48 protein-coding genes, 3 pseudogenes and 1 riboswitch (1 of these 52 running past the window's edge) are annotated in these 57071 nt (G+C 73.2%); of the genes and pseudogenes, 29 read left to right on the plus strand and 22 right to left on the minus strand.

Annotation, left to right across the window (positions count from 1 at the left end):
* Positions 1-185: 185 nt before the first annotated feature.
* The 7 genes and pseudogenes from ACIRQY_RS27115 to ACIRQY_RS27145 form a co-directional block, all read right to left on the minus strand.
* On the minus strand, positions 186-1055 hold the full coding sequence (locus ACIRQY_RS27115; protein ID WP_403930237.1) for a MerR family transcriptional regulator: 870 nt from the start codon (positions 1053-1055) through the stop codon (positions 186-188).
* A 286-nt stretch (positions 1056-1341) separates the two neighbouring features.
* A pseudogene (locus ACIRQY_RS27120) lies at positions 1342-1560 on the minus strand (transcriptional regulator); the annotation flags it as partial.
* 27 nt (positions 1561-1587) lie between these two features.
* On the minus strand, positions 1588-2118 hold the full coding sequence (locus ACIRQY_RS27125; protein ID WP_403930239.1) for a DUF6879 family protein: 531 nt from the start codon (positions 2116-2118) through the stop codon (positions 1588-1590).
* A 114-nt stretch (positions 2119-2232) separates the two neighbouring features.
* Positions 2233-3375: an ATP-grasp peptide maturase system methyltransferase gene (gene tgmC / locus ACIRQY_RS27130; protein ID WP_403930241.1), complete on the minus strand. Its 1143-nt coding sequence runs from the start codon at positions 3373-3375 to the stop codon at positions 2233-2235.
* Positions 3372-4334 (minus strand): ATP-grasp ribosomal peptide maturase, encoded by a 963-nt coding sequence (gene tgmB / locus ACIRQY_RS27135; RefSeq protein WP_403930242.1) that lies wholly within the window; start codon positions 4332-4334, stop codon positions 3372-3374. Before tgmB ends, tgmC begins: the two co-directional genes overlap by 4 nt.
* Positions 4334-4606, minus strand: coding sequence for a putative ATP-grasp-modified RiPP (tgmA, locus tag ACIRQY_RS27140; RefSeq protein ID WP_403930379.1), 273 nt, complete (start codon positions 4604-4606; stop codon positions 4334-4336). Before tgmA ends, tgmB begins: the two co-directional genes overlap by 1 nt.
* 93 nt (positions 4607-4699) lie before the next feature.
* A pseudogene (locus ACIRQY_RS27145) lies at positions 4700-5185 on the minus strand (ATP-binding protein); the annotation flags it as partial.
* A 160-nt stretch (positions 5186-5345) separates the two neighbouring features.
* Here ACIRQY_RS27145 and ACIRQY_RS27150 point away from each other — a divergent pair.
* From ACIRQY_RS27150 to ACIRQY_RS27160, 3 genes are all read left to right on the plus strand, one after another.
* Positions 5346-6158, plus strand: a complete 813-nt coding sequence (locus ACIRQY_RS27150; RefSeq protein WP_403930244.1) for a helix-turn-helix domain-containing protein — start codon at positions 5346-5348, stop codon at positions 6156-6158.
* Positions 6155-6343: a DUF397 domain-containing protein gene (locus ACIRQY_RS27155; RefSeq protein ID WP_351786878.1), complete on the plus strand. Its 189-nt coding sequence runs from the start codon at positions 6155-6157 to the stop codon at positions 6341-6343. The genes ACIRQY_RS27150 and ACIRQY_RS27155 overlap by 4 nt, the downstream gene beginning before the upstream one ends.
* Positions 6344-6445: 102 nt before the next feature.
* Positions 6446-6634, plus strand: coding sequence for a DUF397 domain-containing protein (locus ACIRQY_RS27160; protein ID WP_403930245.1), 189 nt, complete (start codon positions 6446-6448; stop codon positions 6632-6634).
* Between the two features lie 154 nt (positions 6635-6788).
* On the opposite strand, the gene ACIRQY_RS27165 is transcribed toward ACIRQY_RS27160, so the two are convergent.
* Positions 6789-8285, minus strand: coding sequence for an MFS transporter (locus ACIRQY_RS27165; RefSeq protein ID WP_403930381.1), 1497 nt, complete (start codon positions 8283-8285; stop codon positions 6789-6791).
* A gap of 273 nt (positions 8286-8558) precedes the next feature.
* Here ACIRQY_RS27165 and ACIRQY_RS27170 point away from each other — a divergent pair, with 273 nt between their 5' ends.
* The 3 genes from ACIRQY_RS27170 to mfd all read left to right on the plus strand — a co-directional run bounded on the left by ACIRQY_RS27170 (position 8559) and on the right by mfd (position 15915).
* Positions 8559-9347 carry an ABC transporter ATP-binding protein gene (locus ACIRQY_RS27170; RefSeq protein WP_403930247.1) on the plus strand — a complete coding sequence of 263 codons (789 nt, stop codon included), beginning with the start codon at positions 8559-8561 and terminating at the stop codon, positions 9345-9347.
* Positions 9344-11920 carry an ABC transporter permease gene (locus tag ACIRQY_RS27175; protein WP_403930249.1) on the plus strand — a complete coding sequence of 859 codons (2577 nt, stop codon included), beginning with the start codon at positions 9344-9346 and terminating at the stop codon, positions 11918-11920. Before ACIRQY_RS27170 ends, ACIRQY_RS27175 begins: the two co-directional genes overlap by 4 nt.
* A 464-nt stretch (positions 11921-12384) precedes the next feature.
* Positions 12385-15915, plus strand: coding sequence for a transcription-repair coupling factor (gene mfd, locus ACIRQY_RS27180; RefSeq protein ID WP_351786893.1), 3531 nt, complete (start codon positions 12385-12387; stop codon positions 15913-15915).
* A gap of 182 nt (positions 15916-16097) precedes the next feature.
* On the opposite strand, the gene ACIRQY_RS27185 is transcribed toward mfd, so the two are convergent.
* From ACIRQY_RS27185 to ACIRQY_RS27200, 4 genes are all read right to left on the minus strand, one after another.
* Positions 16098-16994 (minus strand): phosphatase PAP2 family protein, encoded by an 897-nt coding sequence (locus tag ACIRQY_RS27185; protein ID WP_403930251.1) that lies wholly within the window; start codon positions 16992-16994, stop codon positions 16098-16100.
* Positions 16995-17122: 128 nt separating this feature from the next.
* On the minus strand, positions 17123-18082 hold the full coding sequence (locus ACIRQY_RS27190) for a hypothetical protein (protein ID WP_403930253.1): 960 nt from the start codon (positions 18080-18082) through the stop codon (positions 17123-17125).
* A complete protein-coding gene (locus tag ACIRQY_RS27195; RefSeq protein ID WP_403930254.1) occupies positions 18079-18420 on the minus strand; it encodes a PadR family transcriptional regulator in 342 nt (113 codons plus the stop codon). The genes ACIRQY_RS27190 and ACIRQY_RS27195 overlap by 4 nt, the downstream gene beginning before the upstream one ends.
* 107 nt (positions 18421-18527) lie before the next feature.
* The gene (locus tag ACIRQY_RS27200; protein ID WP_403930256.1) at positions 18528-19145 is read right to left on the minus strand and encodes a TetR/AcrR family transcriptional regulator; all 618 of its coding nucleotides are present in this window, start codon (positions 19143-19145) and stop codon (positions 18528-18530) included.
* Positions 19146-19282: 137 nt separating this feature from the next.
* Between ACIRQY_RS27200 and ACIRQY_RS27205 the strand changes: the two genes are divergently transcribed.
* From ACIRQY_RS27205 to ACIRQY_RS27215, 3 genes are all read left to right on the plus strand, one after another.
* Positions 19283-20245 carry a hypothetical protein gene (locus ACIRQY_RS27205; RefSeq protein ID WP_403930383.1) on the plus strand — a complete coding sequence of 321 codons (963 nt, stop codon included), beginning with the start codon at positions 19283-19285 and terminating at the stop codon, positions 20243-20245.
* Positions 20246-20478: 233 nt separating this feature from the next.
* Positions 20479-21165: an HNH endonuclease family protein gene (locus tag ACIRQY_RS27210; RefSeq protein ID WP_351786907.1), complete on the plus strand. Its 687-nt coding sequence runs from the start codon at positions 20479-20481 to the stop codon at positions 21163-21165.
* Between the two features lie 305 nt (positions 21166-21470).
* Positions 21471-22220 (plus strand): N-acetyltransferase, encoded by a 750-nt coding sequence (locus tag ACIRQY_RS27215; RefSeq protein ID WP_403930258.1) that lies wholly within the window; start codon positions 21471-21473, stop codon positions 22218-22220.
* A gap of 51 nt (positions 22221-22271) precedes the next feature.
* Here ACIRQY_RS27215 and ACIRQY_RS27220 read toward each other — a convergent pair whose 3' ends face one another.
* The 3 genes from ACIRQY_RS27220 to ACIRQY_RS27230 form a co-directional block, all read right to left on the minus strand.
* Positions 22272-23639 carry a hypothetical protein gene (locus tag ACIRQY_RS27220; RefSeq protein ID WP_403930260.1) on the minus strand — a complete coding sequence of 456 codons (1368 nt, stop codon included), beginning with the start codon at positions 23637-23639 and terminating at the stop codon, positions 22272-22274.
* Between the two features lie 198 nt (positions 23640-23837).
* Positions 23838-24596, minus strand: coding sequence for a hypothetical protein (locus ACIRQY_RS27225; protein ID WP_403930262.1), 759 nt, complete (start codon positions 24594-24596; stop codon positions 23838-23840).
* Positions 24597-24755: 159 nt separating this feature from the next.
* Positions 24756-25544: a DUF4352 domain-containing protein gene (locus ACIRQY_RS27230; RefSeq protein ID WP_351786913.1), complete on the minus strand. Its 789-nt coding sequence runs from the start codon at positions 25542-25544 to the stop codon at positions 24756-24758.
* Positions 25545-25724: 180 nt separating this feature from the next.
* On the opposite strand from ACIRQY_RS27230, the gene ACIRQY_RS27235 reads away from it, so the two are divergent.
* From ACIRQY_RS27235 to ACIRQY_RS27250, 4 genes and pseudogenes are all read left to right on the plus strand, one after another.
* Complete coding sequence (locus tag ACIRQY_RS27235) at positions 25725-27950, plus strand: N-6 DNA methylase (RefSeq protein ID WP_403930264.1); 2226 nt, start codon at positions 25725-25727, stop codon at positions 27948-27950.
* A gap of 313 nt (positions 27951-28263) precedes the next feature.
* Positions 28264-28869, plus strand: a complete 606-nt coding sequence (locus ACIRQY_RS27240) for a hypothetical protein (protein WP_403930265.1) — start codon at positions 28264-28266, stop codon at positions 28867-28869.
* The gene (locus tag ACIRQY_RS27245) at positions 28866-30614 is read left to right on the plus strand and encodes a protein kinase (RefSeq protein WP_403930267.1); all 1749 of its coding nucleotides are present in this window, start codon (positions 28866-28868) and stop codon (positions 30612-30614) included. Before ACIRQY_RS27240 ends, ACIRQY_RS27245 begins: the two co-directional genes overlap by 4 nt.
* 69 nt (positions 30615-30683) lie before the next feature.
* Positions 30684-30866, plus strand: a pseudogene (locus ACIRQY_RS27250) (amino acid ABC transporter substrate-binding protein); the annotation flags it as partial.
* Positions 30867-30963: 97 nt separating this feature from the next.
* Here the strand turns inward: ACIRQY_RS27250 and ACIRQY_RS27255 are convergent.
* The 3 genes from ACIRQY_RS27255 to ACIRQY_RS27265 all read right to left on the minus strand — a co-directional run bounded on the left by ACIRQY_RS27255 (position 30964) and on the right by ACIRQY_RS27265 (position 32489).
* Positions 30964-31335, minus strand: coding sequence for a hypothetical protein (locus tag ACIRQY_RS27255; protein ID WP_403930269.1), 372 nt, complete (start codon positions 31333-31335; stop codon positions 30964-30966).
* Positions 31332-32039, minus strand: a complete 708-nt coding sequence (locus ACIRQY_RS27260; RefSeq protein WP_403930271.1) for an RNA polymerase sigma factor — start codon at positions 32037-32039, stop codon at positions 31332-31334. Before ACIRQY_RS27260 ends, ACIRQY_RS27255 begins: the two co-directional genes overlap by 4 nt.
* An 81-nt stretch (positions 32040-32120) precedes the next feature.
* A complete protein-coding gene (locus ACIRQY_RS27265) occupies positions 32121-32489 on the minus strand; it encodes a hypothetical protein (RefSeq protein ID WP_403930272.1) in 369 nt (122 codons plus the stop codon).
* A gap of 562 nt (positions 32490-33051) precedes the next feature.
* On the opposite strand from ACIRQY_RS27265, the gene ACIRQY_RS27270 reads away from it, so the two are divergent.
* The 3 genes from ACIRQY_RS27270 to fabG all read left to right on the plus strand — a co-directional run bounded on the left by ACIRQY_RS27270 (position 33052) and on the right by fabG (position 35633).
* Complete coding sequence (locus ACIRQY_RS27270; protein ID WP_351786939.1) at positions 33052-34059, plus strand: helix-turn-helix domain-containing protein; 1008 nt, start codon at positions 33052-33054, stop codon at positions 34057-34059.
* Positions 34060-34174: 115 nt separating this feature from the next.
* Positions 34175-34723 carry a GNAT family N-acetyltransferase gene (locus tag ACIRQY_RS27275; protein ID WP_403930385.1) on the plus strand — a complete coding sequence of 183 codons (549 nt, stop codon included), beginning with the start codon at positions 34175-34177 and terminating at the stop codon, positions 34721-34723.
* A 118-nt stretch (positions 34724-34841) separates the two neighbouring features.
* Positions 34842-35633, plus strand: coding sequence for a 3-oxoacyl-ACP reductase FabG (fabG, locus tag ACIRQY_RS27280; RefSeq protein WP_351786942.1), 792 nt, complete (start codon positions 34842-34844; stop codon positions 35631-35633).
* A gap of 101 nt (positions 35634-35734) precedes the next feature.
* Here fabG and ACIRQY_RS27285 read toward each other — a convergent pair whose 3' ends face one another.
* Entirely contained in the window at positions 35735-38131 is a 2397-nt protein-coding gene (locus ACIRQY_RS27285; protein WP_403930273.1) for a YfhO family protein, read from the minus strand.
* 127 nt (positions 38132-38258) lie between these two features.
* Between ACIRQY_RS27285 and ACIRQY_RS27290 the strand changes: the two genes are divergently transcribed.
* The 3 genes from ACIRQY_RS27290 to ACIRQY_RS27300 all read left to right on the plus strand — a co-directional run bounded on the left by ACIRQY_RS27290 (position 38259) and on the right by ACIRQY_RS27300 (position 40988).
* The gene (locus ACIRQY_RS27290) at positions 38259-39254 is read left to right on the plus strand and encodes a glycosyltransferase family 2 protein (protein WP_403930387.1); all 996 of its coding nucleotides are present in this window, start codon (positions 38259-38261) and stop codon (positions 39252-39254) included.
* Positions 39255-39334: 80 nt separating this feature from the next.
* Positions 39335-39985 carry a SurA N-terminal domain-containing protein gene (locus tag ACIRQY_RS27295; RefSeq protein WP_403930275.1) on the plus strand — a complete coding sequence of 217 codons (651 nt, stop codon included), beginning with the start codon at positions 39335-39337 and terminating at the stop codon, positions 39983-39985.
* Positions 39986-40016: 31 nt separating this feature from the next.
* A complete protein-coding gene (locus ACIRQY_RS27300; RefSeq protein ID WP_403930277.1) occupies positions 40017-40988 on the plus strand; it encodes a nucleoside triphosphate pyrophosphohydrolase in 972 nt (323 codons plus the stop codon).
* Between the two features lie 102 nt (positions 40989-41090).
* Here ACIRQY_RS27300 and ACIRQY_RS27305 read toward each other — a convergent pair whose 3' ends face one another.
* Positions 41091-42053 carry an NADPH-dependent F420 reductase gene (locus tag ACIRQY_RS27305; protein WP_403930279.1) on the minus strand — a complete coding sequence of 321 codons (963 nt, stop codon included), beginning with the start codon at positions 42051-42053 and terminating at the stop codon, positions 41091-41093.
* Positions 42054-42116: 63 nt separating this feature from the next.
* On the opposite strand from ACIRQY_RS27305, the gene ACIRQY_RS27310 reads away from it, so the two are divergent.
* Positions 42117-42599 (plus strand): NUDIX hydrolase, encoded by a 483-nt coding sequence (locus tag ACIRQY_RS27310; protein ID WP_403930281.1) that lies wholly within the window; start codon positions 42117-42119, stop codon positions 42597-42599.
* Between the two features lie 124 nt (positions 42600-42723).
* Here ACIRQY_RS27310 and ACIRQY_RS27315 read toward each other — a convergent pair whose 3' ends face one another.
* Positions 42724-43944 (minus strand): globin domain-containing protein, encoded by a 1221-nt coding sequence (locus ACIRQY_RS27315; RefSeq protein WP_403930283.1) that lies wholly within the window; start codon positions 43942-43944, stop codon positions 42724-42726.
* 98 nt (positions 43945-44042) lie between these two features.
* Between ACIRQY_RS27315 and ACIRQY_RS27320 the strand changes: the two genes are divergently transcribed.
* From ACIRQY_RS27320 to ACIRQY_RS27360, 9 genes are all read left to right on the plus strand, one after another.
* Positions 44043-45386 (plus strand): cytochrome P450, encoded by a 1344-nt coding sequence (locus tag ACIRQY_RS27320; RefSeq protein ID WP_403930285.1) that lies wholly within the window; start codon positions 44043-44045, stop codon positions 45384-45386.
* A 107-nt stretch (positions 45387-45493) separates the two neighbouring features.
* The gene (locus tag ACIRQY_RS27325) at positions 45494-46549 is read left to right on the plus strand and encodes a transglycosylase family protein (RefSeq protein ID WP_403930287.1); all 1056 of its coding nucleotides are present in this window, start codon (positions 45494-45496) and stop codon (positions 46547-46549) included.
* 258 nt (positions 46550-46807) lie between these two features.
* Positions 46808-46981, plus strand: a riboswitch (cyclic di-AMP (ydaO/yuaA leader).
* 3 nt (positions 46982-46984) lie between these two features.
* Positions 46985-47707 carry a transglycosylase family protein gene (locus ACIRQY_RS27330; RefSeq protein ID WP_403930289.1) on the plus strand — a complete coding sequence of 241 codons (723 nt, stop codon included), beginning with the start codon at positions 46985-46987 and terminating at the stop codon, positions 47705-47707.
* Between the two features lie 594 nt (positions 47708-48301).
* Positions 48302-49588 (plus strand): phosphopyruvate hydratase, encoded by a 1287-nt coding sequence (eno, locus tag ACIRQY_RS27335; protein ID WP_351791463.1) that lies wholly within the window; start codon positions 48302-48304, stop codon positions 49586-49588.
* 90 nt (positions 49589-49678) lie between these two features.
* Entirely contained in the window at positions 49679-50149 is a 471-nt protein-coding gene (locus ACIRQY_RS27340) for a septum formation initiator family protein (protein ID WP_351791466.1), read from the plus strand.
* A 38-nt stretch (positions 50150-50187) separates the two neighbouring features.
* Positions 50188-50760 (plus strand): DUF501 domain-containing protein, encoded by a 573-nt coding sequence (locus ACIRQY_RS27345; protein ID WP_403930292.1) that lies wholly within the window; start codon positions 50188-50190, stop codon positions 50758-50760.
* Positions 50757-51671, plus strand: a complete 915-nt coding sequence (locus ACIRQY_RS27350; protein ID WP_403930293.1) for an exopolyphosphatase — start codon at positions 50757-50759, stop codon at positions 51669-51671. The genes ACIRQY_RS27345 and ACIRQY_RS27350 overlap by 4 nt, the downstream gene beginning before the upstream one ends.
* Before the next feature lie 369 nt (positions 51672-52040).
* Positions 52041-53420, plus strand: coding sequence for an NAD(P)/FAD-dependent oxidoreductase (locus ACIRQY_RS27355; protein ID WP_403930295.1), 1380 nt, complete (start codon positions 52041-52043; stop codon positions 53418-53420).
* 204 nt (positions 53421-53624) lie between these two features.
* Complete coding sequence (locus ACIRQY_RS27360; RefSeq protein WP_403930297.1) at positions 53625-54935, plus strand: class I SAM-dependent methyltransferase; 1311 nt, start codon at positions 53625-53627, stop codon at positions 54933-54935.
* Positions 54936-54995: 60 nt separating this feature from the next.
* Here the strand turns inward: ACIRQY_RS27360 and ACIRQY_RS27365 are convergent, their stop codons facing one another.
* Positions 54996-57071, minus strand: the 3' portion of a protein-coding gene (locus ACIRQY_RS27365) for an ABC transporter permease (protein ID WP_403930299.1). Its footprint extends 456 nt past the window's final position; only the last 2076 of its 2532 coding nucleotides appear in the window; its start codon lies off the right edge, out of view; its stop codon occupies positions 54996-54998.

Genomic DNA, 57071 nt, shown 5'->3' on the forward strand with positions numbered 1-57071 from the left:
ATGTCACCCCCCCCCTCCGGGGGGGCGTTCACCCGGGGGGGGGGGGGGGGGGGGTTCGCCGGGGGGGGGGGGGGGGGCGCCCGGGGGGGGGGGGGCCCCCCCCCCCCCCCCCCCCCCCTCCCGGAGCCGGAGCCGGAGCCGGAGCCGGGGTTGGAGCCGTACGGGCTCGCTCCGGGGGCAGACGGTCAACAGGTCCGTGGGGTCCGTGGGCCCCTGTCGCCGTCCTGATCGGCCGGGTGAAGCAGTGCGAGGACACGTTCCTCGTACCGGACGCGGGCGGGGGAGAAGTCGTACGGCATCTTGCCGATGGCCTCCATCGGGCTCATCCTCGGCCCGCCCTCTTCCTCGCCGGGGTGTTCGTCCTCCTGGTCCAGGAGGACGTCGAGAGCCTCTTCCAGGCCGGACGCCTCGATGGCGGCTGCCAGGGCGGTCTCGTGATCACAACGCTGGGCGGCCAGGTCCTCGACGCGGGGGTCGTCGGGGGACACGGTGTCGTCCAGGGCCGCCTCGGCCTCGGTCAGGCGGTCCTCCTCGGCCCGCAGCTCGGGGTGGGTGGCCAGGACGATGAACCGGTCGGCCTGGACGGCGGCGCCCAGCGGGCCGAAGACGCGTTCCGTGACCAGGAGGGTGTCGAGGTCGCCGGAGCGCAGGGCTCCGGGCGGCAGACCGCCCAGGCGGCCGGTGACCAGGGGGGAGAGCAGGCCCAGGGGGCTGCCCACCTCACGGAGACGGTGCACGGCGGCCCGCTGTGCCTCGATGGCTGCGGCCTTGGAGGCGAGGGACTCCTCCAGACGGGCCAGGGACCGCTCGATTCCGCTGGTGTCCTCGAAGGCGGCGCGGACGTCATCCAGGGAGACACCCGCATCGGCCATCGCGCGGATCCACAGCAGACGGACCATGTCGTCGTATCCGTAGCGGCGGCGGTCGTCGCTGCCGCGTTCCGGTTCGGGGAGGAGCCCGATGGCGTGGTAGTGGCGGATGGCGCGGGGCGTGGTCCCGGCGAACGCGGCGGCATCACCGATCTTGACCCGGCGGGGAATCGCAGGAAGGGGCATACGAGGGAACCTCTCAATGTCGCGCTCGCCGCCCACTGGACCACATGCCGCTACGACACCTGCAAACCTCTCGGCCGTACGCCCACCCGCCCACCCGCACCATCGAGGCCCGCACGGACCGCCGCACGGGGAGAGCCCCGGGGAACAGCCTGAGGGAAGTCGGGGGCCCGGGGGACCGGGAGGGGGTCCGGACAACTCGCCGCTCACCCCGAGTGACACAGAGGGCAGGTCAGTTCGGGACTGGAGCGGTTCGGTGAACAGGTCACCAGGGCACGGCGATCCCGGGCAGTTCGACGGTCTGGTCCTCCGCCCCGCACCAGGCGCGGATGTCGGCGTCGGAAGCGGGTGCCCTGGGCCGCTCGATGGGCGAGGACTTGGCCGGACTCCAGGCACATCGAAGAGCCAGCTCGTGTCCGGTCGGCTCCGCGTCCCGGCGGAGGGCGCCGAGGCGAGCGGCTATGGCCTCGCGGGCGGCCTGGGCGCTGGAGGACGGGGATGCGGACATGAGCCGGCTCTTCTGGGATCAGTGGGATCAGACCGAGTACTTCTCGTGCGGGATGCCGCGCTCCCAGACCGCCTCGAACGCGGAAGCGGCCAGGTGTGCCACGGCGGGTTCGGAGCGCACCTCCCAGCCGGGCTTCGACCAGTCTCCGTCTCCGGAGAAGTGGTTGAAGAGCGCGATCGTACCGTCGAACACCCAGCAGTCGTTCCCGGGAAGCGCGAGGTCCGACGCCTGCCGCCGGGGCAGCCAGCGGACCAGCTCCCCGGCATGGAGGTTCACCGAGGTGCCCGCGTGCTCGTACCGGATGTACTCCGTGACCGGTTCCGACACGATCCGAGCGCGGCGGACCACGACACCGCGGGCCACGGTGCTCCGGATCAGATCGACCCAGGGCGCCCAGTACGCGGACCCGGGGTCCGTGTCACGCCGACGGGTGCGCCTCCAGCGCTCGTAGTCCTCCGCCTCGTCGCCGACGCCGTACGCATCGCGCATCTCCAGATGGACGGCCGAATGCCTGGCCGCCGCCAGGAGTTCGTCGAAGCCCGGTTCTTTCTGCGACATCACATGCCTTCCTGAGCGTTCCAGCCCCTGCATGTAGCACCAGTTCCTTCTTCTCGCCGTCCTCCCACGGAAGCAATGGGGAACCCTGTTGGCCGGGGCCCGCAATGTGCCGGTTCAGATCGGCAGGAGCCACCCGGGGTCGTCCTCGGTGCCGAGCCACACCCGCTGACCGCTGGGCGAGACCGTGATGCCGAACTCCTCCTGATGAGGCTCCCCGGCGGCCTGCCAGCGCTGAACGGCACGCTCCACCCGGTCCCACAGACGGACGGGACCGCGCTGGACGACGGTCCATCCGCCCTCGGGGTCGGGAGCCGTCCGGGCCTGTGAACCGGTGGACACGTCCCACAGGATCTGTTCGGCCCCGGTTCCCATGCGTTCGGCCGAGGGCGCGGCGAGCTGCGCGACCCATCCGCCGGTCCAGTCGTCGAGCTTCGCGGGGTCGATCCGGCTCGGACGCACATCTCCCGGCAGCAGGGCCAGCAGCGGGCGGGGCGGGCGGTCGTGCGGCCGGGCGATCATGAAGCTGGTGCAGCCGGGCAGGAACCGGCCCGTGGCCTCCCCGGGGCTGGTGACGCGCAGCAACGCGAGGGCGTTGGCGTAGCTCCACCCGGACAGGGTGACCAGGATCCGCCCGCCCGGCCGCACCTGGTGGAGCCACGGCAGCGGGACGTACCTGACCGAACAGGTGGCGATCAGCCGGTCGTACGGGCCCCCGGCCGGGTCGCCGCGCAGCCCGTCACCGATGATCAGCCGGGGCGCGAATCCGGCTGCCCCGAGCGCTGCGGCGGCGCTCTCCCCGACCACGGGGTCGTACTCGACGCTGGTGAGGCGGGCTTCCCCGAGGCGGTGCGCGCCGAGGGCGGTCGAGTAGCCCGTTCCGGTGCCGATCTCCAGCACCCGGTGTCCGGTCTCGGCGCCGAGACGCTGCCACATGCGCAGTACCAGGGACGGCAGGGTGGACGATGACGAGGGGGAACCGGTCACGGTCCCCCCGGCCACGTCGTCGGGCCTGATCCGGCCGTCCAGTTGGGTGATCAGCGTCTCGTCGGAGTAGACGCCTTCCAGCCACCCGGGTTCGCCCTCCCGGACGGGGCGGTAGGCGGTGGGCACGGTGCCGGGCACCGGCCTGAAGTAGGACCGGGTGAAAAACTCGCGCGGTACCGCCCCGGCGGCGTCGCGCCATCCGGGTTCCGTGAGGGTGCCGCTCCCGGTGAGTTCCTCCGTCAGGGTCTGACGGAGCCGTGCCGATGCACTCACGTTCCGGGTCCTTTCTCCAACTGGTCGGCGATGGCGTGGGCGATCGCCGTGGTGGTCTCCGGCGGCTGCCACGCCCATTGGCCGTTCGGGTTGCACTCCAGGAAGTACCAGATGTCCTCGGCGGTGACGGCGAAGTCGAACGCGCCGTAGACCAGACGGAATTCGGTGAGGTACGCGGCCACGGCGCGCGTGACCGCGTCCGGTACCTCGATCGGTGCACACGCCATCATGTGCTGACGGTGGCGCCAGTCGAGATCGGGACTGTCGATCCTGACCCCGGAGAGTCGGCCGCCCACGGCGGTCACCCGCACGTCGAAGGCCTTGTCGACCTTGGCCTGGAACAGGTGCGGGCAGACGGACACGGCGTCGGTGATCTCGTCCGCGCGCACCTCCCGTACCCACACGCCGTGCGGTCGGCCGTCCACCTGGTAGGGCGTGTTCCACAGCGGTTTGTAGACGGTCCTGCCACGGTGACGGGCGGTGAACTCCCTCGCTTGGGCAGGATCGTTGGTGATCACCGTGCTGGGGACGGGGAATCCGCAGCGCCGCGCGGCCGAGAGCTGAGCGGGCTTGAATTCGGCGGCCCGGTTGTTCCAGGGGTGATTGACGTAGTGCGCGTCCGGCAGAGAGGCGAGGACGCCCCCCGCGCCCCACAGAGTCTGCTCCACGGCGAACCGGCTGTCCTGGTCGTTCAGCCCTGGCGGTCCCTGGTGGGGTGAGGGCCTGCGGACCCAGACGGAACGCACCAGGTCGATGCCGGTCGCCCGGCTCGCCGTGCGCAGGGTGCCCCGGAGTCCGTCCGTACCGTATGCGGCGGTCAGCGAGGCGCCCGTGTACAGGTCGGTGCCGGGGTCCAGACGGACCACGGGGACCTTGCGGTCGGCGAGCAGCCGCAGCACCACGTCGGCCGTCACGTCCGACGGGGTGGTCAGCACCAGCACCGGACCGTCGTCCCGCATCAGTCGGAACTCTGGTCCTGGTCGTACGACTCGGTACTGTCCGCGTCGGTCGCACCACCTGGGCCGGACCCGTCACCGGGCGAGGTCGTGGTGGGTGTCAGGCCGCTCGTGCTGGTGCCGTGGTCACCCAGCTCGACGGTCCGGCCGTACTCGTCCACGATCACGGCGACCTGGGTCTCGGGGTCGATCACGGGTGTGTGCCGGGGGACGGTGGTGGTGGCCGTGAAGGGCCCCATGCGGTGCGTACCCCACGGCGCGGGCGTCTGTGTCATCGGTGCGATGCCTTTCTTTCCTGTCGGTGCCGGGGGCCTCGTGGCCACGGCGTCGGATGTGCCCGGAGCGGGAGACGGGCTCCCGTCCTTTCGAGGGAGGGCGCACTCCGCCCACACCGTCTTGCCCGGGGCTCCGCCCCTCGGGTGCCAGCCCCACCGCTCGGCGAGGCCGTCGATCAGCAGCAGGCCCCGGCCTCCCTCCGCCAGATCCGGAGCGGGGGCCGGGAGGCTTCCCGGGCGGGGCGGGAGCCGCTCGGCCCGGGTGTCGCTCACCTCGATCCGTACGACCGGGCGGGCGCCCGCCGTCACGCGCAGCAGCAGGTGGAAGTCCCGCCCCGCCACGTGCCCGTGCCGCACCGCGTTCGCCGCCAGTTCGGCCACCACCAGGACGGCGGTCTCGTGCGGCCCGCTCCCGTACGGCACCCCCCATTCGTCCAGCCGCATCCCCGCCAGCCGCCGCGCGAGCCGCGCACCCCGGGGCGTGGAGGTGAAGCGCATGGAGAAGCCATGGGCCCGCGAACAAGGCCAAGGGCTGGGGAGTTGGGCGAGGCGGGTGGGGCCTCCGACGTTGCTCTTCATGCCCTCCACGGTCCTCTTGGTGGCGTAGCGTGACCAGAGGTGACGCATCGACTCGATCCGCTTGTACGGGTCGTGCCGATGTCGGTACGAGAGGCGGGGTGCGTTGGCGGAAGAGGCGTTGGACGCGGCACCGGAGCCGGGGACGGCGGATGCCGGACGGATGGCGACCCAGGCCGGTCAGGGTGTTGTGGCGGCGTTCGGGAAGACCTTGAAGACGCTGCGGACGAGGGCGGGGCTTGACCGGGAGGAACTGGGCGGACAGCTCGGCTATTCGTCCTCCACCATCGCTTCGTTCGAGCAGGGCCGGAGGATCCCGTCGCCGCGCGCGGTCGAACAGGCGGATGAGGTTCTCCACGCGGACGGACTGCTGACCGTGTGGAAGGGACAACTGGAGAAGGCGCAGTACCCGGCGGGCTTTCCGGGTCTCATGGAGCTGGAGAAGACAGCGATCGAGCTCCTGCACTACGACAAGTTCGTGGTCAGTGGCCTGCTGCAGACCGAGGCCTACATGCGGGCCTTGTTCGCGATGCGGCGGCCTCTGGTGGACCGGGATCTCGTGGAACGCAGGGTGCGGACCCGCTTGACCCGGCAGAACGACGTCTTCGGCCGCCGCCCCGAGCCGCTGACCAGCTTCGTCATGGACGAAGCGGTGCTGAGACACCGGTACGGCGGCAAGGAGGTCCTCCGTGAGCAGCTGGAGTACCTGCTGATGATCGGACGCCACCCGCACATCGACCTTCAGGTCATGCCGCTCGAATGCGAGGACAACGCGGGTATGAGCGGACCGTTCACGATCGCCACCCGGAAGGACGGCAAGCAGTTCCTGTACTACGAGGGGGCACATCAGATGACGCTGGAGACCGAAGCCGAGAAGACCACCGTCGCCGCTGTGCGCTTCGGCGTCGTCCGGTCACAGGCCCTCACCCCGCGAGAGTCCATGGTCTTGATCGAGAAGCTAAGGGGAGAACTGTGAACAGTGCCGAATCGCCCGTGTGGCTGAAGAGCAGTTACAGCGACGACGACGGCAATCAATGCGTCGAGGTCGCGACCGGAGCCGCAGCCGTGCACGTCCGGGACTCCAAGGACGTGGCCCGGCCGGGCTTTCGGGTGTCGTACGGCGCCTGGGCCGGGTTCGTCGGACTGGCATCGGAGGCGTAGAGCAATCATCGTTCGCGTGAAGCTGACGGCCAGGTGGTCCGGGGGTACCTCTGGACCTGGCGTCAGACCGTCCGCAGTTCCTTCTGACCGAAGGGAAATGCCATGAACGGCACGGAAACGCTCGCCTGGTTCAAGAGCAGCCACAGCGGCGGGGACGGCGGCGACTGCGTCGAGGTTGCCCCCGGCGCCGCAGCCGTGCACGTCCGGGACTCCAAGGACGTGGCCCGGCCGGGGCTTCGGGTTTCGTACAGTGCCTGGGCCGGGTTCGTCGGGCTCGCGTCGGCGGAGTAGTACAAGCGCCGTCTGTACGTACGTGGGCTCTGCTCGTCGCTGCTGGACGGGCAGGGCTCCCGCGTGGCCGGGCGCGGCTCGGATACGGGAGGTGCACGGCGCCACGGTTCGGCGCCGACTTCGTCCAGGGCGGAGCGTCATGGACCGCTACGGGTCACCCCCCGTCCCCCCGTCCGTCCCCCGGTCCGTCCCCCAGGACCGGGAAGTGGCGGGGGGCCAGGGTGAGGAGGACCAGGAGGGCCAGGGCCGCCGCGCAGGCCGCGCCCACGTAGACGTGGTCCACCGCCGCGTCCACCGCCCGGCGCAGGCGCTCCGTCGTCTCCGGGGTCAGCGCCTCCGGGTCGTCCAGCGCACGGGCCAGGGTGTCCAGGTCCCCGCCGTCGCCCAGCCGGGCGGTGAGCACGCCGTTCGCCAGGGCCCCGAACAGCGCCGCGCCCACGCTCTGGCCGACCTGGCGGCAGAACAGCACCGACGCCGTCGTCGTGCCCCGCTCCCCGTAGGGGACGGTCGACTGGACCCCGACGATCAGCGGCAGCTGGAAGAGGCCGATGGCCGCGCCGAGGAGCAGCATCAGCAGGGCGGGCTGCCAGGGTTCCCCGGGGAACGGCAGGAACGGGAACGCCAGCAGCAGGAGCAGCGCCAGGGAGATGCCGACGACCGCCGTCAGCCGGAAACCGATCCTGTTGTACACCCGGTCGGCGAACGCGGCGCTGATCGGCCAGCTCAGGGTCATCACCGACAGGACGAACCCGGCGGCGATCGGGCCCAGCCCCAGCACGGACTGCGCGTACGTCGGCAGGAAGACCGTCGGGGCGACGATCAGCAGACCGAGCGCGCCCAGGGCCAGGTTCACCGCGGCGATCGTGCGGCGGCGCCAGACCCAGCCCGGGATGACCGGTTCGGCGGCGCGCCGCTCGATCACGACGGTGACGGCGGCGAGGACCGCCGCCCCCGCGAACAGCCCCAGGGACGGCCCCGACAGCCACGGCCAGGCGACGCCGCCCTGGACCAGCGCGGTCAGCAGCAGCGCCCCCGTGGCGAAGATCCCGAGCGCGCCGGGCCAGTCGATCCGCACCCGGGCGCGGGGCGCGGGCCCCGCCGTCCGGTCCCGCCCCCGGGCCGCCGGGGGCCGCCCCGGCTCCACCAGGTGGCGGACGATCAGCCACAGCGCGAGCAGGCCGATCGGCAGGTTGATGAGGAAGATCCAGCGCCAGTCCGCGTATCCCGCGAGGAGGCCGCCCGCCGCCGGGCCCGCGACCGAGGACGCGGCCCACACCGACGACAGCTTCGCCTGGATCCTGGGGCGTTCCTTCAGCGGGTACAGGTCGGCGGCGATCGTCTGGACCGTGCCCTGGAGGGCGCCGCCGCCGAGCCCCTGGACGACCCGGAAGGCGATCAGGGACGCCATGTCCCAGGCGGCGGCGCACAGCAGGGAGCCGACGAGGAAGAGGACGACCCCGGCGACCAGCACCGGCTTGCGGCCGAAGGTGTCGCTGAGCCTGCCGTACACCGGCAGGGTGACTGTCACGGCGAGCAGATAGCCGGAGAACAGCCAGGAGAAGACCGAGAGCCCGCCGAGGTCGCCGACGATCTGCGGCACGGCGGTGGCCACGATCGTGCCGTCCACGGCGGCGAGACCCATGCCCAGCATCAGCGCGAGGACCAGCCGGCCGCCGGGCGCGGTCGGCGTCGCCGGGCCTGCCGCCACGGCCTTCCGTACGTACGGTTCCCCCACCGCGCCCTCATTTCCCCATACATCTAAATGAGCGGGGCCAGGGTCCCACTCGGACCACGGGTGGAGGAACCCCTAGGGGCCTCTCCCCCATACGGGCCAGGGGTCGTTCGTACCGGCGGATGAGGAGAACTCGCCCAGGAACTCCTTAACTTGAACCTACACACCACCCACCGCTCCGAGGAGAGAACCGTGACAACGGCTGTGACCATCCCCAAGTCCGGGGGAACCGGACGGAGTTCGGCCGTTGCCGCACGGGCACGCCAGGTCGTCAAGGCCTACGGCTCCGGCGAGACCCGGGTCCTCGCCCTCGACCACGTCGACGTGGACATAGCCCGTGGCCGGTTCACCGCCATCATGGGACCCTCGGGCTCCGGCAAGTCGACCCTGATGCACTGCCTCGCCGGACTCGACACCGTCACCAGCGGCGAGATCCACCTCGCCGACACCGAGATCACCCGGCTCAAGGACAAGAAGCTCACCCAGCTCCGCCGGGACCGGATCGGCTTCATCTTCCAGGCGTTCAACCTGCTGCCGACCCTCAGCGCCATCGAGAACATCACCCTGCCGATGGACATCGCCGGACGGAAGCCGGACGCCGAATGGCTCCGCCGCGTCGTCGACACCGTCGGTCTCTCCGAGCGCCTCAAGCACCGCCCGAACGAACTCTCCGGCGGCCAGCAGCAGCGCGTGGCCGTGGCCCGCGCGCTCGCCGCCCGGCCCGAGATCATCTTCGGCGACGAGCCCACCGGAAACCTGGACTCGCGCGCCGGTGCCGAAGTCCTCGGCTTCCTCCGCACCTCCGTCGACGAACTCGGCCAGACGATCGTCATGGTCACCCACGACCCGGTCGCCGCCTCCTACTCCGACCGCGTCCTCTACCTCGCCGACGGCCGGATCGTCGACGAGATGGAGCGGCCCACCGCCGAGGCCGTCCTCGACCGGATGAAGGACTTCGACGCGCGCGGGCGGACCTCATGAGCGTCCTGAAGACCTCCCTGCGCAACTTCTTCGCGCACAAGGGACGCATGGCGCTCTCCGCCGTCGCCGTCCTGCTCTCCGTCGCCTTCGTCTGCGGCACCCTCGTGTTCACCGACACCATGAACACGACCTTCGACAAGCTGTTCGCGGTCACCGCCTCCGACGTCACCGTCGGCCCCAAGGACTCCGACGCGGGCGGCACCCCCCAGACCGGCCGGCCCGAGGCGCTCCCCGCCTCCCTCGTCGAGCGGGTCGGGAAGACCGAGGGCGTCCAGGACGCCCGGGGCACCGTCATCTCCACCGGCGTCACCGTCGTGGACTCCCGCGACAAGAACATCGGGCCCACCAGCGGCGCCCCGACCATCGCCGCCAACTGGAGCGACACCGAACTGCGTTCGGTGGAGTTCTCCTCCGGCCACGAACCGCGCGGCCCCACCGAAGCCGTCGTCGACGGCGCCACCGCCGAGAAGAACGGCCTGAAGCTCGGCGACACCCTCCGCGTGATCTCCGTCTCCGGCGACTTCACCGCGAAGATCTCCGGACTCGTCGACTTCAAGGTCACCAACCCCGGCGCCACCGTCGTCTACTTCGAGACCGCCACCGCCCAGCGCGAACTCCTCGGCAAGACCGGCCTGTTCACCCAGATCACCGTCGACGCGAAGCCCGGCGTCAGCCACGACGCCCTCAAGCGTGACATCGCCGCCTCCCTCGGCGGCGGAGCCGACTACAAGCTCCAGACCGCCGCCGAGACCGCCGACGAGGGCCGCACGGAACTCGGCTCCTTCCTCGACGTCATGAAGTACGCGATGCTCGGCTTCGCCGGAATCGCCTTCCTCGTCGGCATCTTCCTCATCGTCAACACCTTCTCGATGCTGGTCGCCCAGCGGACCCGCGAGATCGGCCTCATGCGGGCCATCGGCTCCAGCCGCAAGCAGGTCAACCGGTCCGTCCTCGTCGAGGCGCTGCTCCTCGGCCTCTTCGGCTCCGCCGCCGGGGTCGTCGCGGGCGTCGGCCTCGCCGTCGGCCTGATGAAGGTCATGTCGTCCATCGGCATGGAACTCTCCACCCGCGACCTCACCGTGAAGTGGACGACCCCCGCCATCGGTCTCGTCCTCGGCATCGTCGTCACCGTCCTCGCCGCCTACGTCCCGGCCCGCCGCGCCGGGAAGGTCTCCCCGATGGCCGCCCTCCGGGACGCGGGCACCCCCGCCGACGGCCGGGCGGGCCGGGTCCGCGCCGCCGTCGGTCTCGTCCTCACCGCCGCCGGGGCCGCCGGGCTCGTCGCCGCCGCCCGCGCCGAGGAGGCCAAGCCCGGCTCCCTCTGGCTCGCCCTCGGCGTCGTCCTCTCCCTGCTCGGCCTCGTCGTGATCGGACCGCTCCTCGCGGGCTTCGTCGTCCGCGCCCTCGGCGTCGTCGTCCTGCGGGTCTTCGGCCCCGTCGGCCGCCTCGCCGAACGCAACGCGCTCCGCAACCCGCGCCGCACCGGCGCCACCGGCGCGGCCCTCATGATCGGCCTCGCGCTCGTCGCCTGCCTCTCCGTCGTCGGCTCCTCGATGGTCGCCTCGGTCACCGACGAACTCGACCGGTCCGTCGGCGCCGACTTCATCGTCCGGTCCGCCACCGGCCAGCCGATCGTGCCGCAGGCCCAGGCCGCCCTGGCGAAGACCCCCGGCCTCGACCACCTCACCTCGTACAAGTGGGTGGACGCCACCGTCACCGACCCGCGCGGCCGGACCACCACCGCCGACCTGGCCGCCACCGACCCCACGTACGTGGACGACCTGCGCCGCGAGACCACGGCCGGCAAGCTCACCGACGCCTACGGCAAGGGCGCCATGTCCGTCGGCAGCGACTACGCCACCGAGCACGGCGTCAAGGTCGGCGACGTCCTGACCGTCGCCTTCAAGGGCGGCGACAAGGCCCGGCTGAAGGTCGCGGCGATCACCGCCGACATCGGCAACGTCGACAACGGGGCGATGTACACCAGCCTCACCACCCTCGCCGAGCACGTGCCCGCCGAGCGGATGCCGCAGAGCCTGCTGCTCCTCGCCAGCGCGGAGGACGGCCAGGAGACCCAGGCCTACCAGGCACTCAAGGACGCCCTCGCGCCCTACCCGCAGTACCAGGTCAACAACCAGGCCGACTACAAGAAGGCCCTCCAGGACCAGGTCGGACAGCTCCTCAACATCGTGTACGGGCTCCTCGCCCTCGCGATCGTCGTCGCCGTCCTCGGGGTCGTGAACACCCTGGCCCTCTCGGTCGTCGAGCGGACCCGCGAGATCGGCCTCATGCGGGCCATCGGCCTCTCCCGCCGCCAGCTGCGCCGCATGATCCGCCTGGAGTCGGTGGTCATCGCCCTCTTCGGCGCGCTCCTCGGCCTCGGCCTGGGCATGGGCTGGGGCACCTCCGCCCAGAAGCTCCTCGCCCTCGACGGGCTCGGCGTCCTCGACATCCCCTGGTCGACGATCCTCACCGTCTTCGTCGGCTCGGCCTTCGTCGGCCTCTTCGCGGCCCTCGTCCCCGCCTTCCGGGCGGGCCGGATGAACGTCCTGAACGCCATCGCCAGCGAGTAGCGCGCGGCGCGCGGCGGGTCACGGGGGGCTCGCCGCGCGCCGCGACGGGGGGCGGAACGACGGGCGCCGACCGCCCCGCCGCGCCCCAGGACCCGTACGGCCCCGGGAAGGACCCTGCCAGGTCCGCCCGGGGCCGTACGGCCGCGCGCACCGCGGCGTCCGCGGCAGCGCGTCCGCGTCAGTGCGGCCCCGTACGGGTGTCCCCGTACCGCCTTCCCGTACGGGTGTCCCCGTACGGGCTTCGCCGTGGGAGCGGGGCCCGTGACCGGCCCGGAGCCGGCCCCCGCGCCCCTTCCGTCACCCGGCCGGAGGCCCCCGGACCCCGGTTCACCCCGGCGGCTGTCCGTGCCACGCCGTAGGCTGGGCGCACCGGGCCGTACGCGCCCGGGAGCACCCCGGCCCGTGACCACGTGTCGGGCTGTTCGCGTTGCCCGCCCCCGTCACCCTCCGGGATGGAAAGCTTCATGAGCCTGCACGGCCTGCTCGACGTAGTCGTCAAGGATCCGGCCCTCGCGGAGGCGGTGAAGGCCGCAGCCGACGGCAACCGTCCCCACGTGGACCTGATCGGACCGGCCGCCGCCCGGCCCTTCGCCGTCGCCGCGCTCGCCCGGGACTCGGGGCGCCCGGTGCTCGCGGTGACCGCGACCGGCCGGGAGGCCGAGGACCTCGCCGCCGCCCTGCGCTCGCTCCTCGACCCCGACACCGTCGCCGAGTTCCCCTCCTGGGAGACCCTGCCGCACGAGCGGCTCTCGCCCCGCTCCGACACCGTCGGCCGCCGCCTCGCGGTGCTGCGCCGGCTCGCCCACCCGCGCTCCGACGACCCGGCGGCCGGACCGGTCAGCGTGGTCGTCGCCCCCATCAGGTCCGTGCTCCAGCCGCAGGTCAAGGGCCTCGGTGACCTGGAGCCCGTGGCGCTCAGGTCCGGCGGGACGGCCGATCTGAACGAGATCGTCGAGGGTCTCGCCGCCGCCGCGTACGCGCGCGTGGAGCTGGTCGAGAAGCGCGGCGAGTTCGCCGTGCGCGGCGGCATCCTGGACGTCTTCCCGCCCACCGAGGAGCATCCGCTCCGGGTCGAGTTCTGGGGCGACGACGTCGAGGAGATCCGCTACTTCAAGGTGGCCGACCAGCGGTCCCTGGAGGTCGCCGAGCACGGACTGTGGGCGCCGCCCTGCCGGGAGCTGCTCCTCACCGACTCCGTACGGGAGCGGGCGGCGGCGCTCGCCGAGGCCCACCCGGAGCTGGGCGAACTCCTCGGGAAGATCGCGGAGGGCATCGCCGTCGAGGGCATGGAGTCCCTGGCGCCGGTCCTCGTCGACGACATGGAACTCCTCCTCGACGTGCTGCCGCAGGGCTCCATGACGGTGGTCTGCGACCCCGAGCGGGTCAGGACCCGGGCCGCCGACCTGGTCGCCACCAGCCAGGAGTTCCTCCAGGCGTCCTGGGCGGCGACGGCGGGCGGCGGCGAGGCCCCCATCGACGTCGACGCGGCCTCCCTGTGGGGGATCGCGGACGTCCGGGACCGGGCCCGCGAGCTGGGCATCGCCTGGTGGTCGGTGTCGCCGTTCGCGGCGGACGAGACCGCCACGGGCGACACCCTCACCCTGGGGATGCGGGCCCCCGAGTCCTACCGGGGCGACACCGCCCGCGCGCTCGCCGACACCAAGGGCTGGCTGTCCGACGGCTGGCGCACGGTCTACGTGACCGAGGCCCACGGCCCCGCCACCCGTACGGTCGAGGTCCTCGGCGGCGAGGGCATCGCCGCCCGGCTCGACACCGACCTGGCGGAGATCTCCCCGGCCGTCGTCCACGTCGTCCGGGGCTCCATCGACCACGGCTTCGTGGATCCGGCGCTCCGCCTCGCGGTCCTCACCGAGACCGACCTGTCCGGCCAGAAGGCGGCGGGCAAGGACGGCCAGCGGATGCCCGCCAAGCGCCGCAAGACCATCGACCCGCTGACCCTGGAGCCCGGCGACTACATCGTGCACGAGCAGCACGGTGTCGGCCGGTACGTGGAGATGGTCCAGCGGACCGTGCAGGGCGCCACCCGCGAGTACCTCCTCGTCGAGTACGCCCCCGCCAAGCGCGGGCAGCCCGGCGACCGGCTGTACATCCCCACCGACCAGCTGGAGCAGGTCACCAAGTACGTCGGCGGCGAGGCACCGACGCTGCACCGGCTCGGCGGCGCCGACTGGACGAAGACCAAGCAGCGCGCGAAGAAGGCCGTCAAGGAGATCGCGGCCGACCTGATCAAGCTGTACTCGGCGCGGATGGCGGCCCCCGGCCACGCCTTCGGCCCCGACACCCCCTGGCAGCGGGAGCTGGAGGACGCCTTCCCGTACGCCGAGACCCCCGACCAGCTGTCCACCATCGCCGAGGTGAAGGAGGACATGGAGAAGACGGTCCCCATGGACCGGCTGATCTGCGGCGACGTCGGCTACGGCAAGACGGAGATCGCGGTGCGGGCCGCGTTCAAGGCGGTGCAGGACGGCAAGCAGGTCGCCGTCCTCGTCCCCACCACGCTGCTCGTGCAGCAGCACTTCGGCACGTTCAGCGAGCGGTACTCCCAGTTCCCGGTGAAGGTGCGGGCGCTCTCCCGGTTCCAGACGGACACCGAGTCGAAGGCGACCCTGGAGGGGCTGCGGGAGGGCTCGGTCGACATCGTCATCGGCACCCACCGGCTGTTCTCGTCCGAGACGAAGTTCAAGGACCTGGGCCTGGTCATCGTCGACGAGGAGCAGCGCTTCGGCGTCGAGCACAAGGAGCAGCTGAAGAAGCTCCGCGCCAACGTCGACGTCCTCACCATGTCGGCCACCCCCATCCCCCGTACGCTCGAAATGGCCGTCACCGGCATCCGTGAGATGTCCACGATCACCACCCCGCCGGAGGAACGGCACCCCGTCCTCACCTTCGTCGGACCGTACGAGGAGAAGCAGATCGGCGCCGCCATCCGCCGCGAACTGCTCCGCGAGGGCCAGGTCTTCTACATCCACAACCGGGTCGACTCCATCGACCGGGCGGCGGCCCGGCTGCGGGAGATCGTGCCCGAGGCGCGGATCGCCACGGCCCACGGCCAGATGTCGGAGCAGGCCCTCGAACAGGTCGTCGTCGACTTCTGGGAGAACAAGTTCGACGTCCTCGTGTCCACCACGATCGTCGAGTCCGGCATCGACATCTCCAACGCCAACACCCTGATCGTCGAGCGCGGCGACAACTTCGGGCTGTCGCAGCTGCACCAGCTGCGCGGGCGCGTCGGCCGTGGCCGCGAGCGGGGCTACGCGTACTTCCTCTACCCGCCGGAGAAGCCCCTCACCGAGACCGCGCACGAGCGGCTCGCCACGATCGCCCAGCACACCGAGATGGGCGCGGGCATGTACGTGGCCATGAAGGACCTGGAGATCCGCGGCGCGGGCAATCTGCTCGGCGGCGAGCAGTCCGGCCACATCGCGGGTGTCGGCTTCGATTTGTACGTACGGATGGTCGGCGAGGCGGTCGCCGACTACCGGGCGCAGATGGAGGGCGTCACCGAGGAGGAGGCACCCCTGGAGGTGAAGATCGAACTGCCGGTCGACGCCCATGTGCCGCACGACTACGCGCCGGGGGAGCGGCTGCGCCTCCAGGCCTACCGGTCGATCGCCGCCGCCAACTCGGAGGAGGACATCAGGGCCGTACGGGAGGAGCTGACCGACCGCTACGGCAAGCTGCCCGAGCCGGTCGAGAACCTCCTGCTGGTCGCGGGCCTGCGGATGCTGGCCCGTGCCTGCGGCGTCGGTGAGATCGTCCTCCAGGGCTCCAGCATCCGGTTCGCCCCGGTGGAGCTGCGCGAGTCGCAGGAACTGCGCCTGAAGCGGCTCCACCCGCGCGTGGTCATCAAGCCGGCCGTCCACCAGATCCTGGTGCCGCGCCCGACCAGCGGGAAGATCGGCGGGAAGCCGGTGGTGGGCCGCGAACTGCTCTCCTGGACCGGGGAGTTCCTCACCACGATCCTCGGCGGCTGAGGGGCCGGACGGAGGGGGTAGGACCCGGACCGGACCTGGACCGGATCGGGCCTGGCACGACAGTGGGCGGCGCCCAGCCCGGGGGCGCCGCCCGTTTCCCTTACGGGGGTCGGGTCCGGCCCTCCCGTCCGAGGGCGGGTCCGGCCTTCGTGTACGGGTCGCCCGGTCCTCCCGTACGGGTGTCAGGGTGCCGCGCGGCCCGTGACGGCCGCCGTGCCCCGGCCTGTGACCGCCGCCGTGCCCCGGGCCGTGGTGAGCCAGAACAGGACCGCGCACAGGAAGCCCGCCGCCGCGAAGACCAGCGACTCCAGGAGCGAGTCGTCCCGGGCGCCGGAGAGCAGCGCGACGGCCGCAGCCCCGGCCAGCGAGATCGGGGCCAGAGCACGGGGGCGCCACGGGGAGTCCGGGGCGTCCCGCTCCGGCAGCAGCCGGGCCGCGACCAGATAGCAGGCGCAGGCGAGCAGCGTGGAGCCCAGGGAGTCGCTCGACCGGTGGTGGTAGGTCGCCAGGACGCCGGAGGCCGCGAAGACCGTCCACAGCATCCCGGCCGTGGCGAGGTACGGGCGGACCCGGGGCGGTACGACGAGGAGGGCGCCGAGGACCAGCGCCACGGGCACGGCCGCGTGCCCGCTGGGGAAGCTCGACTCGATCAGCGATTCGCGCGCGCCCACCAGATCGGGGCGGGGCAGGAACTCCGCCGCCATTTCCTTGGTCCCGATCGTGACCGCGACGGCCGTGACCGCCGCCAGCCCCTGCCACCAGCGCCTTCGCAGCACGGCGACGGCCGCGATGAGCGCCGTGCCCACGAGCAGGGTGGGCATCGCGGTCCCCTCCATGGGCGGCAGCGCCCACGAGCCGTACTCCGCCCCCGCCACGTCGTAGACCCATGCGGGGATGGCCCCCTGCTCCCCGCTGAACAGGTGGTTCTCCGCCCGCTGCCCGAACGGCGTGCGGACCGCGACCAGATAGAGCGCCACGAAGGCCAGCAGACAGAGCGCGGGCGGCAGCCAGGACCGGGCCGCCGGGTTCGGGCGGGGGCCGGACCCGGCGGCCGTACGCGGGGACGGGGACGGAGACACAGACGGAGCTGGAGCCTGGGAGATGTGCTGAGTCATGGTCTTCTCTGTCGGTCGTGGGCGTACGGGCCCGGGTCTGCGGGTGCGGGATTCCGGCGGCGGGCGGCAGCCGGTCCGTGGGGCGGCCCGCCCTAGTCGAGGAGCGCCCGGTCCCGCCCGCGCTGGGCGGCGACGGCGAGCGCCGGGAGCGGGGCGACGAGCAGCAGCAGGACGACCAGGTCCGGCAGCGACCGCATGAGGCCGTCGGGCTGGAGGACGATCGCCTGGGTACGGACGAACGCGAACGCCGCCACCGGGATCAGCCACCGGCGGTCACCGGTCGCGGCCGTCGCCACCCACGCGACGGCGAGCCCGGCGATCTCCAGGACGAACAGACCGCGCTGGAACGACGGGCTGACGGCGATGACGTGCAGGGCCCCGGCGGTGAACAGAGCGAGCCCCAGGGGGACCAGCCAGCCGTACGAGTGGCGGCGCAGCCGTCCGGGACGGCAGACCGCGAGGACGGCGCAGGCAGCGCACAGCAGCCCGGAGAGGACCAGGTCGCGGGCGGTGATCGGGGAGCCGAGGCCGTAGTACCCGAGGCCCGCTTTGCCCTCGTCGCCGAAGAGCGTGCCGTGGGGGAAGCGCGCCCCGGCGTAGACCATCGCCGCGGCGGCGGGCAGCGCGAGCCACGCCCGGCCGCGCAGCAGGGCGACCAGACAGACCAGCGGGAGCAGCCCGTACGGCAGCAGCCGGGTCCGGGTGCCGGGGCCCTCCGCCCACGGGTACCAGCCCGCGTGATCGAAGGCGATGGCGTGCTGCCCGGGATCGACGCGCAGCGCCCAGTGCCAGACGTCCTGGAGGTACGGCACGAGGGCGAGCGCGGCCAGGACGAGGGCGGCCAGCTGGATGCCGTCCAGCCACCACGGGCGGGTCCGGTCGTCCACGACGGCGCGGGCGCGGGCCCGCGCCCCGGCGCGTGCGATGGCGGCGAGCTCCCGGGGCGGGGGCCAGGAGCGGCCGGGATACGCCTCGGCGAGGCAGTCCAGCAACTCCCTTCCCTGCCGGGATCGGTAGGGCTCGGGGTAGGCCAGGAGCAGCAGGCGGTTCACGCGGGGGCCGCCCCGGCCTCCCGTGCGCGGCCGAGGACGAGGGCGGCCGCCTGCCGCATCCGCAGCGCCTCCCGGTCGAGCGCCCCGCGGCCGTCCTCGGTGAGCCGGTAGTAGCGCCGGGCCCGGCCGTCGACGATCTCCTCGTCGCCGGGGGTCACGTATCCGGCCCTCTCCAGCCGTTCCAGCGCGCCGTACAGGGTGCCGACGGCGATCCTCAGCCGCCCGTCGGTGACCCGCTCGGCGGCCTTGACGATTCCGTAGCCGTGCAGCGGCCCGTCCAGGAGCGCCGCGAGGATGAAGTACTGCGCTTCCGTCAGGGACGGGCTCTGTCGTGTCATACGGCGAGCATATATCGAGTGCCGAAGTATTGATTTCGGTCGGGTGGGATCTTTTCGGCCGCATGGGCGGCCATGGCCGCCCATGGCCGCGCGTGGGGTGAGTGTGGTCAGTGGGTTGGGGGGTTCTCGGGCCCGTCGACCCCCTCCGGTGCTCCCGGGTTCCCCGGCGCCCCGGTCCCGAACGTCAGGGCCGCCAGTGCCCGGAACGCCTCCTCCGGGTCCCGGCCCGTCAGCGGGTCGTCCAGGTTGCGGCTGAGGAGCAGGGTCGCGAAGCCGTGCGCGAGGGACCAGGCGGCGATCCCGGCGGTGCGGGGGTCGGGGACGTCCGGCAGCCCGGTGACTCCGGTACGGAGTTCGGTGGAGGCGCGGTCCTTCGCGGCGACGAGGTCCGGGTCGTCCGCGCGCAGCAGTTCCGGCTGGAACATGACCTGGAAGTGCGCCGGGTGCTCCGTCGCGAAGCGCACGTACCGCACTCCGCGTTCGCGCAGGCCGTCCACGCCGCCGAGGGCGTCGGCGAGGAGCCCGTACCCCTGCGCGGCGACGGCCGTGAGCAGTCCGGTGCGGTCCCCGAAGTGGTGTGCGGGCGCGGCGTGCGAGACGCCCGCGCGCCGGGCGAGGTCCCGGAGGCTCAGTGCCCCGGGGCCCTCGGCGGCGATGACGTCGAGGGCGGCGGCGAGGACCGCCTGCCGCAGATCGCCGTGGTGGTAGGTGTTCCGGCTCGTCATGGCAGCAGCCTAGCCCTGATCTAGGCATTGACAAGTTCCCGGGATCCGGCGCAATCTAGTCAGTGTCAAGATGTGGGTCGGAGAGGCTCCGGGCCCGAGATGAGGGAGACGTCGTGGACACCGGACGTGTGCGTCAGATGTGGCACCTGCTCGAACCCCTGCACGCGCTGCTCTACTACTCCCCCGAGGCCTTCGGGGAAGCCGCCGCGCTCGGCTACGACACCACCGAGCGCTGGCCCTCCTACTTCGCCTGGCGGGCCGCGCCCCTGGGCCCGGCGGGCCCGGTCCGGGTCGCCTCCGCCTTCCACAGCTTCAGCCCCGGGACGGTCGCCCGGTACGTCCCCGCCGTCTGGGAGACCGCGTCCCCCGTGGAGGTCCTCGCCGCCCGGATCCGCGCGGTGGACCGCACCTACCGCTCCGTCCTCGGGGCGGACGCCCTGACCGGCCCGGACCTCACCGAGGCGGCGGCCCTGGTCCGCCGCGCGGCGGAGTCGATCGGGGGAGGGGGCGGGCAGGCCGGGGCTGTCCGGGCCGCTGAGGGCGGTGGTGACGGCGGTGGTGATGCCGAGGGCGGGGACGGGGACGGTGGGGTCATGGGTGGTGTCACGGGTGGTGTCGCCGGGGTCGCCGGGCGTCCGCTCGCCGCCGCCAACGCCGAACTGCCCTGGACCGGCGTCCCGCACCTCGACCTCTGGCAGGCGGCGACCGTCCTGCGCGAGCACCGGGGGGACGGGCACGTCGCCGCGCTGCTCACCGCAGGACTCGACCCGGTCGAGTCGCTCGTCTCGTTCGCGGCCGTCGGCGCCGCCCCCGAACCCGTCTTCGTGAGCCGGGGCTGGAGCGCCGCCGCATGGGCCGCCGCCCGCGTACGCCTGGCGGACCGTGGGCTCCTGGCCCCCGACGGAGCCGCCACGGAGGAGGGCCGCGCCCTGCGCGCCGGGATCGAGCGCCGTACGGACGAACTGGCCGCCGCCCCCTGGGACGCCCTCGGCCCCGAGGCCACCGCCCGGCTCGCCGAACTCCTCGGCGACCCCTGGCTCGCCGCGATCGGCTCCGGACTGCTGCCCGCCGAGAACACCCTGGGCATCGGCAAGGTCTGATCCTCGCGGAGTCGCGGAGTCGCGGAGTCGCGGGGTGGTCACGGAGTCGCGGGGGAGTGGGGGCGCGGAGTCACGGGGTCGCGGAGCTGCCGAGTCGTGGAGCGCCGGAGCCACCGGGTGATGGGCGCACAGAGTCGCCGGGTTGCCGGGTTGCCGGGTCCGGGGCCTTGGGCCCGTCCGTTTCGGGACCAACGGTACGAAGCTCCCGTCGCCGACCGCCCTAGTATTCCGAGGTGCTGACGTATCGACAGACCTTCACCGCCTCGGCGCTCGCCGCCGCCGCGCTCGTCCTGACCGCCTGCTCGCCCGGGACCGACTCGCCGGGGTCCGGCGGAGGTCCGGGCGGGAAGCCCGCCGCGTCCGGCACCGCCCTCGCCGCCGTGGACGCGCTCACCGTCAAGGGCCGTGCCCCGAAGACGGGTTACGAGCGGGAGAAGTTCGGCCGCGCCTGGGCCGACGTGGACGGCAACGGCTGCGGCACCCGGGACGACATCCTCAAACGGGACCTGACCGGCGTCCGGTTCACCGACGGCCGCTGCAAGGTCGCCTCCGGCACCCTCACCGACGACCCGTACACCGGCACCACCGTCTCCTACGTCAGGGGCCGCAGCAAGGTCGACATCGACCATGTCGTGGCGCTCTCCGACGCCTGGCAGAAGGGGGCGCAGAAGTGGGACACCGACACCCGGCGCCGCTTCGCCAACGACCCGCTCAACCTGCTCGCCGTGGACTCGGTCACCAACCGCCGCAAGTCCGACGGGGACGCGGCGACCTGGCTGCCGCCGAACACCGCCTACCGCTGCACCTATGTGGCCCGGCAGGTCGCGGTGAAGAAGAAGTACGGGGTGTGGGTGACGGCGGGGGAGCGGGACGCGATGAAGCGGGTCCTCGGCACCTGCCCGCAGCAGAGACTCCCGTAGCGCCCGACGGCTTCGGCAGAAACGTTTGTTCCGTGGGGGCGCCTCCGCGTCGGGACCGCCGTGTCGGGCGCCTCCGCCAAGGCGCCCCCGTACTACTCCGCCGGACAGGGTCGTGTCCGCGTATCCGGCACAACACCAGCTGTGGGAAAGCCGGTTCGGCCGAGCGGCGGCGCGCGGCCACGGCCCGGATGTCCGGGCTCATGCGGGAGGACCTGAGCGTCGGCCCCCTCGGGATCGAGTGAGCGGCCGGGAGGGCACCGAAAAAACGTTTGTGCAGAGGAGAGGCCGCTTTCTAGCCTGCCCGCATGGAACTGACGATCTCGACCCTCGCGGAACGCCCCGAACTTGAGGGGCCGATGTGGGGCATGAGCGACCTCTGGCCCGAGTTCATGATGCACGACCCGGTGGGCTGGGTGAACATCGGCCGGATCGTGCGGGAACTGCCCGAGTACGTCCTCGTCGCCACCGACGCCGGGGGCGAGATCGTCGCGCGCGGCTTCAGCGTCCCCTTCCGGCTGGACGTGGACGGCCGCCGCGAGCTGCCCCTCCGGGGCTGGGACGAGGTGCTGCTCTGGGCGTTCTCCGACCTGAAGCACGGCCGGGAGGCCGACACGGTCAGCGCCATCGAGATCACCGTGGACACCGGTTCCCTCGGCCGGGGCGTCTCGCACCGGATGCTGGCGGCCATGCGGGACAACGCGGCCCGGCTCGGCTTCGCCGAACTCGTCGCGCCCGTCCGCCCCAACGGCAAGCACCTGGAGGCCGGTTCCCCGATCCACGAGTACGCCTTGCGTACCCGCGAGGACGACGGTCTGCCGCACGACCCGTGGCTCCGCGCCCACGTCCGCGCGGGCGGGACGATCGAGACGGTCGCCCCGGCATCCATGACGATCTCGGGCTCCGTGGAGGAGTGGCGGTCCTGGACGGGCCTGCCCTTCGACACCGACGGCCCGGTCGAGGTGGAGGGCGCCCTCGTCCCCGTCCACTGCGAGGCCGCCCGAGGCTACGCGGTCTACGTCGAACCGAACGTATGGGTCCGCCACCGTCTGACGTGACGGCGGCGGACCGGAGGGGCCCGCCGAGGAGACCGTGGGCCCTTCCGGGAGTCAGAGGCCCACGGCTGCGAGGAGCTGACGCATCCGGGACGGCCGCAGCGCGGGGCTGGCGGCGGCGTCGTCCGCGACCTCGGGTTCCGGATCCGACAGCAGCCGCTCCAGCAGCGCTTCCGTGACCTTCGGGTGACGGGCGACTTCCTGGCGCAGGAAGGATTCGGTGGCGGTGGCGAGCCGCCGGATTTCCGGCACGGGCAGTTCCGGGTCCCGCAGCGCCAGGCAGCGCACGTGCGGGTCCTCTTCGTCCACGAACGTGCGCAGCACATGGCGGGGGAAGCGGGGATGGTCGATGAGCGCCGCTCGGCCCTTGGAAAAGTCTCCGTGGGCGCGGACCAGCCGCTCCAGTACGTCCGGTGGCACATCCGGCCGATGGGCGGCAGCCCGGCGGACCGAGGGTGCGGGGTCGTCGTCCAGTCGGCGCCATGCCTCTTCGGGCAGATCGCGGCAGTGTGCCAGCGCACGCCGGAGAGCCGGGTCCCGACTGTCCAGGTAGGTCAGCCGCTCGGCGAGGGGTGCTTCCCGCAGCCAGTCCGTCCGGGCGAAGCCCTCGAACAGAGCCACCTTGGCCTCGGTGCTTCCGGCCGCGCGTTCGGCTTCCAGGAGCGCGTACAGGCGGTCCCGGGTCACGGCGTCCACATGGCGACCCCGCGCCACCGACCCCCGTACGAACGGGTCCTCGACGTCCACCAGCAGGGCGACCATCTCCGCCGTCAGGTGAGGGTTCCCGGCGAGGGCCCGAAGGATGTCCTCCCGCTGCTCCTCGCTCCCCATCAGCCGTGCGAACTGCTCCCGTGTGAGCGGGACGTAGCGCGCCACGTCGACCCGCACGGCGGGGTCGGCAAGGCAGCGCTCCCTCCACTCGGGAGGGACACCGGGTCGTTCACGGGCGGCGGCGGCCGCACGGACCTCCGGATCCGGATCGGCGAGCAGTCCCACTTGTACGGCGAGGGGCCGGTCATGCCAGGCCTGCGCGGCCGAGGCCCGTAGCTTCGGGTCCGGTGCGCGCACGAGTGCGCCCCGGGGCCGACCGTAGGCCTCCTCCAGGGCGCCGATGCCGACCGTGACCCCGTGGTCCATCATGTCGCGGACGAAGTTCGCGTACGCGTCGCGGATCGCCGGATCGGGGTGCCCGGCGATCCTGCGGCGCATTGCCGGGGAGATCCGGTTGCCGCCCAGGTGCAGGGCGGCGCGGTCGTAGCCATGGGTCAGCAGGGCCTCGGCGACGACATCCTCCAGTCGCCCCGGGCGCAGCCACAGGCCGTGCCGTCCGGCCGGGTGCGCCGCCAGCCGGACCAGGACGTCCCGAGGGGCTGCCGCGTTCCGCCCCAGTCCGGACAGCTGAGGGTGCCGGAGGTCTGTCATGGGCCCAACCTAGTCCGACCACCACGCCTCGACGTTCTGGGCCAGACGGTGGAACGCCGAGAGGGGGAAGGGAGAGGCGGGGCCACACCCCTGTGGTGGCCCCGCCTCTCCCCCTTTCTCCCCGATTCCGCTGCCCCGCGCCCTTTCGGACCGGCCCCGGAGGGGGCTGTCCCGGGGGCGCGGGCTCCCGGCTCGGGGTCAGCCGAGGTCGACCACGTCCTTCGGCGCCGGAGTCTTCGCGGTGACCGGCTTGTCGTACCGGGAGAAGGTGATCGTTCCCGGTTCGGTGCCGCCCGTCGTGACCACCTTCAGGAGGTACGGCGTCCCCTCCGTGGCCACGTACGCCGTGTTCGTCTCGCCGTCCCCGGACTCCGTCAGTTTCAGGGCCTTCTGCCCGTCGACGGTGGTCTCCTCACCCCGCACCGTCCCGGCCGCGCCCTCCTCGAAGTCCGCGAGCAGGTCCTTCAGATCGCAGAACGCCACCATGTCCCGGGTGTCCGGGTCGGTCACCGGCGACTTCGTCCAGCGGCCCCCGAGCTGCTCCAGGGCCGCCTCCCGCACCTCCGGGCTCTCGTCCTTCAACTCGTCCCGCAGCAGGGCCTCGTCGAGACGCAGGTAGACGTCCCGGTCGTCGGCCTTCACGAACTCGGCCGTGCCCGCGACGCCGACACTCAGTGTGCCCGCGCACTTCTTCGCGGTGTCGAGGGAGAGATGGGCCTTCAGCGGCTCGCCCTCGGAGGTGATGTCCACGGCGAGGGTGAGGGACTTCGCCGACTTCGTCGCGGCCATCGCCTTGTCGAGGATCTGCGAGCCGGTCAGCTCCCCGAAGGGGCCCTTCACCTTCGCGTCGCCGCCGGAGGGGCCGCAGGCGGCCGAACCGAGGGCGAGGGCGCCGCACAGCAGCGCGGCGACGGTCGTACGACGGGTCCGGGAGCGGGAGCGGGGCTGGGCCTGCATGGTGCTGGTGTCTCCGTGAGGGAAGGCGCGGGAGAGGGAGAGGGAGAACGAGGGGATGTGTGCTGAGTGTGCTGAATGGGGCTGTCGGGGCGGCGGGCCGGGGCCGGTCCGCCGCCGGGTGCGGGGGTGCCGGGCCGTCGGTCGCCGTCCGGTGCCGGGTCAGCCCAGCTTCAGGTCCCACTGCGAGGCGTTGTAGTCCCAGCCCGGGTTGACCTCGACGGTCAGGTTCTTCGCGTCCTTCGGGGTGTCGAAGGCGAAGGTCACCGTGGCCTTCTTGCCGGGCAGGACCGTGCCCTCGAAGCCCGTGCCGGTCTTGTCGTCGTAGATCTGCTCGGCCGTCACGCTGTTCTTCCCGGCCCGTGCGCTGACCTGGACGAGGGCGGTGTCGAACTTGTCCTTGCCCGCGTTCTCGATCACGACGGTGACCTGGAAGGCCTTGTTGCCCTTGGTGTGGCCGGACGCGAACTCACTGGGGGTGTACGCCTTCGGGTCCGAGACCGTGACCTTCACGTCGTCGTCGTAGACCGAGGTGTCACCGTCCGCGAGGGCCTTGCCCTTGTCGGGCTTGGACGTGGAGCCGCCCTTGCCCTCGGCCGACGGGTCCTTCGGGGCCGCGTCCTTGACGGCCTTGTCGATCTCGTCGACCACGTCACTGACGGCCGTGAGCGTGATGACCAGGCCGACGACCGAGAGGACCAGCGCCACGAGGCCCAGGACCGCGCCGGTCAGCGTCACTCCCTTGTTGTTCGCCTCCCCTCGCTTCACCCGGCCCTTGCCGACCAGGCCCAGGATCAGGGCGATCAGGCCCAGGATGCCCGCGAGCCAGAAGAGCAGCGGGATCAGCCCGGCGAGCGTGCCGATGATGCCGAGGATCAGCGCGGCGGTGCCGAGCCCGTTGCGCATCGCCGCGTGCGGGGCGGCGGGCGGGACCTGAGTGTCGTACGACATGAGTGTGTCCTCCCGGACGGAGAAGATGTCTGGCGCGATGGGTCAATCACAGCAGAGCTTGTGAACCGAGTCAACACGGTTCAGGAAAAACAGATCGGCTCACGCTGTGAAGTGGTGTCGAGTGTGTTCGTCGGTAAGATCGGAGTCACACAAGGACATGCCAGCGGACGAGCCAGGGAGATGGGCCAGGTGCCGGAGAGCGCAGCAGAGCCGGGAGCGACAGAGGTCACCGCCGCCGGGATCGCCCGGCTCGCCGGAGTCGGGCGGGCCGCCGTCAGCAACTGGCGGCGCCGCCATCCCGACTTCCCCAAGCCCGTGGGCGGCACGGAGACCAGCCCCTCCTTCGCCCTCGCCGAGATCGAACGCTGGCTCCGCGACCAGGGCAAACTGGCCGAGGTCCCGCTCCGCGAGCGCGTCTGGCAGCAGATCGCGGGCCACCCGGCGGGCGCGGTCACCGCCCTCGTCCACGCGGGCTGCGGGCTCCTGCTCGTACGGAACCGGTCGGCGGCCTGGCCCTCGCTCGCCGAGCTCCCCGACGCACGGCTGGTGGAGGTGCTGCCGGTCGCCCTGGAGGAGACGCTCACCGAGCGACTCGGCCCCGAGCGCCCCGTCCACACCCCCACCGCGCCCGCGCTCACCCCTTCGCTCCCCCTGCTGCGGGGGGCCGCCGAACTGGCGGCGGAGACCGGCGTCCACGAGACCTTCGAGTTCCTGCTCGGCCGCCACCTCGACGCCAACCCGCGCCAGTACACGCTCACCCCGCCGGGACCCGCCGCCCTCATGGCGGCCCTCGCGGGCGCCGCACCCCACACCGGCCAGGACGCGCCCACCGCCGGGACCGCCACCGCGCCCGGCACCCCCGAGAGCACCCCAAGCACCACGGGCGACACAGGCACCACGAGCGCGGCGGGCGGCCCGGCCGGGTCCCCCGCCGAAGCCCCCCTCACCGTCCTCGACCCCGCCTGCGGCACCGGGAGCCTGCTCAGCGCGGTTGGACGGCCCGGCGCCGTCTGCGGACAGGACGCCGACCCCGAACTCGCCGCGCTGACCGCCCTGCGCCTCGCGCTCTCCGCGGGACCGGACGCCGACATCCGCGTCCGGTCCGGGGACAGCCTGCGCGCCGACGGCTTCCCGGCCCTGGCCGCCGACGCGGTCCTCTGCCACCCGCCGTTCAACGAACGCAACTGGGGTCACGACGAACTCGCCTACGACCCGCGCTGGGAGTACGGCTTCCCGGCCCGCACCGAGTCCGAACTCGCCTGGGTCCAGCACGCCCTGGCCCGCCTCCGCCCCGGCGGCACCGCCGTCCTCCTGATGCCGCCCGCCGCCGCGTCCCGCCGCTCGGGCCGCCGCATCCGCGCCGACCTGCTGCGCCGGGGCGCCCTGCGGGCCGTCGTCGCCCTGCCGGCCGGTGCCGCGCCCCCGTACGGCGTCCCGCTGCACCTGTGGGTGCTGCGCAGGCCCGTCCCGGGCGCCCGCCCGCCCGCCGAACTCCTCCTCGTCGACACCGCGTCCGAACACACCGGCCAGGGCAGGGACGGCCAGGGCCGCGACCGGCTCGACTGGCCCTCGGTCCGCGCCGCCGTCCTGGCGGCCTGGGAGCCGTTCGACCGGGACGGGACCGTGCCGGAGGAGCCCGGGGCCAGCCGCTCCGTCCCCGTGATCGAACTGCTCGACGACGACGTGGACCTGGCCCCCGCACGGCACCTGCCGCCCCCCGCCGCCGCCGAGGGCGCGACCCAGCTGGCCGGGGTCCGCGAACGCCTCACGGAGACCCTGCTCCGCACCCGGGAACTCACCCCGCCGCCCGTCACCGGACCCGCGGGCCCCGCCGGGCCCGGCCGCCCCGCCACCACCGTCGGCGAACTCGCCCGCGCGGGCGCCCTGACGCTCCACGCGGGCGGCACCGGCACCGCCCCCGCCGACACCCCCGTCGCCGTCCTCACCGACCACGACGTCCTGGCCGGACAGCCGCCGACCGGGGCGCTGCCCGACGGCCCGCCCGAGGAACCCGTACTGCTGGCCGCCGGTGACGTGGTCGTCCCGGTCCTCGGCGGCGGCGCGGCCGTCCGGGTCGTGGACGCCGCCTCGGCGGGCGCCGCCCTCGGCCGCAACCTCCAACTGCTGCGCCCCGACCCCTCGGCGCTCGACCCCTGGTTCCTCGCGGGCTTCCTCCGGGCCACCGGAAACAACCGCAGGGCCAGCAGCTACGCCTCCACGGCGACCCGGCTCGACGTCCGCCGCCTCCAGCTGCCCCGGCTGCCCCTGGCGCAACAGCGCCGCTTCGGCGAGCGGTTCCGCGCCCTCGCCGCGTTCGAGGACGCCCTGCGGCAGACCTCCCGCCTCGGCGACCAGCTCGTCCAGGGCCTGTACGACGGACTCGCGGACGGCACCGTGGAGCCCTGACCAGGATCGGCCCCAGGGCCAACCCCTAAACCGGCCTCCAGGACCGACCCCTGGGACCGGTCCTGGTCAGAGGAGGTCCCCGTCGCTCCGGACCGGGACCTTCCCTGACCGGGGCCGCATCCGGCCCTCATGTCCCCTCCCGCCCCTCCCGCCCGTATCCGTCCCCTCCCGCCCGACCCCGCCCGTCCCTGGTGGCCGCTCGGAGCGGACGGCGGTCCCGTACAACGGTTCGGTACAACGTCGAACCGTTGTCCGTCCCGGTGTATACGCTCGTCTCCGCACCCCAGATCCGTCCGAGCAGGAGCAGCAGGAGATGTACGGCCCTCCCCAGGCCCCGCAGGGCCCGCCGCCCCCGTCGGCGCCGTCCCCCCGGAAGCCCGCCCCCCGAGGGCTCGTCCCGCTGCGCGTGCTGTTCTGCGCGCTGGCCCTGCTCAGTTGCGGATTCCTCGGCTGGGCGCCGCTGCTGCGGCTCGCGGTCGTCACCCGGAGGACGGCGGACTGGGCCCTGTTCGGGATCGCGCTGCTCGGATCGGTCGCGCTCTTCGCGTACATGGTGGCCACCGGCGAAAAGGAGGGCAGCGGCCTGGAGGCGGTGCTCGGCGTGGGCACGATGGTCGTCCTGGCGGCGGGCTCCCTCACGTACTACCTGGTGGCGGAGATCCGCCACTTCGACCGGCTGCCGACCGAGCCCCCGCACCTGCCGCCTCCCGGGTACGACCCCGCCACCGCCGCCACCGTGCCCAACGGCGGGCCCGCGCCCCTGAACCCGTACACCGCCGAGCCGCCCCCCGCGCACGCCGCCCCTCCGCCCCGGATCCAGCAGGTCCGCGCGGAGCTGGACGAGCTGAGCGACCTCCTCCGCCGTGACGACGGCCGCGACGGCACCCACCGCGACGGCTCCGGCGGCGGCCGGGCGTGAACGGGCGGGTCGTCGGCGGGCGGTACGAGCTCGCCACCGTCATCGGACAGGGCGGCATGGGGCAGGTCTGGACGGCGTACGACGGACGGCTCGACCGCCGGGTCGCGGTGAAGCTGCTCCGGCCCGCCACCCTGAGCGGCCCGGCGACCGCCGCCGACGAACTGCGCCGCCGCTTCGTACGGGAGTGCCGGGTGACCGCGCAGGTCGACCACCCCGGTCTGGTCACCGTGCACGACGCGGGCAGCGAGGGCGACGACCTGTACCTCGTCATGCAGTACGTGGCGGGCGCCGACCTCGCGGACCACCTCGCCGAGCACGACCCCTATCCGTGGGAGTGGGCCGTCTGCGTCGCCGCGCAGCTGTGCGCGGTGCTCGCCGCCGTGCACGCGGTGCCGATCGTGCACCGGGACCTCAAGCCGCGGAACGTGATGGTCCGTCCGGACGGCTCGCTCGTCGTCCTCGACCTCGGTGTCGCCTCCGTCCTCGACGCCGACACCACCCGCCTCACGCACACCGGCTCTCCCATCGGCAGCCCCGCCTACATGGCGCCCGAGCAGGCCATGGGCGGCGCGGTGGGCCCCTCCACCGACCTGTACGCGCTCGGCGTGCTCCTCCACGAACTCCTCAGCGGGAACGTGCCGTTCGCCGGTTCCACCGCGCTCGGGGTCCTCCACCGGCACCTGTACGAGCCGCCCGTGCCGCTCAGGGGGCTGCGGCCCGAGGTGCCCGAGGCCCTGGAGTCCCTCGTGCTGCGGCTGCTCGCCAAGGACCCGAGGGAACGCCCCTCCGGCGCCCACGAGGTGTACGAGCACCTGCTGCCGCTGCTCCCGGCGCGCGGGGCGCCGGTGGGCCCGATGGACCCGACCCGGCCGTTCCTCCGCCCGCACGCGCCGTGGCCGGACCGCCCGGCGGTGCCGACGGCCCCGGCGATGCCGCCGCAGACGGGGCTCGCGCCGGTCTTCCCGGTCCCGGCCCCGGGATCTGCCCCGGCCCCGGTCCCGTTCAACGACGCCGGGTCCGCCGCTCCCTCCCCGCCCGCCCCCGCGCTCGCGCCCGTGGCGTGGCCCGCAGCCCCGCCCGCCGATCCGCGCGCGGACCCGACCGCCACCCCGGCCGCAGCCCCGCCCGCCGATCCCCGTACCGGTCCGCGCGCCGCCCCGGGGACGTACCGGCAGGCGCCCGCGCCGCTCGACGTGGCCGCCGCCGTGGACGAGGTCAAGCGGCTGCTCGGCGAGGGTTCGCTGACCCAGGCGGTGGACGTCCTCGGCGGCATCCTGCCGGTCGCCGCCGCCGAGCACGGCGAGGGTTCGCCGGTCGTCCGCATCCTGCGCAAGCAGTACGCCTCCACGCTGCTCGACGACGGCCAGTACCGGCGGGCGCTGCCGGAGCTGCGCCGCCTTACGGCCGACCGGGAGGCGGAGGCGGGCCCGGCCGACCCACAGGCCGTACGGTTCCGCTACGACGCGGCGCTCTGTCTGGAGCAGTCGGGGGAGACGGCCGAGGCGCTCGCGGAGTTCCGCACGGTGCTGCCGCACTTCGAGCGCGAGGGGGACACCGCGCGCTCCTTCGACGTCCGGCAGCGGATCGGTCTGCTCCTGGTGGCGACGGGCCAGTACCCGGCGGGCCAGGACGCGCTCCAGCGCCTGCTGTTCGACACCGAACGGGCCTACGGCCCCTATCACCCGCTCCCGGTGGAGCTGCGCCGGACTCTGGAGCACCAGCGTCAGCTGGGCCCGCCCCGCTGACGGTCCGGCAGGGTCACGACTCGGCAAATGATCGAGAAGACCGATAACCGGTTGCCCGGCGGCGGGCGCGGCACGGACCGGGCGGCCGTCGCCGGTGCCTGGCCGCACGTCACCGCCGAAGGCACCCGGGGCACGGTCCGGTTCTCCCGTACGCCGGGCACCGGCGTCTGGCAGTGGGTCTGGGCACCCGTCCAGGTCGTCGACCGGGACCCGGCCGACCCGGCCCGCTTCCGCGTCCTGCACACCGGCTGACCCGGCCCCGCTCCGGTGTTCCGCGCACCGGTCGATCCCGCCCGGTCGGCTCGGGACGGCAGGTTCAGGACATCGGTCCAGATGTTCGGAACGTCGCTCAGGGCGTCCGTACCGGAGCCGGCGAGGACGCGCCCGGCTGCACGGAGGGCGCGACCGGCGCCGGGTACGGGGTCGGCGACACCGGGCGTTCCACCACGCCCGGCGGCCGGGCGGGCGGCTCGGGCACCGGGGGCCCGGCCGGGCCGGGGGCCAGGACGAGCAGATACGCGGCGGCCACCGCGACCGCCGCCCCGAACCCGGCGGTGACCAGCCCGCGCACCCGGTGCGTTCCCCAGGCCCGGCCCCGGGGAGGCTCGTCGCGGCGCAGCTCGCGGTGGGTCACGAGGGCCGCGCGGGCGGTGAACGCGGCCCGCAGCCGCTCCTCGGTGGCGGAACGCCGCTCCTCGGCGGACGGGCTCCCGGGTCTCATCGGTCCGTCTCCGGCATCGTCAGTCTCTTCTCCAGGGCGTCGAGCGCGCGGCTCGCGGTGGACTTGACCGTGCCGCGCGAAAGCCCGAGCGTCCGCGCGATCTGCTCCTCGGTCAGCTCCGACCAGTAGCGCAGCACGAGGACCTCGCGCTGGCGGCGGGTCAGCAGGGCGAGGGCGTCGAGCACCCGCCGGTGCTCCTCGGCGAGCAGCAGCCCCTCGTCGACGGGGGCCCCGACGCCCGGGTGCGGCGGGGTGTACGCGCGCGCGGTGCGGCGCCTGCGCAGTACGGAACGGGCGGCGTTGACCACGGCGGTGTGCAGGTACGCCCCCGGGTCCCTGAGCCCGCCCAGGGCCGTGCCGTGGCTGCGGCACAGGGCCGTGAACGCGTCCTGGACGACGTCCTCCGCCGTCTGCAGGTCGTCGACGAGGAACAGCGCGAGCCGCACCATGTCGAGCCGCCGCGCCCGGTACAGATCCGTGAGCGAGGGCGGCGGCTCCTGGCCGTACGCGGGCCCGTGGCCGTACGCGGGAGGCGACCCGGTGTCGTACGGGCGCTCCCGGCCCGGCGGGGGGCCGACCAGGCGCAGACGGCGGGCGAACCCCCGGCCGGGCGCGGGCGCGTCAGTGGTCCGGGACGCGCGGGTGAGCAGCCGGGACCACCAGGGTCGCGGGGCGGGGAAGGGGGCGGGTACGGCGTACGACAACGGCGGGGTCCTCGATCGGTCCGGTGCGGAAGGGGGAGCGGGCCGGGCCCGGCCCGCTCCCCCGGGAACCATCGCTCGCCGCTACTTGCCGACGCCGGTGCCGGGCTTGACGACCTGCGGCGCGACCCCGGCCGGTGCGGGGGTGACGACCGTACCGCCGTCGGCCGGGGCGGGCGCCGGGGTCGGCTTGACGGCGGCGGGGGCGCGGGTCGGCTCCACGGCCGGGGCGGCCTTGCCCGGGGTGACGACGCTCGGGGCGGCGGCGGGCGCGGCGGGAGCGGGCTTCGACACGGCGGGCGCGGTGGCCGGAGCCGGGGCCGGGGCGGGCTTCGCGCCGGAGTCGGCGAACGCCTGCGCGGCGAAGCCGCCGCCGAGGAGCAGGGCGGCACCGGCGACGACACTCAGGACGCGGTGACGGGGGCGGCGGATCCGCGTGGAGTGGCTGGTCATGGGTTCTCCCGAGAAGTGGATCGGAGACACGGACTGGTGGAGCGGTGAAGGGCGCCTTCACCCCACCAGACGTGCGGCACCCCCCGGGGTTGCGGCCGCGACCGGAAAACTTTCGAAGCGTCCGGGAGGACCCTCGGCCGTGGCCGTGGCCGTGACCGGAGCGAGAGGGCTCCGGCGGGGCGAGGTGAGGTGGGGCGAGGCGAGGTGGGGAGGGGTGAGGTGGGCGGGGCCGTACGGGAAGGCCCCGTGTTCCGCCGCGCCGGAGGGCGACACCGTCGCCGTCGGAGGCTCCGGACGGCGGGCCACCCTCGGCCGAGGCACCGGCAGGGCGCGCCCCCGCGTCCCCGCATCCCCGGCTCCCCGCGTCCCCGCCTCCCGCGTCTCCGCCGCCGGGCCCGGTGGGTGGTGACCCGGGCGGCCCCGCCGAGGTGACGGACTCGTGCCCCGTTCCGGCCCCGGGCGCGGGCGGATCGCGCCACACGCCGGTCAACCCCCGCGACGAACGGGAACGCGTCGATGCATTCTGGCCACAGGAGCATGACCGAGTTCGGGGGAGCGCGCGATGTGGTCAGTGGTGTCGTCGGGGGAACTGCCCGACCGGGAACGGTTCGAGTGGTTCGCGGACATGATCTCCCGTGAGGTCATGCCCACCGCCCTGACCAGCGAACGCCCCGACGAGTTCACGGCCGACGTGGCCCTGCTCGACCTCGGGGGCGTCCAGCTCTCCAAGGTCGCCTACTCCCCGCTGAGATCCCGCAGGACGCCCGCCCTGATCCGGCGCGGCGACCCCGAGCAGTACCAGCTCGGACTGGTCACCCGGGGCGCCATGACCCTCGACCAGAACGACAGCCACTGCGCGGCGGAGGCCGGGGACCTCGTCTTCTGGGACACCTCCCGGCCCTCCGACGCCCGGTACGTCTCCGAGGGCGACCCGGGGCAGCTCGTCATCCTCCAACTGCCGCGCGACGCGCTGCCGCTGCGCGCCGGGCGGCTGGACGGGATGCTCGCCCACCGGATGTCCGGCCGGAGCGGGGTGGGCGCCGTCCTCGTCGACTTCCTGCGCTCGCTCGTCACCCACGGCGGCGGGTGCGCCCCGGAGGAGCTGGCCCGGCTCGGCGCCACCGCGATCGACCTCGCGGCGGCCTGCCTCGCGGGGAACGCGGACGCCGAGGACCGGCTTCCGGCCGAAGTGCGCTCCCGGGCACTGCTCCGCCGCGTCCATCTCTTCATCGAGTACAACCTCGGCGACCCGGAGCTCACCCCCGCCGTCGTGGCCGCCCACCACAACCTCTCGGTGCGCAGCCTCCACCAGTTGTTCAAGGGCGAGGGGGAGACCGTCCAGGCGCGCATCCGGCGCCGCCGTCTGGAACGGTGCCGGGACGACCTCGCCAGCCCCGGGCTGCTCGCCCATCCGGTGCAGGCCATCGCCGCGCGCCGGGGGTTCAGCGGCCCCGCCGTCTTCAGCCGTGCCTTCCGCGAGGCGTACGGGGTCAGCCCCACCGAGTTCCGTGCGCTGAGGATCAAGGAGGCCCGCGCTCCGCGCACACCGGGCGGAGCGGCCCGTTCCTAGGCTGGAACCGCAGGTGGACCGCCGGACGAGCACGGGAGGAGGGATGCGACCATGAAGACCACGAACGTCGGTCAGGGGGTCTGGGACCTCCGGGCCTGAGGAGTGCGCGGTGCCGCTGACACCCGAGGAGAACCCCGCACGGGACACCGCCGTGAGGGACACCGCCGTGCGGACCCGGCGGCTCGACCTGACGCCTCTCGCCGTCGCCGACGCGGACGAGATGTCCGAGGTCCTCGCCGACCCCGCACTGCACCTCTTCATCGGCGGCGCCCCGCTCTCCCGGGCCGAACTCCTGGCCCGGTACGGGCGCTTGGCCGCCGGTTCGCCCGACCCCGCGACGGTGTGGGCGAACTGGACGGTCCGTCTCCGCTCCGACGGCCGGGCGGCCGGCACGGTCCAGGCCACCGTCACCGACGGCGGCCGGACCGCCGAGATCGCCTGGGTGATCGGAACGCCCTGGCAGGGCCGGGGATTCGCGGTCGAGGCCGCGACGGGCCTGGTGGGGCTGCTGGCCGACCGGGGCGTCCGGACGGTCCTCGCCCATGTCCACCCCGACCACGCGGCCTCCGCCGCCGTCGCCCGCGCCGCCGGACTCACCTCGACCGGCGAGGAGGAGGACGGCGAGATCCGCTGGGAGCTGCGCCTGCCCGGGGCCGCCGTCTGACGGGACGGGACCCGTCCGGGGCGTGTCCGGAAGTCCCTCCCGGAGCGCGGCGCCCGCCCTACGATGACCGTCCGGCGGCGCGGCCGTCAGCGCCGCCAAGGCGAAGGGCGACAACCCCATGACGTTCACCCGGTGGGAGAACAGGTCGGTCCTCGTGACCGGCGGTACCCGAGGCATCGGACGAGGCATCGCGGAGCTCTTCGCCCGCAGCGGTGCGGCGGTCGCGCTCACCGGCCGGGACGCCCGTGCGGCGGCCGGGGTCGCGGCGGAGATCGCGGACGCCACCGGCGGCAGGGTCACCGGTCTGGGGACGGATCTGCGCGACCCCGACGCGGTGGAGGAGATGGCCGCCGAGGCGGAGCGCCGCCACGGACATCTGGACGTGCTGTGCGCGAACGCCGGGATCTTCCCCGAGAAGCCGCTGCGCGAGATGACCGCCGCCGACATCGACGAGGTCCTGGGCGTCAATCTGCGCGGCTCGATCCTGGCCGTACGGGCCTGTCTGCCCGCGATGGAACGCGCCGGGCACGGCCGGGTCGTCCTCACCTCCTCGATCACCGGCCCCGTCACCGGCTACAGCGGCTGGTCGCACTACGGCGCCAGCAAGGCGGGACAGCTCGGCTTCCTGCGCGGCGCGGCCCTGGAACTGGCGCCGCTGCGGATCACCGTGAACGCGGTCCTGCCGGGCAACGTCCGCACCGAGGGCCTGGACGCGCTGGGCGAGGAGTATCTGAGCCGGATGACCGCCTCGATCCCGGTCGGCCGACTGGGGGAGCCGGAGGACATCGCCCACGCGGTGCGCTTCCTCGCCTCGGACGAGGCCGCCTTCATCACCGGCCAGACCCTCACCGTCGATGGCGGCCAGACCGTCCCCGAATCCCTCGAAGCCCTGTCCCCCGGCACCGGCTGACCCCCGGGGCCCCGGCCTCTGTCTCGGCCCCGGCCGCCACGGTCCTGCGGTCCGGCCGCGGGGCCTCCGGGCTCAGACCCGCGCCGAGACCCCACCCCCGCTCACCGAGCCCCGGCACCCCTCGCCCGCCGGTGCCACCACACCACCGCACCCAGCGCCAGCGCCCCCGCCGCGCCCGCCGCCAGGCCGGCGCGGAGCCCCGGCGGGCGGAAGGAGCAGTTCAGGGTGGTGGTGCCGGGGGCGGGCCGGACCGCGAGCAGCCCGCCGTACGACTCCGCCCGCGCGCCCTCGCAGCGCCAGCCCGCGATCCTCGGGACCGCCACCACCACCGTGCCCGTCGTACCGGGCGGCAGCACCGCCGTGATGCCCGTCGAGGTGACGGCGACCCCGGTCGCCGCACGGGCGCGCAGCGCCGTCACGGCCGCCCGCAGCCGGGCCCGGTCCAGACAGCCGAGGGTGCCGCCGGGGGCGGGCACCACCGGCCGCTCGCCCGCCCGCCGCTGGACGCCCAGCGACACCAGGGCGGCCCGCCGCTTCGGCTGCCCGCCGAGCAGCCGGACCTCATGGCCGCCGAGCCGGGCCCGGCCCGTCGCGTCGGGCGCCCACAGGAAGACCTCGGTGCCGACCGGACAGGCCCCGGCCACCGGGGACCCGTACACCCGGGAGCCGAGCAGGAGTTCCTGGTTGCGGAAGGGCGAACGGCCGTAGCGGGGTGCCGGACCCGCCGGGCGGACCGTCACCAGCGGCAGCGCGTCCGAGCGGACCACCCGCCCGTCCCGCCACCGCGCGCCCACCCCGAACAGGGCGTCCGTCACGGGATTGTCCAGCGTCTGGAGGTTGCGCCCCCGGGACGTCCAGCCGCCGCCCAGCGCGTCCAGCGTCGCCGTGAGGACCGCCGGGGTGTGGCTGCTGTAGTAGGCGGCGCCCTGCCCGCCGAGCAGCAGCGGATCGTTGCCCGCGACCCGGGGCAGCCCCGGGTCCGTGCGGTACGCGGGCCAGCCGTCGGCCGCCGCGAGCGCCGCCGCCCGCCGCTCCTGCTCCGGGCCCAGCGGCGGGTAGTCGTCGAGCCGGACGAGCCGCTCCCGGTCGGCGTACGCGGTCGTCGCCGCCGCCTGCCCGACGACGGTCCCGGCCACCAGGAGCGCGGCGAGCACCCCGTACCGCCCCCGCCGGGGCAGCAGCAGCGCGCCCGCCACCGCCGCCAGACCGACGCCGGTCAGCAGCAGCGCCCAGGAGGTGAGGGACGGGCCGGGCAGCGCCCCCGCCGTCAGGGCCAGGACGGCCCCCGTCCCGCCGAGCAGCGCACGCCGGTCCGGCGGGCCGTGGGTGAGGCCGGTCCAGGCGGCGACGACGAGGACACCGGAGAGGACGAAGGTCTGGCGGTACGGGCTGCCGTTCGGGGTGGCGAAGGCGTGCCACACCAGATGCGTGGGACCCCACTGCATCGAGGCGACGACCGCCATGCAGAGCCCCGGCCACAGCCACCGCTCCCGGGCGGGCACGTCCCGGCGGAACAGCAGCGCCGCCACCAGCAGCGGCACCACGGTGCCGACGAAGAGCGCCGGGGTCGCGAAGCCGTACGTGACGGGCAGCAGCCGGGCCAGGACGTCGGTGAAGGGCGCCGGAGTGAACTCCCGTACCAGCCCCGGGTGGGCGTGCCGGGAGCCGAGGAACACGGGGACGAGGACGGGCGCGGCGAGCGCGATCCCGGTGCCGGCCGTGACGGCCGCCCGCAGCAGCGCGCGGGGACGGAAGGTCCCGGTCGCCGCGAGCCGGACGAGGAGGACGAGGGCGGCGCCGAGGGTCGCCATGTACGCGGTGTAGAAGTTCGCCGTCCAGCAGACCGCCACCACCAGCGGGCCGAGGAGCGGGCGCCGGGCCTCCCGGGCCCACTCGCCGACCACACAGAGCAGCGGGAGGGCGATGAGACCGTCGAGCCACATCGGGTTGTAGGTGCCCTCGGCGAGGGACCAGCCGCACAGCGCGTACGCGGCTCCCAGGACGGGCGCCCACCACCAGTGGGGCGCGGTGCCGAGGCGGCGCAGCAGGAACGTCATGGCGACGGCGGCGACGGCCGTCTTCAGGACGGTGACCGCGTACACCGCGTACTCGATGTCCGCGCGCGGGAACAGCGCGACCAGCGGGGCGAAGGGGCTGGAGAGATAGGTGCCGTAGTCCGGCAGGAAGGAGGTGCCCCAGCCCGCCCGCCAGTCCAGGAACAGCCCGCCGTCGGCCCGCCCGCGCAGCAGGTCCCACAGGTGCGCGTGGAAGGGGACGAACTGGTTGGCGAGGTCGTTGACGGCCCGGTGGCGCGGCCCGAAGGGGAAGACCCGGGCGACGGCGTCCCCGCCGCAGACGGCCGCCACGGTGAGCAGGGCGGCGAGCGCGCTGGCCCGGAGCCCGGACCGGACCGGACGGGCGGGACGGGCGAGCGGGGCGGCGGTGGCGGGCGCGGAGTGCGGGCCGGAACGGCGGTGCGGGCGTGTGGTGTTCGGCATGGCGCTGTCGAATATGCCAGCGCCGGGCGGGCCGGGACGGGCCCCGGCGGCCCCGTTCACGCAATGGTCTTCTGCGCGCCACCCCGCCGGACCGGCCGGGTCACCACGCTCCGTTGTCGTGGTCCGCGTGCTGCTCTCGATCGTCGTTCCCTGCTTCAACGAGCAGGACGTCCTCACCCGCTTCCACGACCATGTGATGCGCGAACTCGACCGCCTGGAAGGCGAGTTCGAGATCGTCTACGTGGACGACGGAAGCCGCGACCGGACGCTCCCACTGCTCCAGGAGCTCGCCGCGCGCGACCCCCGCCACGTCCGGTACGTCTCCTTCAGCCGCAACTTCGGCAAGGAGGCGGCGATGCTGGCCGGTCTCCGGCAGGCCGCCGGGGACGCCGTCGTCCTCATGGACGCCGACCTCCAGCACCCGCCGGAGCTGGTGCACCGGATGGTCGCGCTGCACGCCGAGGGGTACGACCAGGTCGTCGCCCGCCGCACCCGCGAGGGCGACCGGGTCACCCGCACCCTGACCGCCCGCCTCTACTACTGGGCGATCAACCGGCTCGTCGACGTCGAGCTGGTCGACGGCGTCGGCGACTTCCGCCTGCTGTCCCGCCGCACCGTCGACGCGGTCCTCGGCCTCGGCGAGTACAACCGCTTCTCCAAGGGCCTGTTCTCCTGGGTCGGTTTCCGGACGACGACCTTCTCGTACGAGAACGCCGTCCGGGAGCAGGGCCGCTCCAAGTGGACCTTCGGCAAGCTCCTCAACTACGGCCTGGACGGGCTGCTCTCCTTCAACAACAAGCCGCTGCGGGCCGCCGTCCACCTCGGTCTGCTGCTCGTCCTCGTGGCCCTCGGATACGCGGCCTGGATCGTCGGGGACGCCCTGGCCAACGGCGTGGACACACCCGGGTACGTCACCCTCCTCGTCGCCGTCACGGCCCTCGCCGGGGTGCAGATGGTGATGGCCGGGCTGATCGGCGAGTACGTCGGCCGCATCTACTACGAGGTCAAGCGGCGCCCCCACTACCTGGTGCAGGAGACCCACGAGGGGCACGAGACGGAGGCGGTACGGGCCGACACCCGGCATGCGGGTGGGTCGTTGTGGGAAACAGTCGCACCGAAGTAGTGGTTTCGGCCCCGGCGACTGCCTACCATCGATCACCGCAAGGTCGTTCCACTGACGCACGACCAGCCCGGGAGGCTCCTTTGCACCGCCGCACTGCGCTCACCGTCTCCGCCGCACTGCTCGCCGCGGCCCCGCTGCTCACCGCCTGCGGGAGCGACGCCCACCCAGGAGCGGCGGCCGTCGTCGGCGGCGAACGGATCGACGTCTCCAGCCTCCAGGCCCAGGTGGACGACGTGCGGGCGGCCCAGCAGGGCTCCCCGCAGGCCGCGCAGCTCGTCCAGGCCACCGGTGACCTGCCCCGCCGCAAGCTCAACGTCATGATCTTCGACCGGGTCGTCGACCGGGTCGCCGAGGACAACGGCGTCAGCGCGACCCGCGCCGAGCTCCAGGAGACCCGCACGGCCTTCGTCCGCCAGAGCGGCGGCGAGGACCGGCTGGCGACCGCCCTCCTCCAGGAGCAGGGTGTGGCCCCCGACCAGATCGACGCCGTCGTCCGGCGCAACGTCCTGATGAACAAGATCGCCGCCAAGCTGGGCGTCACCGACAGCCCCGAGGGCCAGCAGAAGCTGACGGACGTCTTCTCCGCCGCCTCCAAGGCGCTCGCCATCGACGTGAACCCCCGCTACGGCCGCTGGGACGACACCCAGGTCCGCCTGGACACCGCGTACGACGGCAGCCCCTGGCTCCGGCAGATCACCAAGGACCCCGCCGCCGCCCCGGCCGGTGCCTGAGGCCCTGCCGCGACAGCGGTAGGTTCGAGGGGTGACATCTGAGAGCCCCGGCCGCGTCGTCCTCCTCACCGCCAGCCACCGCGTGGCACCCGGACTGCTGTCCTGGCCCGCCTGGCGGGCGCTGGGCGACGCCGACCGGGTGCTCTGCCCCGACGAGGACCACCCCCAGCTGCCGTACCTGCGGGAGGCGGGGATCGCCGTCGAGCCGCTGCGGCCCACCGCAGAGGAACTCGTCGCCGCCTGCGCCGGGGGCCGTACGGTCCTCGTGCTGCCCTCCGGCGAGGGCGACCGGGCCCTCACCGACGGCCTCGCCCGGCTCGCGGGCTCGGGCCGGGTGGCGATGCCCGACCTGGAACTGCTGCCCGGCTCCTACGACCTGCCCGGCGCCCGGCTGCTCGACCTCGTGCAGATCATGGACCGCATCCGCCGGGCCTGCCCGTGGACCTCGCGCCAGACCCACCGGGGGCTCGCCAAGTACGCCATCGAGGAGGCGTACGAGCTCGTCGAGGCGATCGAGGACGGCGACCGGCACGAACTGCGCGAGGAACTGGGGGACGTCCTCCTCCAGGTCGTCTTCCACGCCCGGATCGCCGAGGAGGACCCGGAGGAGCCGTTCTCCGTGGACGACGTCGCCGGGACCCTCGTGGAGAAGCTGATCCTGCGCCATCCGCACGTCTTCGGCGACGAGACCGCCGAGACGCCCGAGGAGGTGCGGGAGCACTGGCTGCGGACCAAGGCGGTCGAGAAGCGTCGGGAGTCCGTCACCGACGGGGTGCCGGTCGGCCAGCCGGGCCTCGCGCTCGCCGCCAAGCTCGGCGGCCGGGCCAGGACGGCGGGCCTCGACGTGCCCCCGCCCACCGGGGAAGGCATCGGATACGAACTCCTCGGCCTGGCCGTACGGGCCGAGGCGGCGGGCGTGGACCCCGAGGCCGCGCTGCGGGCGGCGGCCCGGACGTACCGGGACGCGATCCGCGCGGCGGAGGGCCTGACACCGGACGCCTGAGCCCGCACGGCCGCGACGGGCCGCGACGGGTCCGACGGGTTACGGTCGTGCGACCGCGCACGGGCCCGGTCCGTGCGGGCCGACGGGTTCGGGCGGGGCGGCTCAGGCGGGCCGGGCGACCACCCGGACGTTGAAGGCGTGGGAGCCCAGACCGCCCGCGATGCCCATGAACAGCAGGGCGAAGTGCTCCTGGCCGCGCGCGGTGGTGATCCCGCCGATGTCCAGCTGGGAGTCGGGGGCCCAGCCGAGGTCGGCCAGCAGCCGCCCGGCGGTCCGCTTGGCCTCCTCGTGGTCGCCCGAGAGGAAGACGGTGCTCGGGCCCGCCAGACTCCCCGGATCGGTCATCACCGTCGAGTCCATGGTGCACAGCGTCTTCACGACGGGAGTCAGCGGGAAGGCCCGCTGGATCTGCTCGCCCAGACTGCTGTTGGGGTGCGAGAGCTCCGTGTAGTCGTCGGAGAGCCCCACCCCGACGTCGATCAGCGGGACACCCTCCAGCGCCGCCGCCCCGACGGAGCGCAGCAGCTCCACCGAGACGGTGCCGGGAGTGGCGTTGACGAGCACCTCGGCGTGGGCGACGGTCTCCCGCAGCCCCGCCACGGGCAGCCCGAGGCCCGTCCGCTCCGAGGGGTACCGCGAGCCGAGGAGCACCTCGTGCCCCACGGCGTTCCAGCCACGGGCCAGTGCCCGGGCGACGTTTCCTGTTCCGAGAATTCCTAAGCGCATGCCCACCACGCTAGGACCCGCCCACCGGACCACGGATCGGCCGCGGGTCCCCTCCGGGGGGTCCGCACGCCGTAGGTCCCGGGACCTACGGCGTGTTTCGAAAGTCCCGCCTGCCTGGCGACGCCTGGCACGCACGCTCGCCGCGTTGTCGGGATCACCCCGATACATCCAGTATCGGGGCGACCCTCCGCCTTGCGATCGCACGCACCAGACGCCGCCAGGCCTGCCCTCCGGGCAGACGACGCTCCTTTTGAAACACGCCCCAGTGGCGCTCTGCCGACCGGCGGAGTTCATCTCCGAGGTGCTCGCGCGGCTGGATCGACAGACCCCTGCGACCATCGCGGCCGGGCGGGGATGGTGAAACGCCCGACCGTGCCGTGCTGCCTCTTCTAGGGTGGGTGGATGATTCCTGATTTCGTCTCAGATCTACGGAAAGCGGTTGGTCCTGACCAACTGCTCTGGCTGCCGGGAGTGGTCGCGGTCGTCCGTGACGAGCGGCGGCGGGTGCTTCTGCAGCGCCGTTCCGCAGGCGGGGCGTGGACGCCGCTGAGCGGGATCGTGGAGCCGGGCGAGCCTCCGGCCGCAGCCGTGGCACGAGAGGTGGAGGAGGAGACCGGGGTGCGGGTGGTGGTGGAGCGCCTGGCGGCGGTGACGCACTCCCCGCCGGTACGCCACGGCAACGGCGACCGGGCGCAGTACTTCGAGGTCGTCTTCGCCTGCCGTCCGGCGGACGGGGGACAGGAGCCCCGGGTCTGCGACGACGAGTCGGCGGAGGTCGCCTGGTTCCCGCTGGACGCTCTGCCTCCGATGAGCGAGCGGATGCGGGAGGTCATCGCGCTCGTCCAGAAGGACGAACCCGCCGCCTGGTTCACGCCCGCGCCGTGACCGCACTCCGCCGTCCCTGCCCGGCGCCGGGGCGGGACGGTATGGGGCTCACAGGCCCGGCACCCCGGCCGAGGCACGGCACCGTTCACCACCGACGCGATGACCCGGGCCTTCGGCCCCGCTGTCATCGCGGACGGCCGGGCCCCGGGCCGGGGCGCGCGGTGCGGGCGGCCGGGTTGTGCCAGAGGGGAGGCGGTGGGCCGAGGAGGCGGTCGGCGGGGGTGTGGGGGCGGACGGCGAAGGGGCTCACCGGCGGCAGGACGTCGTGGTGGATGCGGTCGGGAGCGGTGCCCAGCTCCACGAGGACCTCGACGACCTCCGTGATGAAGCCGGGCGGCCCGGCGAGGTACACGTCGTGCGCGGACCAGTGGACGCAGGACCGGAGCGACTGGACGAGCCGCTCGGTCGCCTGGTCCTTGGGGTGGCCGGGCGCGGAGGTGATGTAGGTGACGCTCAGCCCGTCGAGCCGGGCGGCCAGCCGCTCCACGTCCCGGCGCCCGTACAGGTGCTCCTTCGCGCGCGCCACGACGAACAGCCGCCCCTTCAGGGCCGGTTCACGCTCGACCGCCTCGGACAGGAGGGCCTTCACCGGCGCCCAGCCGGTGCCCGCGCAGATGTAGGCGCGCTGTCCGCCCGGTTCCGTCCGGGCGACGAGGTCGCCGTCGGGAGTCCCCAGCCGCAGCACCCCGCCGGGCGCCGTGCCGTGCACGAGCGCCGTGCTCATCACCCCGCCGGGGACCCGGCTCACATGCAGTTCCACGGTGCCGTCCGGGCGGGGCGCGTCGGCGAGGGAGTAGGTGCGCCAGACGCGGGGGACGCGGGGCGAGGCGACGCTGACGTACTGACCGGGCAGGAAGGGCAGGGGCTGCCGGGGCCGCAGGGTGAGGACGGCCAGGTCGGGGCCGTGCCGCTCGTGCCGGACGACGTCCGCGTCCCACCAGGCCGGCTCGCCCGCCGCCACGGCCTCGTCGGCGCCCGCCAGCATCAGTTCGGCCAGGTGCGCGTACGCCTCCGTCCAGGCCTTCTCGGCCTCCGTGGTCCAGGCGGCTCCCGCCACATGGGCGAACGCGGCGAGCAGGCTGGTGCCGACCGAGGCGTAGAGGGCGGGGGTGGCGAGGAACCTGCGGTGGTCGCGGCCCAGGCGCCCCAGGTACGCGGGGAGGTCCGGGTCCTCCAGACGCTCCACCAGATGCGTGAGCGCGGCGAAGAGCCGGTCGCGCTGGGGCCGCATGTCCCCGGGGAACAGCTCGCGCAGGGACGGCTCCTGCCGGAAGAGATGCGCGTAGAAGTAGGTGACGGCGTGCTCGGCCCGTCTCTCGACGACCGCGAACGTGCTCCTGAGCATCTGAGGGTCCACTGTCAGGAATGTAGGGCACCCGTCCGGCCCGTCCTCACGGAATCTCCACACCCGGATCCGGCGGAACCTGCCTGTACGGTCGGGGGGTGAGCACCACCCCCGGCCCAGCCCCCGCCTCCCGCCCCGCCCCCGGAGAAGTCCCCGGCGCCCCGACCTGCCCGGTCTCCGGGCCCGCGCCCGAGCTCTTCACCTGGGAGTTCGCCAGCGACCCCTACCCCGCGTACGCCTGGCTCAGGACGCACGCGCCGGTGCACCGCACGACCCTCCCGAGCGGGGTCGAGGCCTGGCTGGTGACCCGCTACGCCGACGCCCGGCAGGCCCTCGCGGACCAGCGGCTCTCCAAGAACCCGGCGCACCACGCCGAGTCCCCGCACGCGAAGGGGAAGACGGGCATCCCGGGCGAGCGCAAGGCCGAGCTGATGACCCATCTGCTCAACATCGACCCGCCGGACCACACCCGGCTGCGCAGGCTCGTCTCGAAGGCGTTCACCCCGCGCCGGGTCGCCGAGTTCGCCCCGCGCGTGCAGGAGCTGACCGACCGGCTCATCGACTCCTTCGTGGAACGGGGGAGCGCGGACCTCATCCACGAGTTCGCCTTCCCGCTGCCCATCTACGCCATCTGCGACCTGCTCGGGGTGCCCGAGGAGGACCAGGACGACTTCCGGGACTGGGCCGGGATGATGATCCGGCACGGCGGCGGGCCGCGCGGCGGGGTCGCGCGGTCGGTGAAGAAGATGCGCGGCTATCTCGCGGAGCTGATCCACCGCAAGCGCGAGGAGCCCGGGGACGACCTCATCTCGGGTCTCATCCGGGCCTCCGACCACGGTGAGCACCTCACCGAGAACGAGGCCGCCGCGATGGCCTTCATCCTGCTCTTCGCCGGCTTCGAGACCACTGTCAATCTGGTAGGTAACGGACTTTACGCACTTCTCCGGCATCCGGAGCAGCGCGCCCGGCTCCAGGACTCGATCGCCGCCGGGGAGACCGGACTCCTGGAGACCGGGATCGAGGAGCTGCTGCGGTACGACGGGCCGGTGGAGATGGCCACCTGGCGGTACGCGACCCGGCCGCTGACGATCGGCGGGCAGGAGATCCCGGCGGGCGACCCGGTGCTGGTGGTCCTCGCCGCCGCCGACCGGGACCCCGAGCGGTTCGACGGGCCGGACGTCCTCGACCTCGCCCGGCGCGACAACCAGCACCTCGGATACGGGCACGGCATCCACTACTGCCTGGGCGCGCCGCTCGCCCGGCTCGAAGGGCAGACGGCCCTGGCGACCCTGCTGACCCGTCTCCCGGACCTGCGGCTCGCCGCCGATCCGGCCGAACTGCGGTGGCGCGGCGGGCTCATCATGCGGGGGCTGCGCACCCTTCCGGTGGAGTTCTCTCCGGCCGCACCCCTCCACGGATCTGATGGGGTATCAGAAATGTGATCTTCGCGTGATCGCGGGTGCATCGACTTGTGATGAGCGTTCGAATACGGCTACGTTCCCCGACAACTCAGTTCGACCACCCCAGTTGTCACGCGAAAGGCGCTCCTATGCGTTCCGGGAACGGACGACACCGCCGCCCCCGTCAGGCCCCCGCCATCGTCGTCGCCGCGGGGGTGACCGGGTCCGCCATGGCGCTTCCCCTGCTCGCCACCGGCTCGGCGTCCGCCGCCGACGCCGCCACCTGGGACCGGGTCGCCGAGTGCGAGTCCGGCGGCCAGTGGAGCGCCAACCTCGGCAACGACCTGTACGGCGGCCTCCAGTTCACCCAGGACAGCTGGGAGCGGCACGGCGGTCTCGCCTACGCGCCCAGCCCCGACCTGGCCAGCCGTGCCCAGCAGATCGCGGTGGCCGAGAAGGCCCTCGCCAAGGGCTCCACCGCGTGGGCCACCTGCGCGCCGATCGCGGGACTCGTCAACGACGGGGCCCGGCCGAAGGTGGACCCGGGCCCCGCGGACCTCCCGAAGCCCTCCGGCGGCCCCGTCGCCGAGTCGAACCGTACGACGGGCCCGTCGTCCTCCAGCGCGGCGGAGAAGTCCCGGAGCGCGGCGGGAAGGACCGCCGAGGCGCGCACGGCCACGGCGGCGCCCACGGGCCCCGCGGCGCCTTCGACGGGCGCGCCGGTGACGGGGGCTCCGGTCGACCCGACGGCGCCCGTCTCCCCGGTGGCCCCCGACCCCGGCACCACCGCGCCCGACGGATCGGTCACACCGGGCACGTCCGGCGAGCCGACGACCGGTGCTCCGTCCACGGGCTCGGGCAAGCACCGGGGCGACGCAGCCGCGGAGGAAACCGGCAATTCGGGCGAAACTTCTGAAACCGGCCGCCATGCGGCACCGGGTGACGGTCTCTCCGGGGAGACCGCCGCGAAGTCCGTGACCGACGCCTCCAAGGGCTCGGACGGAACGGACAGTCAGGGCACTTCGGGCGCGTACACGGTGAAGGCGGGCGACAGCCTGTCCGACATCGCACAGCAGAACGAGCTGCCCGGAGGCTGGACCGCGCTCTATGACGCCAACCGGAAGACGGTCGGTACCGACCCGGACCTCATCCTTCCTGGTCAGAGCCTTGACCTGACGGAGGGTCCGACCGCGCAGGCGGAGTGATTCGGGGTCATATGTCCGGTTCTGGGCAAGTGAGACATGGGTCTCTTCGCCCCAACTGGCGTGTCACGTCTGCAAACTTTGCTCCCGTCACCTCTCACCTGCGCAAACCCCCCCCGCCGGAAGGCAAGGAGGGCCGGAATGTCCGTCATTCGCCTCTTTGAACTTCCGGTGGGTCTGTGTCTACGGTCATCACCGCTCGCCACCGCGGGCCCCGTCGACCGAAACGCCGAATCCTGCCGTCGGTCGTCGGGAACAGTCGTCGCGCAAGCGCCGAAGGCAGGAGCGGGGGACCCAAGGTAAGTGCCGGCCCCGGCCGTCGAGACAGACGGCCGACGACCGGCTTGGGGTGAAGTCGCGTGCTGGGACACGCGGCCGGGCAACTCATTGGCCCGAACCCGACAGCTCACCTCGCAGGCGTCGGTGAGGAGAATCTCCATGCTGTTTTCCGGTAAGGGCAAACACCGCCGTCCCTCCAAGGCCACCCAGGTCGTCACGCTCGTCGGCGTCACCGGTGTCGCCGTCGCCGCCCCGCTGATGACCGCGGGCACCGCCTCGGCCGCCACGGCCTCCGAGTGGGACCGCGTCGCCCAGTGCGAGTCCGGCGGCAACTGGTCCATCAACACGGGCAACGGCTACTACGGCGGCCTCCAGTTCTCGGCCTCCACCTGGGCCGCGTACGGCGGCACCGCCTACGCCTCGACCGCCAACCAGGCGTCGAAGTCCCAGCAGATCGCCATCGCCGAGAAGGTCCTCGCGGGCCAGGGCAAGGGCGCGTGGCCGAGCTGCGGCGTGGGCCTCTCCCGTGCCTCCTACGACGGCGGCGCCGCCGAGAGCACCCCCAAGACCGTCACCCAGCAGCCGAAGCAGCAGCCGAAGCAGCAGCGGTCGGCCGAGCAGCCGACGACCCGCAGCGAGCAGCGCCAGACCCCGAAGAAGGTCACGCAGCAGGCCGCGCCGAAGGCGACCGTCACCACCCCGACCGGCAAGAAGGTCGAGAAGGGCGACGGCGAGTACAAGGTCGTGGCCGGCGACTCCCTCAGCGGCATCGCCCAGGCGCACGGCGTCAAGGGCGGCTGGGCCAAGCTCTTCGAGCTGAACAAGGACGTCGTCGACCAGGCCGACCTGATCTACCCGGGCCAGCAGCTCCACCTCAAGTGAGCCCGGCGGTCCGTACGGGTCCGGTGGCCCGTACGGCACCGACGACCCTCCCGCGGTGACCACCCCGGCCCGGCGCGCCTCCCCCCGTGCGCGCCGGGCCGGGGTTTCCGCCGTCCGGGGCCTCCCGCTCCTCTTTCTCTTTGCTCTTACGGGTCACGGGCGCGGTCACGGGCGGAGGCGCGGGCGCCGACGCGCGTCAGGGACGGAACTCCGGGTGCGGGCGGATTCCCCGCCACGAACGGGACTCCCCCTCCCCTCTCCCGGCGCGCCCCCGCCGTGTGCGGACACCCCGCCACGGGCCGGGTCCCCGCCACGTACGGATTCCCCTCCTCCGCCCGGATTCCCCGCCGCGGGCGGACCCGCCGTCCTCGCGCCCCGAGGACGGTGGACCCGGCGTTTTCGGGAGACTTCATGGTTACTGTCCAGTAGATCCGGGGTCTTTCGCCCCTGAATGCATGCCCTTGGGCCCTTTTTCGTCCCAGGGGGCGGGCGCCCGGCTGGCCGGAGCCTCCGAGCCGGTTAGGCTCTTGACGCAAGGCCAAGCCGACCCTGCGCCGACCTTGCGTCACATCCAGCGTCACATCCCATAAGGAGATGCTCGTGCCGTCCATCGACGTCGTCGTAGCCCGGGAAATCCTGGACTCCCGAGGCAACCCCACCGTCGAGGTCGAGGTCGGCCTCGACGACGGCAGCACCGGCCGTGCTGCCGTTCCGTCCGGAGCCTCCACCGGTGCGTTCGAGGCCCTTGAGCTTCGCGACGGTGACCCCAACCGCTACCAGGGCAAGGGCGTCGAGAAGGCCGTCCTCGCCGTGATCGAGCAGATCGGCCCGGAGCTCGTCGGCTACGACGCCACCGAGCAGCGTCTGATCGACCAGGCCATGTTCGACCTGGACGCCACCCCGGACAAGTCGTCGCTCGGCGCCAACGCCATCCTCGGCGTCTCCCTCGCCGTCGCGCACGCCGCCTCCGAGGCCAGCGACCTCCCGCTCTTCCGCTACCTCGGCGGCCCGAACGCGCACCTGCTGCCCGTTCCGATGATGAACATCCTCAACGGTGGGTCGCACGCCGACTCCAACGTCGACATCCAGGAGTTCATGATCGCCCCGATCGGCGCGGAGTCCTTCTCCGAGGCCCTCCGCTGGGGCACCGAGGTCTACCACACGCTCAAGGGCGTCCTGAAGCGCAAGGGCCTCTCCACCGGCCTCGGCGACGAGGGCGGCTTCGCGCCGAACCTCGACTCCAACCGTGCCGCGCTGGACCTGATCCTCGAAGCGATCAAGGAAGCCGGTTACGCCCCCGGCAAGGACATCGCGCTCGCCCTCGACGTCGCCGCCTCCGAGTTCTACAACGACGGCAAGTACGAGTTCGAGGGCAAGTCCCTCTCCGCCGCCGAGCTGACCGAGTACTACGAGGAGCTGGTCGCGGCCTACCCGCTGGTCTCCATCGAGGACCCGCTCTTCGAGGACGACTGGGCCGGCTGGAAGGTCCTCACCGACAAGCTGGGCACCAAGGTCCAGATCGTCGGCGACGACCTCTTCGTCACCAACCCGGAGCGCCTGGCCCGTGGCATCGAGGAGGGCTCCGCGAACGCCCTGCTCGTCAAGGTCAACCAGATCGGCTCGCTGACCGAGACCCTCGACGCCGTCGAGCTCGCCCAGCGCAGCGGCTTCAAGTGCATGATGTCGCACCGCTCCGGCGAGACCGAGGACGTCACCATCGCCGACCTCGCCGTCGCCACCAACTGCGGCCAGATCAAGACCGGCGCCCCGGCCCGCTCCGAGCGCGTCGCCAAGTACAACCAGCTGCTGCGCATCGAGGAGATCCTCGACGACGCCGCCGTCTACGCCGGCCGCAGCGCCTTCCCGCGCTTCAAGGGCTGACGGAGTCGCACCCGGTAGTTCCGTCCGTCCCCGCACCCGGTCCCGTACCGTGTGCGGGGACGTACGCGTGAACAGGGGAGGCGACACGACATGGCCGCGAAGAACCGGGACCGGTTCTCCACCGCGACCCGGATCAGGCTGCTCGGCGAGCAGACCGCCGCCCGTGTCTACCGCTCCCAGACCCGCCGCCAGGCCCGCCGCTCCCGGCTCACCGGCCGCGCGGCCTTCCTCGCCCTCGTCGTCTGCTCCCTCGTGGTGGCGCTCGCCTACCCCATGCGGAGCTACGTGTCCCAGCAGGGCGAGATCGCCGAGCAGCAGCGCAGGGCCGCCGAGGCGGCCCGGCGCGTCGAGGAACTCAGGGACGAGAAGGCCCGTCTCCAGGACCCGGCCTACGTCCGCCGCCTCGCCCGTGAGCACCTGCACTACCTGATGCCAGGCGAGACCGGCTTCACCGTGGACGACCCCGACGCGGAGCGACGGCCCCGCGCCGAGCAGGGCGCGGCCGACCGCCCCTGGTACGACAACCTCTGGGACGGCGTCGACCACGCCGACCGCCCCTGACCCTCCCCTCCCGTACGCGACACACGAGCAAGGCAGACATGGAAACGCCCCCTCCGCAGACCGCACGCACCGAGCCCACCGACGAGGACATCGCGGCCTTCGAGCTCCAGCTCGGCCGGCCGCCCCGCGGGCTGCGCGCCATCGCCCACCGCTGCCCCTGCGGTCGGCCCGACGTCGTCGAGACCGCGCCCCGGCTCCCCGACGGCACCCCCTTCCCCACCACGTACTACCTGACCTGCCCCCGGGCGGCCTCGGCCATCGGCACCCTGGAGGCCAACGGGGTCATGAAGGAGATGCAGGCCCGGCTCGCCACCGACCCGGAGCTGGCCGCCTCCTACCGTGCCGCGCACGAGGACTACCTCGCCCGCCGCGACGCCATCGAGGTCCTCGAAGGCTTCCCCAGCGCGGGCGGGATGCCCGACCGCGTCAAGTGCCTGCACGTCCTCGTCGGCCACTCGCTCGTCGCGGGCCCCGGCGTGAACCCCTTCGGCGACGAGGCCCTCGCCATGCTCCCCGAGTGGTGGGCCAAGGGCCCCTGCGTCACCCCGTGCGCCCCCGAGGAGGAGGACGGCCGGACCGCCGAGTCCTCCGACGGCGGGGAGACCAAGTGACCCGGGTCGCCGGAATCGACTGCGGCACGAACTCCATCCGGCTGCTCGTCGCCGACGTGGACCCCACGACGGGCGAGCTGATCGAGCTGGACCGGCGGATGACGATCGTCCGGCTCGGCCAGGACGTCGACCGCACGGGACGGCTCGCCCCCGAGGCGCTGGAGCGGACCTTCGCCGCCTGCCGGGAGTACGCGGCCGTCATCCGCGAGCTCGGCGCCGAGCGGCTCCGGTTCGTCGCCACCTCCGCCTCCCGCGACGCCGAGAACCGCGCGGACTTCGTGGCCGGGGTCGTGGAGATCCTGGGCGTCGAGCCCGAGGTCATCACCGGCGAGCAGGAGGCCGCGTTCTCCTTCGCCGGGGCCACCGGCGAGCTGCCCGCCGACCGGACGTACCTGGTGGTGGACATCGGCGGCGGCTCCACCGAGTTCGTCACCGGCGACCGGCACGTCGAGGCCGCCCGTTCCGTGGACATCGGCTGCGTCCGGCTCACCGAGCGGCACGTCCGGCACGACCCGCCGACCGCCGAGGAGGCCGAGGCGATCCGCGCCGACGTCCGCGCCGCCCTCGACCTGGCCGCCGAGACCGTCCCGATCGGCGACGCCGGGACCCTCGTCGGTCTCGCGGGCTCCGTCACCACGGTCGCCGCCATCGCCCTCGGCCTCCCCGAGTACGACTCCGCGAAGGTCCACCACTCCCGGATCTCCGCCGCCCAGGTGGCCGAGGTGACCGAGCGGCTGCTCGCCTCCACCCACGCCGAGCGGGCCGCGATCCCGGTGATCCACCCGGGCCGGGTGGACGTGATCGTCGCCGGTGCACTGGTGCTGAGGGAGATCGTGGAGCGGGTCGGGGCGCACGAGGTCGTCGTCAGCGAGCACGACATCCTCGATGGGATCGCCCTATCCGTGGCATAGCGGGCATCTATCGTCCCGTCCGACGACACGGCGTCGGGAAAGTTCGTGAACTTCTTCACAAGGAAAAGGGCCCTGGCGGCCCCTGAGGGGGGTCTTCAGGCCCTCCGGGGGGTGTCCCAGGGCCCTTTCGCAGGTGCGGAGGCCGATTCGCTCGACGTTTCCATCGTGTGAACGGGGGGTCCCCGAGGGCCTGTGCGGGGGCCCTCCAGGCCAGTTCACAAGGGGTGAACAACGTTCGCCCGGGCACCCCGGTTCCTTTGCAGCACCATGACATGGATCACGTGGGCGGCGGAGTGTAGCAGAAGGACCCGAAGACCTTGTGAAGGGGCGCACGAGGACCCCCCTCCGAGGGGGTGGATACTCGATGCCATGAGCACCACGGAGCGTCCCAGGATCCTCGTAGTAGGCGGCGGGTACGTAGGCCTGTACGCAGCTCGGCGCATCCTCAAGAAGATGCGCTACGCGGAGGCGACCGTCACGGTCGTCGACCCGCGGTCGTACATGACCTACCAGCCCTTCCTCCCCGAAGCCGCCGCCGGCAGCATCTCGCCGCGTCACGTCGTCGTCCCGCTGCGACGCGTCGTCCGCGGAGCCGAGGTGCTCACCGGCCGGGTCACCACCATCGACCAGGACCGCAAGGTCGCCACGGTCGCGCCGCTCGTCGGCGAGTCGTACGAGCTTCCGTTCGACTACCTGATCATCGCGATGGGCGCGGTCTCCCGCACCTTCCCGATCCCGGGCCTCGCCGAGCAGGGCATCGGCATGAAGGGCATCGAGGAGGCCATCGGCCTGCGCAACCACGTCCTGGAGCAGCTCGACAAGGCCGACTCGACCACCGACGAGGAGGTCCGCCGCAAGGCGCTGACCTTCGTCTTCGTGGGCGGCGGCTTCGCCGGCGCGGAGACCATCGGCGAGGTCGAGGACCTGGCGCGGGACGCCTCGAAGTACTACCAGAACGTCTCGCGCGAGGACATGCGCTTCGTCCTGGTCGACGCGGCCGACAAGATCCTTCCCGAGGTGGGCCCCAAGCTCGGCCAGTACGGCAAGGAGCACCTGGAGAGCCGCGGGATCGAGATCTACCTCGAAACCTCCATGGACTCCTGCGTCGACGGTCACGTCGTGCTGAAGAACGGCCTGGAGGTCGACTCCCACACCATCGTGTGGACCGCCGGTGTGAAGCCGAACCCGGCGCTCTCCCGCTTCGGTCTGCCGCTCGGCCCCCGCGGCCACGTGGACTGCAACGAGAAGCTCCAGGTCAACGGTCTCGACTACGCCTGGGCCGCGGGCGACAACGCCCAGGTCCCGGACATGGTCGGCCGCCGCGCGGGCAACCCCAACGCCTGGTGCCCGCCGAACGCCCAGCACGCCCTGCGCCAGGCCAAGGTCCTCGGCGACAACGTCGTGTCGGGGATGCGCGGCTTCCCGCAGAAGGAGTACAGCCACGCCAACAAGGGCGCCGTGGCCGGACTCGGTCTGCACAAGGGCGTCGCGATGATCGTCATGGGCAAGGTGAAGATCAGGGTCAAGGGCCGTCTCGCCTGGTACATGCACCGTGGCTACCACGGCATGGCGATGCCGACCTGGAACCGCAAGATCCGCGTCTTCGCCGACTGGACCCTCGCGATGTTCCTCAAGCGCGAGGTCGTCTCCCTCGGCGCCATCGAGACGCCGCGCGAGGAGTTCTACGAGGCCGCCAAGCCCGCTCCCGCTCCGGCCGCCCCGGTGCAGGAGAAGGCCAAGGCCTCCTGATCGCGGGGGCCGGGAGACCCCAACGGGTCCCCGCCCCCTGAAATGCCGTCACACCCCCGCAAAGGGCCGTCCGCCATCCGTGGTGCGGACGGCCCTTCGCGTGTTTTGCCGAGTTGTTGTGTGGTGCCGGGACTGCGCGCGCCCAAGAACGTGTTCCCTTGACGACGGACGTTTCTGGGGCCCGAGATCACGGAGGTGCGCATCATGGCCGACGCCGCGTCGCGGCTGACGACCCTTGCCGAAGAACTGTCGGGAGAACCGTTCCCGGTACGCCTGCGGGCCTGGGACGGCAGCGAGGCCGGACCAGTGGAAGGCCCCGTTCTGATCGTCCGCGACCGCCGCGCCCTGCGGAGGATGATCTGGAAGCCCGGCGAACTGGGCCTGGCCCGCGCCTGGGTGGCCGGGGAGATCGACGTCGAGGGCGACCTGTACGAACTCCTCGACCGGCTCTCCGGAATGCTCTGGGAGCGCGACGACGAGCCCCGGGGCCTGCTCGCCTCCGCGCGCGACCCCCGCATCCGCGCCGCCGTCCGGGGCCTGCTGCGCCTCGCGGGTCACGTGGTCCCGCCGAGGCCACCGGCCGAGGAGATGCGCGGCCGGGGCGGCAGCAGCCACACCAAGGGCCGTGACAAACAGGCGATCAGTCACCACTACGACGTGGGCAACGACTTCTACGAGCTGGTCCTCGGCCCGTCGATGGTCTACTCGTGCGCCTACTGGGCCTCCGACGGACCGGACGCGTCCCTGGAGGACGCCCAGCGGGACAAGCTCGACCTCATCGCCCGCAAGCTGAACCTGAAGGAGGGCGACCGGCTCCTCGACGTGGGCTGCGGCTGGGGCTCCATGGCCCTGCACGCCGCCCGCGCGTACGGAGCCCGGGTCGTCGGCGTCACCCTCTCCCGCGAGCAGGCCGCGTACGCCCGCAAGAGGGTCGCCGAGGAGGGGCTGGCCGACCTCGTCGAGATCCGCGTCCAGGACTACCGGGACGTCACCGACGGCCCGTACGACGCGATCTCCTCGATCGGGATGGCCGAGCACGTCGGCGCCGTCCGCTACCGGGAGTACGCCGGCATCCTCCACGGGCTCCTCAAGCCCGGCGGCCGGCTCCTCAACCACCAGATCTCCCGGCGCCCCGAGCCCGACGAGGAGTCCTACGAGGTCGATCCCTTCATCGACGCGTACGTCTTCCCCGACGGCGAACTCGCCCCGATGGGCCGCACCCTGACGACCCTGGAGGACGCGGGCTTCGAGGTCCGGGACGTCGAGGCGATCCGGGAGCACTACGCGCTCACCCTGCGCCGCTGGGTGGCCAACCTGGAGGCGGACTGGGACCGGGCGGTCCGGCTGACCTCCCCGGGCCGGGCCCGGATCTGGCGGCTCTACATGGCGGCCTCCGCCGTCGCCTTCGAACGCAACCGGATCGGCGTGAACCAGTTCCTCGCCGTGCGGACCCCGGTGTCGGGGCACAGCGGTACGGCGCTGCGCCCGCGCGTCTGGAACGAGGGGACGGCCTGACACGGCGAAGGGCCGGTCCCCCCTCCGGACAGAGGGGGGACCGGCCCTTCGCGCTCGGTGCTACTCGGTCTTGATGGCGGCGAGCATGTTCAGCCTGGCCGCGCTGCGGGCGGGCCACAGCGAGGCGAGGACGCCGACCAGGGCGGCCAGGACCAGGAAGATCGCGATCCGGTCCCAGGGCAGGACCAGGGCGTAGCCGGGCAGGCTCTTGCGGAGGGTCTCGCCGACGGCCCAGCCGAGGAAGCTGCCGAGGCCGATGCCGACGATCGCGCCGAAGACCGAGATGACGACGGCCTCCAGACGGACCATCCGCTTGACCCGGGGCCGGTCGAGACCGATCGCCCGCAGCATGCCGATCTCCTGCTGCCGTTCGAAGACGGACATGGCCAGGGTGTTGACGACACCGAGGACGGCGATGATCAGGGCCATGCCGAGCAGGCCGTACATGATGTTCAGCATCATGTTGATCGGGCCGCCGAAGGAGTCGCGGATGTCCTTGTGGTCCATCACCGTGATGGCCGGGTTGTCACCCATGGCCTTCGACAGGGCCTTCTCGTGGGCGGCGCTGGCGCCACCGGAGGTCGAGACGAAGATCTCGCGGATCTGGGCGTCGTCCTCGTGCTCGCCGATCAGGCGGTGGTCGGCGAGGATCGAGGAGACGAAGGTGCTGGGCTCGTAGACCGCGCCGATGGTCACCTTGCCCTTCTGCTTGTCCATGAACTGGACCGGGACGACGTCGCCGACCTTCAGACGGCTCATCTCCGCCATCTTCGTGTCGACGGCGATGGTGTTGCCGCCGAGGGCGGACATCGAGCCCTGGACGACGTCCAGCTTGAGGAGCTTGTCGATGGCTCCGGGGGTGACGCCGGAGGCCGAGCTGTACGCGCCCTTCACCTCGAGGCTGCCCCACTGCTGCGGGGAGACCGCGGTGACGCCGGGGGTCTTCTCCAGGGCGGTCAGCACGTCCTTGCTGAGGGTGTCCCCGCTGGCCATGGAGACCATGTAGTCGGCCTTGATCTGGTCGGTCGTCGTCTTGTCGAGGGACGAGCCGACCGTGGCGCCGAGCACCGAGAGGCCGGTGACCAGGGTCAGGCCGATGGCGAGCGCGGAGGCGGTGGCGCCGGTGCGGCGCGGGTTGCGGACCGCGTTCAGACCGGCGAGCTTGCCGGAGACCCCGAAGAGCTTCACGAAGACCGGCCGGATCACGGCGATCACGGGCCGGGACAGGAACGGGATCAGGATGATCACGCCGATGAGGGTGAGGAACGCGCCGCCCGCGATGAGCATCTGGCCCGTGTCGCCGCCCTGGCCCGCGCCGAGCACGATGAGGACCGCGCCGAGGGCGGTGACGGCCGCGCCGATGGAGTTCCGCACGACCAGGGACTTGGTGCTGGCGGTGGCGTGGACGCTGCTCATGGCGGCGACCGGGGGGATCCGCGCGGCGCGGCGGCCGGGCAGCCAGGCGGCGAGGACGGTGATGAGGACACCGACGCCGAAGGCGCTGACGGCCGGGGTGGCGGTGAGGACCAGGTCGCCGCCGGGGACCTTCATCTCGAAGGCGGCCATGACGGAGCGCAGGCCGACGGCGAGGCCGATGCCGAGGACGTAGCCGACGGTGGAGGCGAGCAGGCCGACCAGTCCGGCCTCGGCGAGGACGGAGCGGGTGATCTGCCGGCGCGAGGCGCCGACCGCGCGCATCAGGGCCAGTTCCTTGGTGCGCTGGGCGACCAGCATGGTGAAGGTGTTGGAGATCAGGAAGATCCCGACGAAGAGCGCGATGCCCGCGAAGCCCAGGAGGACCTTGTTGAGGGTGCCGAGGCCCTCCTCGATCTCCTTGGCCTGCTTGTCGGCCAGGGCCGTGCCGGTCTCGGCGTCCGCGGACTTCGGGACGACCTTGGTGACCTCGTCGAGGAGCTTGCCCTCGGCGGCGCCGGGGGCGGCGGTGACGGTCATGTCGCGGTAGAAGCCGGGCTTCAGGTACAGCTTCTGGGCGACCTCGGTGTCGAAGAGGACGAGGCTGCCGCCCGCGTTGACGGCGCCGTCCTCGGTGGTGAAGACACCGGCGAGGGCGTACTCCTTCACCGGGCCGTTGGTGGCGACGCGGACGCTGTCGCCGACCTTGTAGCCGCCCTTGGT

Origin of the sequence: Streptomyces sp. NPDC101490, assembly GCF_044767145.1 — a bacterium.
Taxonomy (GTDB): Bacteria; Actinomycetota; Actinomycetes; order Streptomycetales; family Streptomycetaceae; genus Streptomyces.

Coding starts and splice junctions, on each gene's coding strand:
- ACIRQY_RS27225 (WP_403930262.1), bottom strand. CDS start 24,596: ATGCAGGCCCAGCCCCGCTCCCGCTCCCGGACCCGTCGTACGACCGTC.
- ACIRQY_RS27315 (WP_403930283.1), bottom strand. CDS start 43,944: ATGCTCAGGAGCACGTTCGCGGTCGTCGAGAGACGGGCCGAGCACGCC.
- ACIRQY_RS27270 (WP_351786939.1), top strand. CDS start 33,052: ATGTGGTCAGTGGTGTCGTCGGGGGAACTGCCCGACCGGGAACGGTTC.
- ACIRQY_RS27265 (WP_403930272.1), bottom strand. CDS start 32,489: ATGACCAGCCACTCCACGCGGATCCGCCGCCCCCGTCACCGCGTCCTG.
- ACIRQY_RS27115 (WP_403930237.1), bottom strand. CDS start 1,055: ATGCCCCTTCCTGCGATTCCCCGCCGGGTCAAGATCGGTGATGCCGCC.
- ACIRQY_RS27160 (WP_403930245.1), top strand. CDS start 6,446: ATGAACGGCACGGAAACGCTCGCCTGGTTCAAGAGCAGCCACAGCGGC.
- ACIRQY_RS27255 (WP_403930269.1), bottom strand. CDS start 31,335: ATGAGACCCGGGAGCCCGTCCGCCGAGGAGCGGCGTTCCGCCACCGAG.
- fabG (WP_351786942.1), top strand. CDS start 34,842: ATGACGTTCACCCGGTGGGAGAACAGGTCGGTCCTCGTGACCGGCGGT.
- ACIRQY_RS27325 (WP_403930287.1), top strand. CDS start 45,494: ATGCGTTCCGGGAACGGACGACACCGCCGCCCCCGTCAGGCCCCCGCC.
- ACIRQY_RS27215 (WP_403930258.1), top strand. CDS start 21,471: ATGGAACTGACGATCTCGACCCTCGCGGAACGCCCCGAACTTGAGGGG.
- ACIRQY_RS27165 (WP_403930381.1), bottom strand. CDS start 8,285: ATGCTGGGCATGGGTCTCGCCGCCGTGGACGGCACGATCGTGGCCACC.
- eno (WP_351791463.1), top strand. CDS start 48,302: ATGCTCGTGCCGTCCATCGACGTCGTCGTAGCCCGGGAAATCCTGGAC.
- ACIRQY_RS27150 (WP_403930244.1), top strand. CDS start 5,346: ATGGCGACCCAGGCCGGTCAGGGTGTTGTGGCGGCGTTCGGGAAGACC.
- ACIRQY_RS27330 (WP_403930289.1), top strand. CDS start 46,985: ATGCTGTTTTCCGGTAAGGGCAAACACCGCCGTCCCTCCAAGGCCACC.
- ACIRQY_RS27360 (WP_403930297.1), top strand. CDS start 53,625: ATGGCCGACGCCGCGTCGCGGCTGACGACCCTTGCCGAAGAACTGTCG.
- ACIRQY_RS27310 (WP_403930281.1), top strand. CDS start 42,117: ATGATTCCTGATTTCGTCTCAGATCTACGGAAAGCGGTTGGTCCTGAC.
- ACIRQY_RS27205 (WP_403930383.1), top strand. CDS start 19,283: ATGTGGCACCTGCTCGAACCCCTGCACGCGCTGCTCTACTACTCCCCC.
- ACIRQY_RS27220 (WP_403930260.1), bottom strand. CDS start 23,639: ATGACAGACCTCCGGCACCCTCAGCTGTCCGGACTGGGGCGGAACGCG.
- ACIRQY_RS27175 (WP_403930249.1), top strand. CDS start 9,344: ATGAGCGTCCTGAAGACCTCCCTGCGCAACTTCTTCGCGCACAAGGGA.
- mfd (WP_351786893.1), top strand. CDS start 12,385: ATGAGCCTGCACGGCCTGCTCGACGTAGTCGTCAAGGATCCGGCCCTC.
- ACIRQY_RS27355 (WP_403930295.1), top strand. CDS start 52,041: ATGAGCACCACGGAGCGTCCCAGGATCCTCGTAGTAGGCGGCGGGTAC.
- ACIRQY_RS27235 (WP_403930264.1), top strand. CDS start 25,725: ATGGGCCAGGTGCCGGAGAGCGCAGCAGAGCCGGGAGCGACAGAGGTC.
- tgmB (WP_403930242.1), bottom strand. CDS start 4,334: ATGCGGGACGACGGTCCGGTGCTGGTGCTGACCACCCCGTCGGACGTG.
- ACIRQY_RS27345 (WP_403930292.1), top strand. CDS start 50,188: ATGGAAACGCCCCCTCCGCAGACCGCACGCACCGAGCCCACCGACGAG.
- ACIRQY_RS27305 (WP_403930279.1), bottom strand. CDS start 42,053: ATGGTCGCAGGGGTCTGTCGATCCAGCCGCGCGAGCACCTCGGAGATG.
- tgmA (WP_403930379.1), bottom strand. CDS start 4,606: ATGACACAGACGCCCGCGCCGTGGGGTACGCACCGCATGGGGCCCTTC.
- ACIRQY_RS27200 (WP_403930256.1), bottom strand. CDS start 19,145: ATGACGAGCCGGAACACCTACCACCACGGCGATCTGCGGCAGGCGGTC.
- ACIRQY_RS27285 (WP_403930273.1), bottom strand. CDS start 38,131: ATGCCGAACACCACACGCCCGCACCGCCGTTCCGGCCCGCACTCCGCG.
- ACIRQY_RS27230 (WP_351786913.1), bottom strand. CDS start 25,544: ATGTCGTACGACACTCAGGTCCCGCCCGCCGCCCCGCACGCGGCGATG.
- ACIRQY_RS27340 (WP_351791466.1), top strand. CDS start 49,679: ATGGCCGCGAAGAACCGGGACCGGTTCTCCACCGCGACCCGGATCAGG.
- ACIRQY_RS27125 (WP_403930239.1), bottom strand. CDS start 2,118: ATGTCGCAGAAAGAACCGGGCTTCGACGAACTCCTGGCGGCGGCCAGG.
- ACIRQY_RS27195 (WP_403930254.1), bottom strand. CDS start 18,420: ATGACACGACAGAGCCCGTCCCTGACGGAAGCGCAGTACTTCATCCTC.
- ACIRQY_RS27240 (WP_403930265.1), top strand. CDS start 28,264: ATGTACGGCCCTCCCCAGGCCCCGCAGGGCCCGCCGCCCCCGTCGGCG.